Source organism: Bacillus sp. FSL M8-0071, assembly GCF_037975455.1.
GTDB lineage: Bacteria > Bacillota > Bacilli > Bacillales > Bacillaceae > Bacillus > Bacillus subtilis.
Genome location: NZ_CP150256.1, coordinates 92,672 through 148,919, shown reverse-complemented (window position 1 = coordinate 148,919; position 56,248 = coordinate 92,672). Strand labels below are relative to the sequence as shown.

Genomic DNA, 56,248 nt, shown 5'->3' with positions numbered 1-56,248 from the left:
TTGCGTCAGCAGGCGTATACCCACGTCCTCTTTGAGCAGTAAGGCGAACTCGGAAACTCGCATTCTCACCAAGAGTCGCGATATGAAGATCAGGATTTAAGATCTCTACATCACTATCGTGTGTAATATCAGCTGCCGTTACAGTTCCTTCACCCTGTACATCAATTTCTAGCGTCTTCTCTTCATCAGAGTAGATTTTCAATGCAAGCTTTTTAATGTGTAAGATAATCGTTGTAACATCTTCCACAACGCCTTCAATTGTCGAGAATTCGTGCAGTACACCATCTATCTGGATTGATGTTACAGCGGCACCAGGGAGTGAGGATAAGAGGATACGACGTAAGGAGTTACCCAGAGTTGTACCATATCCACGCTCAAGTGGCTCTACGACAAACTTACCAAATTTGGCATCGTCGCTGATTTCAACCGTTTCGATTTTTGGTTTTTCAATCTCGATCATTACTTAAAACCCTCCTTCAAAACGTCGAAACCTCGAATAGAATCATATGAGATTCCATCCGAAATTCCCCATTGTTTAGTCCCGTATGTGCTCAGGCAACGAGTCGGTGCATTCGTTTCATAAATAACTGTATCATAACCCATTATTGACAGGGACACAAAATCTATACAAACAAATTACACGCGGCGACGTTTTGGTGGACGGCATCCGTTATGAGGAACAGGAGTTACGTCTCTGATAGCAGTGACTTCTAGTCCAGCAGCTTGAAGTGCACGGATTGCAGCTTCACGGCCTGAACCAGGTCCTTTAACAGTAACCTCTAGAGTTTTAAGACCATGTTCGATTGAACCTTTAGCAGCTGTTTCTGCAGCCATTTGCGCAGCAAAAGGAGTAGATTTACGAGAACCTCTGAATCCTAAAGCTCCGGCACTAGACCAAGAAATAGCATTACCATGAGTGTCAGTGATCGTAACGATCGTGTTATTGAAAGTTGAACGAATATGAGCAATTCCAGACTCAATATTCTTTTTCACGCGACGTTTACGCGTGTTAGATTTACGAGCAGCAGCCATTGTTTAAGAACCTCCCTTACTTATTTTTTCTTGTTAGCTACAGTACGACGCGGACCTTTACGAGTACGCGCGTTGTTTTTAGAGTTTTGTCCACGAACAGGTAATCCTCTGCGATGACGGATTCCGCGGTAGCTTCCGATTTCGATCAGACGTTTGATATTAAGAGAAACTTCACGGCGAAGGTCACCTTCTACTTTCAGTTTGTCAATAATATCACGGATTTTACCAAGTTCTTCTTCAGTAAGATCGCGCACACGAGTATCTTCTGAAACTCCAGCTTCTTTTAAAACTTGCTGAGCCGTTGTGCGGCCAATTCCGAAGATGTATGTTAAAGAAATAACAACACGTTTGTCACGTGGGATATCTACACCAGCAATACGAGCCATTCTCTGGGCACCTCCTTATAAATTATCCTTGTTTTTGTTTATGCTTTGGATTTTCACAGATCACCATTACTTTTCCTTTTCTGCGAATAACTTTACATTTTTCGCAGATTGGTTTAACTGATGGTCTCACTTTCATGTGTTTCCAACCTCCTTCAGTTTCCGGAGTGCTTTATTTGTAACGGTACGTAATCCTGCCACGAGTTAAGTCATATGGAGATAATTCTACCGTAACTTTGTCTCCAGGTAAAATGCGAATGAAGTGCATGCGGATTTTACCAGATACATGAGCCAAAACAGTGTGGCCATTTTCAAGTTCAACTTTGAACATCGCGTTTGGCAGTGTTTCGACTATAGTACCTTCCACTTCAATTACATCGTCTTTCGCCATTCAAGTGTTCTCCCTTCTTCAAATCAGTAACTTGCTTTCTGACAAATTTCAAAAGAAGTTTGTCACACGCCCTGTTTCGTTTATACTGTTCTGAACTTCCGGAGATACGCAATCATAAAGGGTTAAATGATTGATATTCTTTTTCTTAGGAGAATGAAATGTACGCTTTTCTCCGTCTGCTGTTAGTACATTGATGATGGTTAAAATTCCAACGACAAGCAGCAAGATGAATTCGGTCTTGCCAATGTTCACCCAAGCTTTCTGCCCTATCAAGCTTGAAAAACATCTGTCTTCGGAATTATTTTCATCATCTAGACTCTCGTCAGTATATCAAAACCCGTTTCTGTAATCGCAATCGTATGTTCAAAATGAGCACACTTTTTCCCATCTACCGTTACAACCGTCCAGTTATCAGCCAATGTTTTCACGTAGCGGCTGCCAGCGTTCACCATAGGTTCAATAGCGAGAACCATGCCAGGTTTAAGCCGTGGTCCTTTGTTGGGCGGACCGTAATGAGGAATTTGCGGGTCCTCATGCAAGTCTTGACCAACACCATGTCCGACATACTCCCTAACAACTGAAAACTGCTCATTTTCGACATACGTTTGTATTGCGTGGGAAATATTCGACAAACGTTCACCTGGTTTTGCTTCCTGCAAGCCTTTATATAAAGACTCCTCTGTCACTTCCAGAAGTTTTTTGTCATCATCGCTGATGTTTCCTACCGGATATGTCCATGCAGAGTCACCATGATAACCATTTAATTTAGCACCGATATCAATACTGATGATGTCTCCGTCCTTCAGCACCCTGCTGCCAGGAATGCCGTGAACGAGTTCTTCATTAACTGATACGCAAATGCTCCCGCGAAACCCATTATACCCCTTAAAAGATGGGATTGCACCCTGCTTCTTAATAAAACGTTCGGCAATTTGATCCAATTCTTTTGTCGAGATTCCTGGTTTAATGTGCTTTTTTAACTCTTCATGAGTTAAAGCCACGATTCGCCCTGCTTCCCGCATGATACCAAGTTCACGTGGGGTTTTACAGATAATCATTTTTTTAATCCTCCAAGAAGATCCTTCACATCTGCATAAACGTCTTGAATGTCCTGTTGGCCATTCACGTTTGCAAGATAACCTTTCTCTGAATAGAAATCGAGTAAAGGCTGAGTTTGCTTCATGTTTACCTCAAGCCGTTTAGAGACTGTTTCCTCATTATCATCTGCCCGTTGATAGAGTTCGCCTCCGTCTTTATCACAAATACCCGGCGTTTTCGGCGGATTAAAGACTAAATGATAGGTTGTGCCGCAAACACTGCAAATTCTGCGTCCAGTCAGACGTTCCATCAGAACATCTTTGTCGACTTCAATGTTAATGACATAATCAATCGGCTTGCCGTATTCCTCAAGAATTTCTTCAAGAGCTTCGGCTTGAGCGACTGTTCGCGGAAATCCGTCCAGAAGAAAACCTCTTTCACAATCATCTTTGCCAAGTCTCTCTTTTACAATTCCGATTGTGACTTCGTCAGGTACGAGCTCTCCCTTATCAATATAAGATTTTGCTTCGAGTCCGAGTGGTGTTTCTTCTTTCATAGCAGCACGGAACATATCTCCTGTTGAGATATGAGGAATCCCATAATCCTCAACAATTCGTTCGCCCTGTGTGCCTTTACCGGCACCAGGAAGCCCCATTAAGACTAAGTTCATTCGGATTTCCCCCGTCCTCTCTTTATTAAGAGGGAATGGATAAATCCATTTCCTCTAGTTTTTCATAAATCCACGGTAGTTTCGTTTCACCAACTGGCTTTCTAGTTGTTTCATTGTCTCCAAGGCTACCCCGACAACAATTAACAAAGATGTTCCGCCAATTTGTGCACTTTGAGGCAATCCAGCGAATTGAATGAAAAAGATAGGAAGAATGGAAATCACGGCTAAGAATATAGAACCCACAAACGTAAGTCGATACAAAATGCTCGTAATTCTATCTTGAGTCATTTTCCCTGGACGAACCCCCGGGATATAGCCACCCTGTTTTTTAAGGTTATCAGCCATTTGTTCAGGGTTTACCTGTACAAAAGCATAAAAGTACGTAAAGGCAATAATCAACGCAACATATATCGCCATACCCACCGGATGCGTATTATCAAAGTTGTTTTGAATCCACTTTGTCACATCGTTTGTTCCAAAGAATGACGCGATCGTCCGCGGCGTTATCAAAAACGCAACCGCAAAGATTACCGGAATAACCCCTGCAGGATTCACTTTCAATGGAAGGTGTGTAGACTGACCTCCGCCAGCAGGTGAACGACCTGTGCCTTTAGCATATTGAATCGCAATTTTCCGTACGGCTTGCTGAATGAAAATAACTCCAACAATAACTGCTAAAATCGCAATCACAAGAAGTGCGACTTTCACAATATGAATAAACAACTGATCGTTGCTGCCGACAAATTGAGTCTCATATATTTGCCCAATTGTTTTTGGAATACTAGACACAATCCCCGCGAAGATAATGATCGATATTCCGTTGCCTACTCCATGAGAAGTAATTTGTTCCCCAAGCCACATTAAAAAGGCAGTTCCGCCAGTGAGCACTAAAGCAATGATAAGATATGTCGATACACCGGATTTTTCGATCAGCATACCGTTTGCCAGATTGTTGAATCCATATGACATACCTAACGCTTGGATGAAACCAAGCACAATCGTAAAGTACCTTGTGAACTGAGCTAATTTACGGCGGCCAACTTCACCTTGCTTAGACCACTCGGTAAACTTCGGTACCACATCCATCTGAAGCAGCTGAATGATGATCGAAGCCGTGATATAAGGAGTAATTCCCATTGCGAAAATGGAAAATTGGTAAAGCGCACCGCCGCCAAATGTATTAAGGAGATCAAAAACACCCATTTGAGACTGTGCCTGTAACGCTTCAGCGTTAACGTAAGGCACAGGAATAAACGCACCTATGCGAAAGACGATAAGCATGAGTAAAGTGAATATGATTTTATTCCTGATATCACTCACACGCATAAAGTTGGAGATTGTTTTAAACAAGTTAGATCACCTCAGCTGTACCGCCAGCAGCTTCAACAGCTTCTTTCGCAGAAGCAGAGAATTTATTGGCTTTTACAGTTAATTTTTTCTCTAATTTACCGTTGCCAAGAATCTTTACTCCTGCATTAAGTTTGCTAATAACACCAGTCTCTAGAAGAAGTTCAGGAGTGACTTCCGTTCCTTCTGCAAAACCGTTCAATTTGTCTAGGTTGACTACAGCGTATTCCTTGCGGTTGATGTTAGTGAAACCGCGTTTAGGAAGACGTTGGAATAAAGGCATTTGTCCCCCCTCGAATCCAGGGCGTACACCGCCGCCAGAACGAGCGTTTTGACCTTTGTGACCTTTACCAGCTGTTTTACCGTTGCCAGAACCAATACCACGACCTACGCGATTACGCGTTTTGCGTGAACCTTCTGAAGGTTTTAATTCATGAAGTTTCATTAGGACACCTCCTTATCCGATCAAATATTTTTATTGTTCTTTAACAGAAACTAAATGAGATACTTTATTAATCATACCACGGATCGCAGCGTTGTCTTCATGAACAACAGTTTGGTTTGTTTTCTTTAAACCAAGTGTTCTTACAGTAACGCGTTGGTCTTCCGGGCGACCGATTACACTTCGTTTGAGGGTAATTTCTAATTTAGCCATTAATGTTCCCTCCTTATCCTAACAGTTCTTCTACAGATTTTCCACGAAGCTTCGCAACGTCTTCAGCACGTTTAAGTTCACTTAAACCTTGAAGTGTTGCACGAATCATGTTGATCGGTGTGTTAGAACCTAAAGACTTAGAAAGGATATCAGCTACACCAGCTAGCTCAAGTACCGCACGTACAGGGCCTCCAGCGATAACTCCAGTACCTTCAGAAGCAGGTTTTAACAAGATGTTACCTGCACCGAAACGTCCGATGATTTCGTGTGGAATTGTAGTTCCAACCATTGGTACTTCAATCAAATTCTTTTTCGCATCTTCAACAGCTTTGCGGATCGCTTCTGGTACTTCTTGTGCTTTACCAGTACCGAATCCTACGTGTCCGTTTTTGTCACCGACAACGACTAGAGCTGCGAAGCGGAAACGACGACCACCTTTAACAACTTTCGCTACGCGGTTAACCGTAACTAAGCGTTCTTCTAACTCTAATTTGCTTGGGTCAATACGACGCATAATCATGTGTCCCTCCTTCTTTTATTAAAATTTAAGTCCAGCTTCACGAGCGGCATCAGCCAAAGCTTTTACACGTCCATGGTATAAGTATCCGCCACGGTCAAATACTACGTCAGAAATGCCTTTTTCAGCAGCGCGTTTTGCAACTAATTCTCCAACTTTAGTAGCAGCAGAAGTATCTCCAGTGCTTTCAACGTTCAAGTCTTTATCGAGAGTAGATGCACTAGCAAGTGTTACACCATTTACATCATCGATGATTTGAGCGTAAATGTGCTTGTTAGAACGGAAAACGTTCAGGCGCGGTCTTTCAGCAGTACCGGAAAGTTTAGCGCGAACACGAGCGTGTCTTTTAAGACGAGCAGCATTTTTGCTAGTTTTCGTAATCATCTAGGTCACTCCTTTCTTCACTTTAAGCGATCTTACTTAGCAGATTTACCTTCTTTACGGCGAACAACTTCACCTTCGTAGCGGATTCCTTTACCTTTGTAAGGCTCTGGAGAACGTACAGCGCGGATGTTAGCAGCAATAGCTCCTACGCGTTCTTTGTCTGTACCTTTTACAACTACTTTTGTTTGAGAAGGAACTTCGATTTCGATGCCTTCTTCAGGAACGATCTCAACAGGATGAGAGTATCCAACGTTTAAAACAAGTTTATTTCCGGATTTAGAAGCACGGTAACCGACACCGACTAATTCCAAACCTCTTTCAAATCCTTTAGATACACCTTCAACCATGTTGCCAAGCAGACTGCGAGTCGTACCATGCAGGGCACGGTGCTCTTTTTGATCAGAAGGACGAGCGACTGTAAGCACATTGTCCTCTACTTTAATCTCCATATCAGGGTGAAACGTACGAGTTAATTCTCCTTTTGGTCCTTTCACAGCTACAGTGTTGTTATCATTTAACGTTACTGTAACATCAGAAGGAATCTCAAGTAGCTTCTTACCTACACGAGACATACCAAACACCTCCATTCATGTTAAACTTCTTACCAAACGTATGCTAGAACTTCTCCACCAGCTTGTTTTGCACGGGCTTCTTTGTCCGTTAAAACACCTTGTGATGTAGAAATAATCGCGATTCCAAGACCGTTAAGTACGCGGGGTACTTCATTAGATTTAGCATAAACACGCAAACCAGGCTTGCTGATTCTTTTAAGACCAGTGATAACGCGCTCGTTGTTTTGTCCGTATTTCAAGAAAACGCGGATGATACCTTGTTTGCTGTCTTCTACGAACTCAACGTCACGAATGAAACCTTCACGCTTTAAAATTTCAGCAATTTCTCTTTTCAATTTAGAAGCAGGAATTTCAAGCTTCTCATGACGTACCATGTTTGCATTGCGAATACGAGTTAGCATATCTGCAATTGGATCTGTCATAACCATTATATAATTACCTCCTTCCCTTTCTTGGGGATTACCAGCTGGCTTTTTTCACGCCAGGAATTTGTCCTTTATATGCAAGCTCACGGAAACAAATACGGCAAAGTTTAAATTTACGAATGACTGAATGCGGACGTCCGCAGCGTTCACAGCGTGTGTACTCTTGTACTTTAAACTTTGGTGTACGTTGTTGTTTCGCAATCATAGACTTTTTAGCCACGATTTCGCCTCCCTTTCATTGATTATTTCTGGAACGGCATACCTACTTGAGTTAATAGCTCACGAGCTTCTTCGTCAGTATTAGCTGTTGTTACGATAACGATGTCCATTCCGCGAACCTTTGTTACTTTATCGTAGTCAATTTCAGGGAAGATTAACTGTTCTTTGATACCAAGTGTGTAGTTACCGCGACCGTCGAAAGATTTTTTAGAAACCCCGCGGAAGTCACGTACACGCGGTAAAGATACAGAAATAAGTTTATCAAGGAAATCATACATGCGCTCTCCGCGAAGAGTTACTTTCGCACCGATAGGCATTCCCTCACGAAGACGGAATCCAGCAATTGATTTCTTCGCACGAGTAACGACAGGTTTTTGACCTGCGATAAACGTTAATTCTTCAACAGCACTGTCGATTGCTTTGGCGTTTTGAACAGCGTCACCAACACCCATGTTGATTACGATTTTTTCGATTTTAGGCACTTGCATGACTGAATCATAGTTGAACTTAGTCATTAAAGCAGGTGCAATTTCTTTATTGTACTTTTCTTTAAGGCGGTTCATGAGATAGACCTCCCTTCCTTTTAATACTATTTATCTAGAACTTGCCCAGATTTTTTTGCTACACGAACTTTTTTGCCATCTTCCACTTTGTATCCTACGCGAGTCACTTCACCTGTTTTAGGATCGAGCGGCATAACGTTTGATACATGAATTGGCGCCTCTTGATTAGAAATACCGCCTTGAGGGTTAGCTTGAGTTGGTTTAGAGTGTTTCTTTACCATGTTAACACCTTCAACTAAAACGCGGTCCTTTTTAGGGAAAGCAGCAAGGATTGTTCCTTGTTTGCCTTTATCTTTACCAGAGATAACCATAACTTTATCGCCTTTTTTTACATGCATCCTGATCGCACCTCCTTGAGTAAGGCATTTATTTCATTAGATAACTTCTGGAGCTAGAGAAACAATTTTCATAAAGTTGTTTTCACGCAATTCACGAGCAACTGGTCCGAAGATACGAGTTCCGCGTGGGCTCTTGTCGTCACGGATGATAACACATGCATTCTCATCGAAGCTGATGTATGAACCGTCACTTCTGCGCGCTCCGCTTTTAGTGCGAACGATAACAGCTTTTACGACTTCACCTTTTTTGACAACGCCTCCTGGTGTTGCTTGTTTAACCGTGCAAACAATTACATCACCAATGTTAGCTGTTTTACGTCCAGAACCACCAAGAACTTTAATAGTAAGTACTTCACGTGCGCCAGAGTTGTCAGCTACTTTTAAACGAGTCTCTTGTTGAATCATTATTTGTTACCTCCCTTCGGAAAAAGAATTCCGAACTTTATTAGATAATAACAGCTTCTTCGACAACTTCAACTAGACGGAAACGCTTAGTTGCAGACAATGGACGAGTTTCCATGATCTTAACGATGTCACCGATTTTAGCTTGATTATTTTCATCATGTGCTTTGAATTTTTTTGAGTATTTTACGCGTTTACCGTAAAGTGTATGTTTTTTGTATGTCTCAACAACAACAGTAATGGTTTTATCCATTTTGTCAGAAACAACACGGCCTTGGTAAACTTTGCGTTGGTTACGTTCGCTCATGCTCACGACCTCCCCTCAGTGATTATTTATTAGCAGCAATTTCTCTTTCACGAATCACAGTTTTCATGCGCGCGATAGCTTTGCGCACTTCACGAATGCGAGCAGTATTTTCAAGTTGTCCTGTCGCTAATTGAAAGCGAAGATTGAAAAGTTCTTCTTTAAGAGACTTTACTTTTTGTTCAATTTCAGCAGTGGTAAGGTCACGAATTTCATTAGCTTTCATTTGATTCACCACCAATTTCTTCACGTTTTACGAACTTCGTTTTAATTGGCAATTTGTGAGATGCAAGGCGAAGCGCTTCACGAGCAACCTCTTCAGACACACCAGAAATTTCAAATAAAACTTTGCCCGGTTTTACAACAGCTACCCAACCTTCTGGAGCCCCTTTACCGGATCCCATACGTACCTCAAGTGGTTTAGCAGTGTAAGGTTTAGAAGGGAAAATTTTGATCCAAACTTTACCGCCACGTTTCATGTAACGAGTCATCGCAATACGTGCAGCTTCGATTTGACGGTTAGTAATCCAAGAAGCTTCTAGAGCTTGGATACCGAATTCTCCGAAATGTACTTCAGTACCGCCTTTCGCACGGCCACGCATTTTTCCGCGATGCTCTCTGCGATATTTAACGCGTTTTGGTAATAACATATTATTTTCCTCCTTCCTCAGTTTTCTTCTTAGTAGGAAGAACCTCTCCACGATAGATCCAGACTTTTACACCAAGCTTACCGTAAGTAGTATCAGCTTCAGATGTTGCATAGTCAATGTCCGCACGTAATGTGTGCAATGGAACAGTTCCTTCACTGTAGTATTCAGAACGAGCGATATCTGCACCGCCAAGACGACCAGAAACCATTGTTTTCACACCTTGTGCTCCAGCACGCATAGTACGTTGGATTTGTTGTTTCTGCGCACGGCGGAAAGAAACACGGTTTTCTAATTGACGAGCGATGTTGTCAGCAACTAGCTGTGCATCAAGATCTGCTCTTTTGATTTCAAGAATGTTAATGTGTACACGCTTGCCAGTAAGGCTGTTAAGGGCTTTGCGAAGTGCTTCGACTTCAGAACCGCCTTTACCGATAACCATACCAGGCTTAGCTGTGTGGATCGTAATGTTAACGCGGTTTGCTGCACGCTCGATTTCTACTTTAGAAACAGAAGCGTCAGAAAGGCGTTTGCTAATGTATTCACGAATTTTTAAATCTTCGTGCAGGAAGTCAGCGTAATCTTTACCAGCGTACCACTTAGATTCCCAATCACGAATGACTCCGATACGAAGACCGACTGGATTTACCTTTTGACCCACTACTTATCCCTCCTTCTTTTCTGATACAACGATTGTAATGTGGCTCGTACGTTTGTTGATTTGGCTCGCACGTCCCATAGCACGTGGGCGGAATCTTTTTAACGTAGGGCCTTCGTCAACGAATGCTTGAGAAATAACCAGGTTGTTAGCGTCCATTTCATAGTTATGCTCAGCATTTGCAATAGCGGATTTTAATACTTTCTCGATAATTGGAGAAGCAGCTCTTGGTGTAAGGTTCAAGATTGATACTGCCTCACCTACTTGCTTGCCTCGAATCAGGTCCATTACTAGACGTGCTTTACGAGGAGCAATACGGACTGTTCTTGCAACAGCTTTAGCTTGCATTTAAAAGCCTCCTCTCTTAGCGTCTTGTTTTTTTGTCATCACTAGCATGACCTTTGTACGTACGAGTTGGAGCGAATTCACCCAACTTGTGCCCTACCATATCTTCAGAGATGAATACAGGCACGTGTTTACGTCCGTCATAGACTGCGATTGTGTGACCAATAAACTGTGGGAAAATAGTAGAACGACGAGACCAAGTTTTTACGACTTGTTTCTTGTCTGTTTCATTTAATTTCTCGATTTTAGTCATCAAGTGTCCATCGACAAATGGTCCTTTTTTTAAGCTGCGAGCCATTTTGGAACCTCCCTTCGTGATTGCACTACGGTCCGAAAAGAACCGTAGACAACCCCGTTATTTATTTTTACGACGACGTACGATAAATTTATCGGATTTGTTCTTTTTCTTACGAGTCTTGAATCCAAGAGTTGGTTTGCCCCATGGAGACATTGGTGATTTACGTCCGATTGGCGCACGTCCTTCACCACCACCGTGTGGGTGATCGTTAGGGTTCATTACAGAACCACGAACTGTAGGACGGATGCCTTTCCAGCGAGAACGTCCAGCTTTACCAATGTTGATAAGTTCGTGCTGTTCGTTACCTACTTGACCGATAGAAGCACGGCAAGCAGAAAGGATCATGCGAACTTCACCAGAGTTAAGACGTACAAGAACGTATTTACCTTCTTTACCAAGAACCTGAGCAGATGTACCAGCTGAACGTACAAGCTGTCCGCCTTTACCAGGTTTTAATTCAATGTTATGCACAACTGTACCAACAGGGATGTTGATAAGTGGAAGTGCATTACCTACTTTAATGTCAGCTTCAGGACCTGACATGATTTCAGTACCTACTTGAATTCCTTTAGGAGCAAGAATGTAACGTTTTTCTCCGTCTGCATAGTTGATTAGAGCGATGTTAGCTGAACGGTTTGGATCGTATTCAACTGTAGCAACGCGTCCAGGTATACCATCTTTATCGCGTTTGAAGTCGATAACACGGTATTGGCGTTTATGTCCGCCACCTTGGTGACGTACAGTCAATTTACCTTGGTTGTTACGTCCGCCTTTTTTGTGAAGGGGAGCAAGCAAGGATTTTTCCGGCTTGTCAGTCGTGATTTCAGCAAAATCTGAAGTTGTCATACCACGACGTCCATTAGAGGTCGGTTTATACTTTTTAATCGCCATTTTGAATTTCCCTCCTTCTTTTTACAGATAATTAAGCTTCAAAAATTTCGATTTCTTTGCTGTCTGCAGTAAGTTTTACGATCGCTTTTCTGCGACGGCTAGTCATACCAGTGTAGCGTCCAACACGTTTTGATTTGCCTTTGTAGTTCATGATGTTGACTTTGTCAACTTTCACTCCAAAGATGCTTTCAACCGCGTCTTTCACTTCTGTTTTGTTAGCTCTTACATCAACTTCAAAAGTATATTTTTTTTCAGTCATTAAATCGGCAGAACGTTCAGTAATGACGGGGCGCTTTAGAACATCACGAGGATCTTTCATTATGCAAGCACCTCCTCTACTTTTTCAACCGCTGCTTTTGTAATCAGAAGCTTCTCGTGGTTGACAACGTCTAAAACGTTGATTCCGTTAGCTTCAACAACAGTAACTCCAGGAATGTTACGAGCAGATAAAGCTACTGCTTCGTTTGCATCCGCAGTTACGATTAAAGCTTTTTTCTCAACAGATAATCCTTTAAGGATAGCTGCCATTTCTTTTGTTTTAGCCGTATCAAGAGTAAGATCTTCAAGAACGATGATGTTGTTGTCGTTCACTTTAGAAGACAATACTGATTTGATTGCCAAGCGGCGAACTTTTTTAGGTAATTTATAAGAATAGCTGCGTGGTGTTGGGCCGAATACGACACCACCTCCGCGCCATTGCGGTGAACGGATTGAACCTTGACGGGCACGTCCAGTACCTTTTTGACGCCATGGTTTACGACCTCCGCCGCGTACTTCAGAACGATTTTTTACTTTGTGAGTTCCTTGACGTAAGGAAGCTCTTTGCATAAGAATAGCGTCGAATACAACACTCTCATTTGGTTCGATACCAAATACAGAAGCGTTTAATTCGATGTCACCAGCAGTAGAACCGTTTTGGTTGTATAATGCTACTTTTGGCATAATCAATTTCCTCCTTTCCTAAGAGAATTATTTAGATTTAACAGCACTTTTAACAGTGATTAAAGATTTCTTCGCACCAGGTACGTTACCTTTGATCAAAAGAAGATTGCGTTCTGCATCAACTTTTACGATTTCAAGGTTTTGAACAGTGATTTGCTCTCCGCCCATACGTCCAGGTAATAATTTACCTTTGAATACACGGTTAGGATCTACAGGTCCCATTGAACCAGGACGACGGTGGTAGCGTGAACCGTGAGACATAGGTCCGCGAGATTGTCCGTGGCGCTTGATTGCACCTTGGAAACCTTTACCTTTAGATACTCCTGTTACATCTACGATTTCTCCAGCAGAGAAAATTTCAACCTTGACTTCCTGACCAACTTCATACGCATCCATTTCCACTCCGCGTAATTCTTTAACGAAGCGCTTAGGAGCAGTTTCCGCTTTTGCAACGTGCCCTTTTTCAGGTTTGTTAGAAAGCTTTTCACGCTTGTCGTCAAAACCAAGCTGGATTGCTTCGTAACCGTCGTTTTCAGCTGTTTTCTTTTGAAGAACAACGTTTGGAGCAGCCTCGATAACAGTTACCGGAATAAGATCACCATTCTCAGCGAATACTTGCGTCATACCAATTTTTCTTCCTAAGATTCCTTTGGTCATTCGTCACACCTCCTATTAAGATCATTCTATATTTTAGAATTAAAGTTTAATTTCGATATCGACACCAGATGGTAAGTCTAATCGCATAAGAGCATCAACAGTTTGTGGTGTTGGGTTCACAATGTCGATTAAACGTTTATGTGTACGCATTTCAAATTGCTCACGAGAATCTTTGTATTTGTGCACCGCACGAAGGATTGTGTAAACTGATTTTTCAGTTGGCAACGGAATCGGACCAGATACGCTGGCACCAGAACGTTTTGCCGTTTCAACAATCTTCTCTGCAGATTGATCAAGGATTCTATGATCATATGCTTTCAAACGAATACGAATTTTTTGTTTTGCCATTATTTTCCCTCCTTTTCGCCTACATCACGTTAGACAGTTCTCCGTGAGAAAAACCTGAACACCTTGCCATGGCAAAGCGGCCGGGTGTGTCAGCAACCTCTCACTTCATCGCAGTCAAAGACCAACATACACCATTATACAGAAAATAGGCGCATGTTGCAAGACTTATTTAAAATATGCATGATTTGCACACTTTTTTTATTATACAGGGGTTTTTCTTATTTATCAAGGATCTATCATAAATGGTGTCGTGCATGTCGACTTAATGTGTTCGCGAATAATGCCGGCTCCTCAATATGCGGGGTGTGAGCTGAGTTCTCAAATTGAAACCAGCGCTTTTCGGGTGCCTCAAGCACTTGATAATACTGTTTCGATATTTCAGCAGGAACAATTAAGTCATGTTTCCCTGAAATGAAAACACACGGTACTTTAATAGAAGGAACTGATGTAAAAGCATTAAACCGGTACAACTCATCAGTTAAATGTTTTTTACTGAAGCGCAATCCATTTAGGAAACTGTGCATGTTCCGCACTCCATACTCATTGCCAGTAAGCATTTGAAATATTACAGCTAGAGATTGACGATGACGACGAGTGAATCCTCCCCTGCTAAGCTCGACACAAAACCGATAGATAAGGTGCTGGATATCCTGCTTCCAAGGCGGAGCACCAATGAAACGTGTGAGGAAAGATAATAAGCTGGCTTTTTTTGATTCAGAAATTTCACGAATATGTTGATAAGCAGTTGATTCTTCATCGTGAGGGTTAACAACCTGGCTGATTCCATAATACGCGTAAAATAAATCAGGACACTGCTGCAAAACATGAAGCGCTAGTATTGACCCCCAAGAATGACCGGCTAGGTAAAGTTTTGATTTTGAAAAATGAGCTAAAAGCCATTGAGTGACTTGGATTGTATCTTTAATGAAGTGATTTATTGTCATAGAGTGATGCGAAATTCGCTTAGAATAAGAAAGCCCCGATCCTCTCTGATCCCAATGAACTACTGTAAAATACTGTTCCAGCTCTTTTTGATAATGTCTAACATATCCGATTTGCGGCGTTCCCGGCCCGCCATGTAAAAAAAGGAGCAATGGATTTTTCACGTCAACTCCATTAATCATCAGCATTTGCTTTGTATTTCCAATGCTTAGTTCTTTCATGATTGCGATTGATTTCTTTTCAGGAATCATAAATATTAACCCCTCGAATATGATAGATCCTATTATACAAGAAAAAGATAAGCAAACAAAAAACGAGACCCACAGGGGTCTCGTTTAAAATCATACTATTACTCAGTGATTGTAGAAACAACGCCTGAACCAACAGTACGTCCGCCTTCACGAATAGAGAAACGAGTTCCTTCTTCGATAGCGATTGTAGAAATAAGTTCAACGTTCATTTCAGTGTTATCTCCAGGCATAACCATTTCTACGCCTTCTGGAAGATGGATGATACCAGTTACGTCAGTTGTACGGAAGTAGAACTGAGGACGGTAGTTAGAGAAGAATGGAGTATGACGTCCACCCTCTTCTTTAGAAAGAACGTAAACTTCAGCTTTGAATTTGCTGTGTGGAGTGATTGTACCTGGTTTAGCAAGTACTTGACCACGTTGGATTTCTTCACGAGATACACCGCGAAGAAGGGCACCAATGTTGTCACCAGCTTCAGCGTAATCAAGAAGCTTACGGAACATTTCAACACCTGTAACAGTTGTTTTCTTGTTCTCTTCTTGAAGACCGATGATTTCAACTTCGTCACCGACTTTAACTTGTCCGCGTTCTACACGGCCAGTAGCAACTGTACCACGACCAGTGATTGAGAATACGTCCTCAACTGGCATCATGAATGGTTTTTCAGTGTCGCGTTCTGGAGTTGGGATGTACTCATCAACCGCATCCATAAGTTCGAAGATTTTAGCTTCCCACTCAGCGTCTCCTTCAAGAGCTTTAAGAGCAGAACCTTTAACAACTGGTACATCATCACCAGGGAAGTCGTATTCGCTAAGAAGATCGCGAACTTCCATTTCAACTAGTTCAAGAAGCTCTTCGTCGTCTACCATGTCGCATTTGTTTAAGAATACAACGATGTATGGTACACCAACGTTTTTAGAAAGAAGGATGTGCTCACGAGTTTGTGGCATTGGGCCATCAGCAGCAGATACTACAAGGATAGCTCCGTCCATTTGCGCAGCACCAGTGATCATGTTTTTAACATAGTCAGCGTGTCCTGGGCAGTCAACGTGTGCATAGTGACGAGTTTCAGTTTCGTACTCAACGTGTGCAGTAGAGATTGTGATACCGCGCTCGCGTTCTTCTGGAGCACCATCAATTTGATCGTACGCCATAGCTGTACCTTTACCAGATTTCTTATGAAGTACTGTTGTGATAGCAGCAGTTAAAGTTGTTTTACCATGGTCAACGTGTCCAATTGTACCAATATTGGCATGTGATTTGGAACGGTCGAATTTTTCTTTAGCCATTCTAAAATCCTCCTTAAGAGCTTTTAATTAGTAATGTATAGAGTGATAGGAAGTGAAAGAAAGCTTTCACTTCCTCATCTTACAATAGTAGTTATACTTGAGTTAAGCGGCAAAATCAATTATTCGCCTTTATTTTTTTTGATAATTTCTTCTGCGACGCTCTTCGGCACTTCTTCGTAGTGATCCATGTGCATAGTGAACGTACCGCGACCTTGCGTATTAGAACGAAGTGCAGTAGCGTAACCGAACATTTCAGCAAGAGGAACCATAGCGCGAACAACTTGAGCGTTACCGCGTGCTTCCATACCTTCTACGCGTCCGCGACGTGAAGTGATATCACCCATGATATCTCCCATATATTCTTCTGGAATAACCACTTCCACTTTCATGATTGGTTCAAGAAGAACTGGGTTACATTTGCTGACTGCATTTTTCAATGCCATAGAAGCAGCGACTTTAAATGCCATTTCGTTTGAGTCAACATCATGGTAAGAACCGTCGAAAAGTTTAGCTTTAATGTCGATAAGCGGGAAGCCTGCTAGTACACCATTTTCAAGTGCATCTTCCAGACCTGCTTGAACAGCTGGGATGTATTCACGAGGAACGACCCCACCGACAATCGCATTTTCAAATTCAAAGCCAGCGCCTTCTTCGTTTGGTTCGAATTCGATCCAAACGTGTCCGAACTGACCGCGTCCACCAGACTGACGTACGAATTTACCTTCAACTTTTGCACCGGTACGGAATGTTTCACGGTACGCAACTTGAGGAGCACCAACGTTGGCTTCTACTTTAAATTCGCGTTTCATACGGTCAACAATGATATCAAGGTGAAGTTCACCCATACCAGAGATGATCGTTTGGCCAGTTTCTGGGTTTGTTTGAGTACGGAATGTAGGATCTTCTTCAGCAAGTTTCGCTAAAGCGATACCCATTTTATCTTGGTCAGCTTTTGATTTAGGCTCAATAGCAACGTCGATAACTGGTTCTGGGAATTCCATTGACTCAAGGATAACAAGATCCTTCTCATCACATAGAGTATCTCCAGTAGTTGTATCTTTTAGACCTACAGCAGCTGCGATATCCCCTGCGTATACAGTAGAGATTTCTTCACGGCTGTTAGCGTGCATTTGAAGAATACGTCCAACACGCTCACGTTTGCCTTTAGTAGAGTTTTTCACGTATGAACCAGAATCAAGTGTTCCAGAGTACACACGGAAGAACGTCAACTTACCAACGTAAGGGTCAGTCATAACTTTAAATGCTAATGCAGAGAATGGCTCTTCGTCAGAAGAATGACGCTCAATCTCTTCATTTGTATCAGGACGTGTACCTTTGATTGCAGCAACGTCAGTTGGTGCAGGAAGGTAGTCAAGAACAGCATCAAGTACTAGTTGAACACCTTTGTTTTTGAAAGCAGAACCAACAAGAACAGGGTAGAATTCAACATTTAATGTACCTTTACGAATTCCTGCTTTTAACTCGTCAATTGTGATTTCTTCACCCTCAAGGTACTTATCCATAAGCTCTTCATCAAGCTCACATACAGCTTCAATAAGGCTGTTGCGAAGCTCTTCAGCTTGCTCTTTGTACTCTTCAGGGATTTCTTTTGCATCAGAACGAGTTCCGAGGTCATCTTCGTAGAAATACGCAACGTTTTCTACAAGGTCAATGATACCTTCGAAGTTATCTTCAGCACCGATCGGCAATTGAATTGCATGAGCGTTTGCTTGAAGACGGTCTCTTAAAGTTCCTACAGAGTAAAGGAAGTCTGCACCGATTTTGTCCATTTTGTTAACAAAAACGATACGCGGTACTCCATAAGTTGTTGCCTGACGCCAAACAGTTTCTGTTTGAGGCTCAACGCCTGATTGCGCGTCAAGTACAGCAACAGCACCATCAAGTACACGAAGAGAACGTTCAACTTCAACTGTGAAGTCTACGTGTCCTGGAGTATCGATGATGTTTACGCGGTATCCTTTCCACTGTGCAGTTGTCGCAGCGGAAGTGATTGTGATACCACGTTCTTGTTCCTGCTCCATCCAGTCCATTTGTGAAGCTCCTTCATGAGTTTCACCAATTTTGTGGATACGACCAGTATAGAACAAGATACGTTCTGTAGTTGTCGTTTTACCGGCATCGATGTGAGCCATGATACCGATATTACGAGTTTTTTCTAAGGAGAACTCTCTTGCCATTGGGTAATTTCTCCTTCCTTATTAGGAAATTGTGTTTTGTTAATCTATAAATCCTACCAGCGATAGTGAGCAAATGCTTTGTTTGCTTCAGCCATCTTATGAGTGTCTTCACGTTTCTTAACAGCAGCACCAGTGTTGTTAGCTGCGTCAAGGATTTCGTTAGCTAAACGCTCTTCCATCGTTTTTTCTCCGCGAAGACGAGCGTAGTTAACTAACCAGCGAAGTCCAAGAGTCGTACGACGTTCAGGACGAACTTCTACAGGAACTTGGTAGTTCGCACCACCTACACGGCGTGCTTTTACTTCAAGTACAGGCATGATGTTTTTCAATGCTTGTTCGAAAACCTCCATTGCATCATTGCCAGTACGTTCTTTAATGATATCGAATGACTTGTATAGGATTGTTTGAGACTTACCTTTTTTACCATCGATCATCATTTTGTTGATTAGACGAGATACAAGCTTAGAGTTGTAAATCGGATCAGGTAAAACATCTCTTTTTGCTACAGGACCTTTACGTGGCATCTGAATATCCTCCCTTCATCAATTATGCGTATTTTCGTATATTATTTTGCTTTAGGTTTTTTCGTACCGTATTTAGAACGGCCTTGTGCACGGTTTTCAACTCCAGCAGTATCAAGCGCACCACGAACGATGTGGTAACGTACCCCTGGTAAGTCTTTTACACGTCCGCCGCGGATAAGTACAACACTGTGCTCTTGCAGGTTGTGACCGATACCAGGAATGTAAGCAGTAACCTCGATTCCGTTAGTCAAACGAACACGAGCATATTTACGAAGTGCTGAGTTCGGTTTTTTCGGTGTCATTGTACCAACACGAGTACATACCCCGCGTTTTTGTGGAGAAGATACGTTAGTGTGCTCTTTTTTAAAGCTGTTGTATCCTTTGTTAAGTGCAGGAGACTTTGAGTTTTCTACTTTACTCACGCGTCCTTTGCGAATTAGCTGATTAATTGTAGGCATGAATTTTTCCTCCCTTCATTACGTTTTATAACCCACATACCCAGGTGGTTCATCAAAAGGCAAAAAACAATGTCTTTACACAAGATGGAATCTTACGCAAAAACAAAAGTACGTTATAAAATAATGGCAACAGCGGCTGCTCCTACCTCAATTCCGCAGGCTTTGCCGAGCTTTTTCATGGATTCAACCATTGAGACAGAGATACCTTGATCTTCAGCAAGTGAAACAACACTTGACGTGAGTATCGGATCTGCGTCTTTTGCAACGACTACTTCCTTTACTGAACCTCGCTTTAGAGCTTTCACTGTTTGCTTCGTACCAATAATAATTGATTTGGCCTGTGATACTTTATCATAAGACATAAACATATCCTCCAAAGTAACAGGTTTATTTCGAGCACCTTGGTTATATTATCATTCTAGGAGACGAATGTCAACAAGGTATGACATTTTTTAGATTCGTTCTTCTCATAGAGTGACTTTTTCATAAATATATCTGCTGAAAGACTGTTTTTGCAGTCTTTCAGCAGAATTAAATCAGTTATTCAACCGGGACCATATCGTCAGTCGGCTGAACATTTGATACTGGTTTTACTTTACGGTATTTCATCATTCCTGTACCAGCTGGAACAAGCTTACCGATGATAACATTCTCTTTCAAGCCGAGAAGCTCGTCACGCTTACCTTTGATCGCTGCATCTGTAAGGACACGTGTTGTTTCCTGGAAGGAAGCAGCAGATAAGAATGAATCAGTTTCAAGAGATGCTTTTGTAATACCGAGTAAGACAGGACGGCCTGTAGCAGGTCGATTGCCTTCAAGTAATACCTTTTTGTTCGCTTCAGTAAATTGGTGAATATCAAGCAATGTACCTGGAAGCACATCAGTGTCACCGGCATCAATTACGCGTACTTTGCGAAGCATCTGGCGAACCATTACTTCTACGTGTTTATCTCCGATTTCAACACCCTGCATACGGTAAACCTTTTGAACCTCATGGAGAAGATACTCTTGAACAGTCGTCAGGTCAGTCACTTTAAGAAGTTCTTTCGGATCGATTGAACCTTCTGTCAGTACTTGGCCTCGAGTAATTTTATCTCCTTCCGCTACTTTCAGGCGGGAGTTGTAAGGTGCCGTATAAGAGCGTGTTTCCACTGCGCCTTGAACCACAATTTCCTGTTGCTTATCACGAACTTCATTGATCTCAACGACTGTACCATCGATTTCTGTAATTGTTGCCTGACCTTTCGGATTACGCGCTTCGAAAAGCTCTTGGATACGCGGAAGACCCTGTGTGATATCGTCTCCGGCAACCCCGCCTGTATGGAATGTACGCATTGTTAACTGTGTACCAGGCTCACCGATTGATTGGGCAGCAATGATTCCGACAGCTTCACCGACTTCAACATCGGAGCCAGTTGCAAGATTTCGGCCATAGCATCGTTTACATACACCATGAGGCGTATTACATGTGAAGGCAGAACGGATCCACACTTCTTCAATGCCGGCTTCGACAATCTCCAGTGCTTTATCTTCATCGATCAGTTCGTTTTCATTCACAAGCACTTCACCTGTTTCAGGGTGCTTCACTTGTTTTCTTGCAAAACGTCCGATTAAGCGTTCTTCTAAGCGCTCAATTGTTTCAGTTCCTTCTTTAAGAGGCTTAGCAAGAATGCCTCGGTCAGTTCCGCAATCAGTTTCACGGATGATAACATCCTGAGCAACGTCAACGAGACGGCGTGTAAGGTAACCTGAGTCAGCAGTTTTAAGAGCGGTATCGGCAAGACCTTTACGCGCACCGTGTGTGGAGATAAAGTACTCCAATACTGTCAGACCTTCACGGAAACTTGATTTGATCGGCAACTCAATGATACGTCCAGCCGGGTTGGCCATCAGACCGCGCATTCCGGCAAGCTGCGTAAAGTTAGATGCGTTACCACGGGCACCAGAGTCACTCATCATGTAGATCGGGTTGAGTTCATCAAGTGATTTCATCAGTTTGCCTTGGATAACGTCTTTTGCAGCACTCCAGATAGAGATGACTCTCTCATAGCGTTCTTCTTCAGTGATAAGACCGCGGCGGAATTGCTTCATAACGTTGTCAACTTTGCTTTGCGCTTCCTCAAGAATTTCTTGTTTATCATCGAGTACGACGATGTCAGAAACCCCAACTGTAATACCAGCTTTAGTTGAATATTTGAAACCTAGGTTTTTCATGCGGTCAAGCATTTTAGACGTTTCCGTAATATGGAATCGTTTAAAGATTTCCGCGATGATTTTACCCAGAATGCCTTTTTTAAACGGCGCATTGATTGGCTGCTGTGCGATAACAGCTTTAACGTCAGCACCTTTTTCTAAGAAGAAACGGTCAGGTGTTTTTTCTTCAATGTTGCTCTTCGTTGGTTCATTCATGTAAGGGAATGATTCCGGAAGAATTTCATTGAAGACAAGCTTACCGACAGTTGTAATTAACAATTTTGAGCGCTGTTCTTCGGTAAATGTCACATTCTTAAGTGAGTTAGCTGCAACAGCTACTCTCGTATGAAGGTGAACATATCCGTTTTGATAAGCAAGAAGCGCTTCGTCTGTATTCTTGAAGACCATACCTTCACCGACAGCACCGGCACGCTCAAGTGTCAGGTAATAGTTACCCAGTACCATATCCTGAGACGGTGTTACAACCGGTTTACCATCTTTAGGGTTCAAGATGTTTTGAGCAGCAAGCATCAAGATGCGTGCTTCAGCTTGTGCTTCAGCAGATAATGGTACGTGAACCGCCATTTGGTCACCGTCAAAGTCAGCGTTGTAAGCTGTACATACGAGCGGGTGAAGACGGATTGCGCGTCCTTCAACAAGCGTTGGTTCAAACGCCTGGATACCTAATCTGTGAAGAGTAGGGGCACGGTTCAGCAGTACCGGGTGCTCCTTAATAACTGATTCTAGTACATCCCAAACTTCAGGCTGTACGCGCTCAATTTTGCGTTTCGCACTCTTAATGTTGTGAGCAAGACCTTTTTCAACAAGTTCTTTCATAACGAAAGGTTTGAAAAGTTCAAGTGCCATTTCCTTCGGTAATCCGCATTGGTACATTTTCAAATGAGGACCAACAACGATTACAGAACGTCCGGAGTAATCGACACGTTTACCAAGAAGGTTTTGACGGAAACGGCCTTGCTTCCCTTTCAGCATGTGAGAAAGAGATTTTAACGGTCTGTTTCCAGGACCTGTTACAGGGCGTCCGCGGCGGCCGTTGTCAATTAGGGCATCGACAGCCTCTTGAAGCATACGCTTTTCGTTTTGAACGATGATGCTAGGCGCACCAAGGTCCAAAAGGCGTTTCAAACGATTGTTACGGTTGATGACACGACGATAAAGGTCATTCAAATCAGAAGTCGCAAAACGTCCGCCATCTAGCTGAACCATCGGTCTAAGCTCCGGAGGAATAACAGGAAGCACATCAAGGATCATCCAAGAAGGCTTGTTTCCTGAGTTACGGAAGGCTTCTAAAACTTCAAGACGTTTGATCGCACGAGTACGGCGTTGTCCTTGTGAAGTTTTCAGCTCTTCTTTTAACATATCAACTTCTTTTACAAGATCGATATCTTGAAGAAGTTTATGAATTGCTTCAGCACCCATAGATGCTTGGAATTTATTACCGTATTTATCAAGATAAGCACGGTATTCTTTCTCAGACAGAAGCTGTTTCTTTTCAAGCGGTGTATTCGCCGGATCAGTTACAACGTAAGAAGCAAAGTAAATGACTTCTTCTAAAGCACGAGGTGACATATCCAGCACAAGACCCATACGGCTTGGAATACCTTTGAAATACCAAATGTGGGAAACTGGGGCAGCCAGTTCAATGTGCCCCATTCTCTCACGACGGACTTTAGCCCGTGTTACTTCGACTCCGCAGCGGTCACAAACTACGCCTTTATAACGAACTCGCTTGTACTTCCCGCAATGACATTCCCAGTCCTTAGTCGGTCCGAAAATGCGTTCGCAGAATAGACCGTCCTTTTCAGGTTTTAACGTACGATAGTTTATCGTTTCAGGCTTTTTCACTTCACCAAAAGACCATGAACGGATTTTATCTGGTGAAGCAAGACCGATGTTCATATACTCAAAATTGTTCACATCTAGCAAGGGGCCTACCTCCCTTTTTATCTTCGGATTAACCGATGTCACTTGCCTTTATAACTAGAGATTATTCTTTTGTTACTACATCGCGTTCAACGTCTGCAGATGCTGTTTCTTCCGGCTCTTCATCACCTGATAATGCCAGGCCGTCAGCTTGTTTCGCATCTTCTTCGTCTTCTAAATCTCTCATTTCTATTTCTTCTTCATCACCAGAAAGGATTTTGACATCCATACCTAAGCTTTGAAGTTCTTTGATTAATACTTTGAATGATTCCGGAACACCTGGTTCAGGAACATTGTCGCCTTTAACGATGGCTTCGTATGTTTTCACACGTCCAACCACGTCATCAGACTTAACAGTCAGAATTTCTTGAAGAGTGTAAGCCGCACCGTAAGCTTCAAGTGCCCAAACCTCCATCTCACCAAAACGCTGTCCGCCAAATTGCGCTTTACCGCCAAGAGGCTGCTGCGTAACAAGTGAGTAAGGGCCTGTAGAGCGTGCATGAAGTTTATCGTCAACCATGTGAGCTAGTTTGATCATGTACATGATACCGACAGATACACGGTTATCAAACGGCTCTCCAGTACGTCCGTCGTAAAGCACTGTTTTGGCGTCACGAGACATGCCGGCTTCTTCAAGTGTTTCCCAGACATCCTCTTCTCGCGCTCCGTCAAATACAGGAGATGCAATGTGAATGCCAAGGTAACGAGCGGCCATACCCATGTGAAGTTCCAATACCTGCCCGATGTTCATACGTGATGGTACGCCCAGCGGGTTAAGCATGATATCAATTGGTGTGCCGTCAGGAAGGTAAGGCATATCCTCTTCAGGAAGAATCTTAGAGATAACACCTTTGTTACCGTGACGACCGGCCATTTTATCCCCTTCAGAAATCTTACGTTTCTGAACGATATATACGCGTACTAACTGGTTAACACCTGGAGGAAGTTCGTCTCCGTCTTCACGGTTGAAGACTTTAACGTCATGGATAATTCCGCCGCCGCCGTGAGGCACACGAAGAGAAGTATCACGAACCTCGCGGGCTTTCTCGCCAAAGATGGCGTGAAGAAGGCGTTCTTCTGCAGTCAGTTCAGTTACGCCTTTAGGCGTTACTTTACCAACAAGAAGATCTCCGTCTTTTACTTCTGCCCCAATACGGATGATTCCGCGGTCATCAAGATTGCGAAGCGCGTCTTCACCGACGTTTGGAATATCGCGAGTGATTTCTTCAGGTCCAAGTTTCGTATCACGTGCTTCTGATTCGTATTCTTCAATGTGGATAGATGTATAAACATCATCCTTCACTAGGCGTTCACTCATGATGATGGCATCCTCATAGTTGTAGCCATCCCATGTCATGAAGCCGACCATTACGTTACGGCCAAGTGCAAGTTCACCAAGCTCCATAGAAGGACCGTCAGCAAGGATTTCTCCTTTTACCACTTCATCGCCGACACTTACGATCGGACGCTGGTTGTAGCACGTACCTTGGTTAGAGCGGACAAATTTCAGCAGGCTGTATTTATCCAGGTTTCCTTTTACTTTTTGACCGTCTACTTCTTCATAACGGCGAACCCAAACGTTTTTCGCTTCTACGCGTTCAACGATACCAGGGTGTTTACAAATAACAGCGGCACCAGAGTCTTTTCCTGATACGTATTCCATACCAGTTCCAACAAATGGCGCTTCCGGCTGCATCAAAGGCACAGCCTGACGCTGCATGTTCGCTCCCATGAGGGCACGGTTGGAGTCATCGTTTTCTAAGAACGGGATACATGCTGTCGCAGCAGATACAACCTGCTTAGGCGATACATCCATGTAGTCTACACGATTTCTGGAAACAACGGTGTTCTCCCCGCGGAAACGAGCTACGATGCTGTCATCAATAAAGGCGCCTTCGTCATCAAGACGAGCATTCGCTTGAGCGACAACATAGTTATCCTCTTCATCAGCAGTTAAGTAATCGATTCTGCCCGTTACCTTCCCTGTTTCAGGGTCAACGCGGCGATATGGCGTTTCAATAAAGCCAAAACGGTTTACTTTTGCATAAGATGATAGTGAGTTGATCAAACCGATGTTCGGGCCCTCAGGCGTTTCAATCGGACACATACGGCCATAGTGGGAGTAGTGAACGTCACGCACTTCCATTCCGGCACGCTCACGTGTCAATCCGCCCGGTCCTAATGCTGACAGACGACGCTTGTGCGTTAATTCAGCAAGCGGGTTCGTCTGATCCATGAATTGAGAAAGCTGTGAGCTTCCAAAGAACTCTTTAATGGACGCAATAACAGGACGAATATTGATCAGCTGCTGAGGCGTAATTGTATTCGTATCTTGAATTGACATTCTCTCACGAACCACACGCTCCATACGGCTTAAACCGATACGGAATTGATTCTGGAGAAGCTCGCCTACAGAACGTAAACGGCGGTTTCCAAGATGATCGATATCATCTGTGTCGCCTACTCCGTGCAGCAGGTTGAAGAAGTAGCTGATTGAAGAAATAATATCAGCAGGCGTGATGTTTTTAATCTCTTCTTCGATGTAAGCATTGCCGATTACATTAATAACCTGTTCTCCTTCTTGATCAGTCGGAGCAAAGATTTTAATTGATTGAAGAGTCACTTCATCTTCAACAACGCCGCCATTCGGATACAGCTTTCTGAAACCGATTCCGTTTTCTAAGTATGGCAGTACTTTATCAAGTGTTCTTCTATCAAGAATCTGACCTTTTTCAGCAAGGATTTCTCCTGTTTCAGGATCAACAAGCGTTTCAGCAAGTCTCTGATTGAAGAGGCGATTCTTAATATGAAGTTTTTTATTAATTTTATAGCGTCCTACATTGGCAAGATCGTATCGTTTCGGATCAAAGAAACGAGAATCAAGCAAGCTTTTCGCATTTTCTACTGTAGGCGGCTCTCCAGGACGGAGACGCTCGTAAATTTCCAGCAACGCTTTGTCGCTGTTTTCTGTGTTATCTTTATCAAGCGTATTTCGCAGGTATTCGTTTTCTCCTATGAGATCAAGAATCTCTTGATCGGAGCCGAAGCCGAGAGCACGCAAAAGAACCGTAACCGGCAACTTACGTGTGCGATCAATGCGGACATAAACAACATCTTTCGCATCAGTTTCGTATTCTAACCATGCGCCACGGTTTGGAATGACAGTTGCGGTAAAACCTTTTTTACCGTTTTTGTCTACTTTACCACTGAAATATACACTTGGAGACCGAACAAGCTGGGAAACGATAACACGTTCCGCACCGTTAATGATAAAAGTACCTGTATCTGTCATAATAGGGAAATCACCCATGAAGACATCTTGGTCTTTTACCTCTCCAGTTTCTTTGTTAATTAAACGAACCTTCACTCTTAGCGGAGCTGAGTAAGTCACATCACGTTCTTTTGATTCCTCTACAGGATATTTAGGCTCACCTAAACTATAATCAATGAACTCAAGAGAGAGGTTACCAGTGAAATCCTCAATTGGTGATATGTCTTGAAACATCTCTCTAAGACCCTCATCAAGAAACCACTGATAAGAAGAGGTTTGAATTTCAATGAGATTTGGTAATTCTAACACTTCGCTAATGCGAGCATAGCTTCTGCGCTGGCGGTGTCGTCCATACTGAACTAGTTGACCTGTCAACTGATTCACCCCTCAAATCATGCGTATTATATGTGTAATAAGCATTTCTTCCAAAGAAAGAAAATACTTTTACAAGACAAAAGAAAAAAGGGTTTCTAATTAAGAAAACCACATCCAAAAACAAATACCGATTTTATTAGCATTTCCATACTTGTATAATTTATACATAGATATTGACAATTCATCATATCAAGCAAAATATATACATTGGCATTTTACAATATTAACATAGTTAAAATACCGAGTCAAACTTTTTTTGCTTTTATGATATAATAGCCTTTCTTTTTTTGAACGACGGAAACTTCATCGAACAGTTCCTCAAGCTTTTCAATGGCAGAAGGCGCGCCTTGCTTTTTCTGTATGACGATCCACAATTCACCTGAAGCTTTTAAGTGTTCAGCGCTTTTCTCAAAGATAGCATGGACAACTTTTTTTCCGGCTCGGATTGGGGGATTTGTAAGAATAGAAGCAAATGTTTGAGCAGAATCAACGTTTGAAAACAAATCGCTTTGATAAATCTTAACGTTTGTTATTCCGTTCTGTTCCGCATTTTCATTTGATAGTTCTACGGCTCTCTCATTAACGTCAATCATGTGGATAGTCCGGTCTTTAAAGTCGCTGGCGAGCGATAAACCAATCGGGCCGTACCCGCAGCCTACATCCAAAATGCCGCCCTCAACCTCAGGCTCTTCAAAAGAATCAATCAGCAGGCGGGAGCCGAAATCAACTTCTTTTTTAGAAAAAACCCCGCTGTCGCTGGTAAACGTGAAATCTTTATTCCGAAGCCTAAAAGACCAGGTTTGCTTGTTGCTTTTTACTGAAGGTTTTTCTGAATAATAGTGCTCACTCATTATTAGAACCTCCTTTTTTCATGGCTTAAAGAATGGCAAAGAAAAAGCTCGCCTCATAAAAGCGAGCTTCCCCTACAGGTAAGTGAAGATTACTTAACTTCTACAGAAGCGCCAACTTCTTCAAGTTTAGCTTTAAGCTCTTCAGCTTCTTCTTTAGCAATACCTTCTTTAAGTGGTTTTGGAGTGTTGTCAACAAGTTCTTTAGCTTCTTTCAAGCCAAGACCAGTGATTTCACGTACAACTTTGATAACTTTGATTTTTTGAGATCCTGCACCAGCAAGGATAAGATCGAATTCACTTTGCTCTTCAGCAGCTCCGCCTGCAGCAGCTCCGCCAGCTACAGCTACAGGAGCAGCAGCAGTTACGCCAAATTCTTCTTCGATTGCTTTTACTAGGTCGTTCAATTCAAGTACAGTTGCTTCTTTAACGGAAGCAATGATTTCTTCGATATTTAAAGCCATTTGTAATTCCTCCATTTTGTTTTAATTTATGAAAAACTGATTAGATTAAGCGCCTTGTTCTTCCTTTTGTTCTGCCACAGCTTTTGCAGCAAGAGCAAGGTTACGAACTGGAGCTTGAAGTACGCTAAGCAACATAGAAAGCAAGCCTTCGCGTGATGGAAGTTCAGCAAGAGCTTTCACTTCTTCAACAGTAGAAACTTTACCTTCGATAACGCCAGCTTTGATTTCAAGAGCTTCGTGATTTTTAGCGAAGTCATTAAGAACTTTAGCCGGAGCGACAACATCTTCAGTGCTGAATGCGATCGCGTTCGGTCCAGTTAAGAAATCATTCAAACCATTAAGCTCAGCTTGTTCAACCGCACGGCGAGTCATCGTATTTTTGTAAACTTTGAACTCAACGTTAGCTTCGCGAAGCTGTTTACGAAGTTCAGTTACTTCAGAAACGTTAAGTCCGCGATAGTCAACGATGATCGTTGATTTACTTTCTTTCAGTTTAGAAGCAATTTCTTCAACAACAACTTTTTTTGTTTCAATTGCGCTGCTCATGGTTACACCTCCTGTAGATTCTTGTGTAACACTTATACCGTTAGGTGATCACGACTGAGACGACGGATTCCATATAAAAAGCCTCCATGAGACATGGAGGCTGTATATACAAGCATACGTAACGTAATAGCTGTGATAATATACACCTCGGTAGGATAATTAAGCGGTTAGGCCCCTACTGTCTACGGTATAAATGATATTCTATTTTACAACATTTTGAATAATATCAGAATGTTGATGTCATGTCAATATTATTTTACGTTAAAAGTTGAAGAGTCTACTTTGACACCAGGTCCCATAGTAGAAGTTACAGCAACGTTTTTCACGTAAACGCCTTTAGCTGCAGCAGGTTTAGCTTTAAGGATTGTATCGTACATTGTTGTGAAGTTCTCAACAAGTTTTTCATCCTCGAAAGAAACTTTACCGATAGGAACATGAATGTTTCCAGCTTTATCAACGCGGTATTCAACTTTACCAGCTTTGATTTCGCCGATAGCTTTTTCAACTTCGAAAGTAACTGTACCAGTTTTAGGGTTTGGCATTAAACCTTTTGGTCCAAGTACACGACCGATTTTACCAACTTCACCCATCATGTCAGGTGTAGCTACGATAACATCGAAATCGAACCAGCCTTGTTGAATTTTGTTGATGTAGTCAGTATCGCCTACGAAATCTGCACCAGCAGCTTCAGCTTCTTTCGCTTTTTCGCCTTTTGCGAAAACGAGAACGCGCTGAGTTTTACCAGTTCCGTTTGGAAGCACAACTGCTCCACGGATTTGCTGGTCGTTTTTACGAGGGTCAACCCCTAAACGGAAAGCCACTTCAACTGTAGCGTCGAATTTAGCTGTGTTTGTTTTTTTAACGAGAGCTACTGCTTCAGAGACGTCGTAAGCTTTAGAACGGTCTACAAGCTTAGCAGCTTCAACGTACTTTTTACCTTTTTTAGCCATTTTAAAATTTCCTCCTTATGTGGTTATAGCGGAATAACCTCCCACGAATAAGGGTTGCGAACTTGTTAAAACTCGCAACCCGACAAGAAACAAATTAATCCTCGATTACAATACCCATACTGCGGGCAGTACCTTCAACCATGCGCATTGCCGCTTCAACGTCTGCTGCGTTTAAGTCAGGCATTTTCGTTTCAGCGATTTCGCGTACTTTATCGCGCTTAACGGTTGCCACTTTATTACGGTTTGGTTCACCAGAACCAGACTCAATTCCAGCTGCTTTTTTAAGCAATACTGCAGCAGGTGGAGTTTTTGTAATAAATGTAAATGAACGGTCTTCGTAAACCGAAATTTCAACAGGAATGATTAAACCAGCTTGGTCAGCTGTACGAGCGTTAAACTCCTTACAGAATCCCATGATGTTAACACCGGCTTGACCAAGTGCAGGTCCAACTGGTGGTGCTGGGTTAGCTTTTCCAGCAGGAATTTGCAATTTTACAACTTTAACTACTTTTTTAGCCACGAGACACACCTCCTTAAGTCCGTGATGTGGTAATAGGGTAAACCCTCCCACTCAAGGTTTCATTCTTTATATGAATGACGAAATATCATGCTAGTTGCCTTGGATAAGTCCAAGACGTACCTTTGCTATATTATCATTTATATATAGCAATTTCAAGTTTTTTCACATTACAATTTATCGATTTGGGTAAATTCCAGCTCAACCGGCGTTTCACGGCCAAACATATTAACGAAAACTTTGACCTTGCTTTTATCATAATCAATCTCTTCAATTGATCCTGTAAAGTTAGCAAAAGGTCCGTCTATTACTTTCACTGTCTCTTTCAGTTCAAAGTCAATATCAGTTTTTCGTTCATCCATGCCCATTCTCTTCAGAATGGTTTCTGCTTCCCCCGGAAGAAGCGGCGTCGGTTTTGAACCTGACCCGGCAGATCCTACGAATCCAGTAACGCCCGGCGTGTTGCGGACGACATACCAAGAGTCGTCTGTCATTACAATTTCAACAAGCACATAACCAGGGAATACTTTCTTTTTCACGACTTTTTTCTTGCCGTTTTTGATATCCGTTTCTTCTTCTTCGGGTACGACTACACGGAAAATTTTATCCTGCATCCCCATTGATTCAACACGCTTTTCCAAGTTGGCTTTTACTTTATTCTCATAACCAGAGTACGTGTGAACAACATACCAATTCTTTTCCATTCTATTCAGGACTGTCCAGTCCTTCCCTCCCCGCATTTGGTTTTAGTGAATTACCATAACGCTTCAAAAAATAGGCGGCAAGCCTATGATAACTTTCATTTTAAGCCACAATAAAAAACCCGCTGAACGGGTTTTGGCAAGTAATATTATGATCTATTATAGCACGTATTGCTGATCATTATTCAACTATTAAACGAATTAATTGAGAAATTCCTGTGTCAAGGAGGGCAAAAAAGATAACAAAAAAGATAACTGTTGAAATTACCGTAATGGTATAACGCGTTAACTCTTTTCCTTTAGGCCAGCTTACCTTTTTCATTTCTTTCCCAACATCTTTAAAGAATTTCATAATACGCATGTAAAAGACCTCCACAATTTAAAAGCGCAAAAACTATTTTGTTTCAAGATGAGCTGTATGTGAATTGCAAGTACTGCAGTATTTCTTTACTTCTAATCGCTCAGCCGCTGATGCAGAGCTCTTCATTGTCGTATAATTACGGTTTCCGCATGTCTTGCATGCTAACGTAATCTTTTTTCTCATGTCATTACACCTTTTTCTAAATAGACATTAGTTCTTATCTTTAGTAACATATCATAGTCAGAAAAATACTGTCAATATAGCATAAATTCCTATTACAAACTGATTTCGCGAATTTCCAAGTACTTCTCCAGCTTGCGTTTCACACGCTGAAGGGCATTGTCGATCGATTTCACATGTCGGTTCAGTTCATCAGAAATCTCTTGGTAACTTCTCCCGTCGAGATATAAGACGAGTACTTTTCTCTCTAAATCACTTAATAGTTCTCCCATTTTCATTTCAATATCATCAAATTCTTCCTGATTAATGATCATTTCCTCAGGATTTAAGGTTTTCGCTCCTGAAATGACATCCAGCAGCGTTCGGTCTGATTCTTCATCAAAGATCGGTTTATCTAATGAGACGTAGGAATTCAAAGGAATGTGTTTCTGGCGAGTAGCTGTCTTTATTGCGGTAATAATTTGGCGGGTAATACATAATTCTGCAAAAGCTTTGAATGAGGTAAGCTTGTCCTCTTTGAAGTCACGAATAGACTTATAGAGGCCTATCATGCCTTCCTGAACAATATCCTCTCTGTCCGCCCCTATTAAGAAATAGGATCTTGCTTTTGCCCGAACAAAGTTTCGGTACTTCGTAATCAAGTAATCTAACGCATCACTGTCCCCAACATGAACCTTTTCAATGACCTGCTCGTCCTCCAACTGGCAAAACTGCTCTTTGTTGAATTTTCCCTTGTTGTTCTGTAGATTCACTCCGATCCCCCCGGCGCACGTAGATAGAAATATTATACAGTATTGGGCAAAAAAGCGTCAACTTAATCTAAGTCTCCCCGCCTCCACTTTTCAAACGTTTTCAAAACCTCTTCCGATAAAGCAATTTTACCCGCCGGCTTTTCGGAAGTGATTTTTCTTACCCGTCTCTCTATTCGCCTTTCAATCGTTTCTACCTCTCTCAGAAGCTCCCGGGCCGATTTCCGCAATGCCCCCTGTCCGAAAATCGCCCACTGCTCAGTATAGTCAGAGGTCGCAACGTGAATTTGAGTCGCAATATTATTCAAAGCCTGAGCGAGCTTTTCTATCCGCTCATCAGCCGTCTCATTTTCTTTTGTAAAAATTACTTCAACTCTATGGTTGGTCTGTTTTTTCTCAAGCCCTTTTACGAGATGCGCGTCAAAAACAACAATAACCCTGTTTCCTGTATACGATTGATATTCCGCCATTTTCTGAATCAGTACGTCTCTCGCCTCTTCAAAACTGTTCGCTTTTAAATCCTTCAGCTGCGGCCAGGCTCCAATCATGTTGTACCCGTCTACTAACAGGATATCCATGGGTCTTTATTCTCCCAGAGGGTTTCGTTTCCGGTAGACTTCATACATCAAAAGACCAGCCGCGACAGATGCATTTAGTGAAGTTACCTTTCCGGCCATCGGGAGTTTAATGAGAAAATCGCACTTTTCTTTCACAAGGCGGCCCATCCCTTTTCCTTCACTTCCGATGACTAGAGCCAAAGGCATATTGCCGTCCATATTACGGTAATCCTCACGCGCGGACGCATCCGTTCCGACAACCCAGATTCCCCGCTCTTTCATCTCTTCTAACGTCCGTGCCAAATTGGTGACTCTTGCTACAGGAATGTGCTCAATTGCTCCTGTTGAAGCTTTTGCCACTGTTGTTGTCAGCCCGACAGCTCTCCGTTTTGGAATGACGATGCCATGAGCGCCGACCGCATCTGCTGTCCTCATAATGGAACCAAGATTATGAGGGTCTTCAAGCTCGTCCAGAATGAGGAAGAAAGGCTGTTCATTTTTTTCTTCGGCTGCTTTATATAAATCATCCAGTTCTGCATATTCATACGCTGCAACCTGTGCCACTACGCCCTGATGCTGTCCTGTCACCATTTGATCGAGTTTTTTTCTCGGGACGTATTGAATCGTGATTCCCTGCTTTTTGGCAAGCTCAATCACTTGCTGTGCTTGTCCCTTTACGGTGTTTTCCGCCATCCACAGCTTATACAGCTTCCGATCAGATTTTAACGTCTCGATCACTGCATTTTTCCCTATGACGTAATCATGTTGCTGACTCATTTGTTTTCCTCCCTGACGTCCCGAATTGTATAGCTTCGGCTACGAGCTGACTAAGTCGTTCCTCTTTTTTCTCTAGAAAAAGGTAGCCCAGAAGCGCTTCAAATGCTGTACTGTAGCGGTACGTCTGAACATCTGTATTTTTAGGTATTGTCCCTGACTTGGCATTTCTGCCTCTTTTCAGCACCGCTTCCTCTTCTTCCGTAAAAAATGATTGATTCTGCAGAAAAAATAGGATCTCAGCCTGTGACTTTGCTGAAACAATCCGGCTTGATTTCTTATGAAGATCATTTGGTTTGGTAAAGCCCTGCTTAAGCAGGTGATGCCTGACATACACTTCAAAAATGGCATCACCTATATAAGCAAGCGCAAGACCGTTAAGCTGCTTAGAATCTTTTATCGTATCAAATTCAAGCATCTGTTATTCTCCCCGTTTCCAGCGAGTGCCTTGAGCCGTATCTTCAAGAATGATATTCATGCTTTTCAGCTGGTCGCGGATCTGGTCTGACAATGCAAAATCGCGATTCCGGCGCGCTTCATTTCGCTTTTCGATTAAGTCTTCAATCTCTTGATCGAGAAGTTCCTGCTCACCCAACGAAAAACCGAGGACAGAAACAATGCGGTCAAACATCTCAATAAACGCCGTAATCACATGATCAGCCGTATGATCTTTCTGAAGATAATAATTGGCGTGTTTCGCTAAGTCAAACAAGACTGAAATGGCATTCGCCGTATTAAAATCATCGTCCATCGCTTCTTCGAATGCTTTGCGGTGTTCTTCAACTTTTTCAAGCCATTGATCGTCATCTTCGGTTAAATTCGTACTGCTGTTCAGACGGTGCTGAAGATTGCTGTACGCTGTTTTTAAACGGCTGAACGCGCTTTTCGTATTCTCCAGAAGCTCTTCTGAATAGTTAATCGGATGGCGATAATGAACAGATAGCATAAAGAATCTCAAAAGCTGCGGATCATGCTGTTTAATGATGTCATGCACAAGCACAAAGTTGCCTAGTGATTTTGACATTTTTTCATTATCAATATTGATATAACCATTATGAAGCCAGTACTTCGCAAACGTTTTGCCTGTCAGCGCCTCAGATTGCGCAATTTCGTTTTCATGGTGAGGGAATGTTAAATCCTGTCCGCCCGCATGGATATCAATCTGGTCACCGAGATACTTTTTCACCATTGCTGAGCATTCAATGTGCCAGCCCGGACGTCCTTTCCCCCAAGGGCTATCCCAAGAGATTTCTCCTTCTTTTGCCGCTTTCCACAGTGCGAAATCAAGAGCATCTTCTTTTTTCTCGCCGACTCGGATGCGTGCACCTGATCTAAGTTCATCGATTGATTGCTGAGAAAGCTTTCCGTACCCTTCAAACGCTCTGGTTTTGAAATATACGTCACCTTCTGATTCATATGCGTAGCCCTTTTTCACGAGCTGATCTACGAATTCGATAATGGCATCCATGTTTTCCATCACTCGCGGATGAAGGTCGGCTTTTCGGCATCCGAGCGCACCTACATCTTCAAAATATGCTTTAATAAAACGCTCTGAAATGGTGGGTACATCCTCACCGAGTTCATTTGCCGCTTTAATTAATTTATCGTCTACGTCTGTGAAGTTAGAGACATACTGCACATCATAGCCTTTATACTCTAAATAGTTTCGAACCGTATCGTAAACGATTGCCGGACGCGCGTTCCCGATATGAATGTAATTGTAAACCGTGGGTCCGCATACATACATTTTCACTTTTCCCTCTTCAAGAGGAACGAATGTTTCCTTCTGTCTAGTCAATGTATTATAAAGTGTGATTGTCATTTTTGATTGATCCTTTCTTTTCTGTCTTCAAGTTCTGCCTTCAGCTCTAAAATCTGCTGTTCCAAAGACTTAAAGCGGTCAGCAACTGGATCGGGCAAATCCTGATGGTTTAAATCGCGTCTTACTTTCTTGCCATTTTGTACAACGACCCGTCCAGGGATACCGACAACTGTTGAAAAATCAGGAACATCATGCAGCACTACTGAACCAGCCCCAATCTTTGAGCCTTCACCGACCGTAATAGAACCGAGCACTTTAGCACCTGTGGCTATCAATGCGTCATCTTTAATCGTTGGGTGCCTTTTTCCCTTTTCTTTCCCCGTTCCCCCGAGGGTAACCCCCTGAAAAACGGTTACGTTATTGCCGATTTCACATGTCTCCCCAATGACAACCCCCATGCCGTGGTCTATGAAAAATCTTCTCCCGATTGTAGCGCCGGGGTGGATTTCTATCCCGGTAAAAAATCGGCTTACTTGAGATATAAGGCGTGCAAGGAAATAAAATTTTCGTTTATATAAAGCATGTGCAATCCGATGCGCCCATATAGCATGTAAACCGGAATAAGTTAAAATCACTTCAAAATAGCTTCTTGCTGCGGGATCTTGATCGAACACAGTATCAATGTCTTCTTTGAGCATTCTAAAAAACACATGCTTCCCCCCGTTTCTCTATCTGATTTCCTCTACCCAATAAAAAAAGCGTCTCTGCATGTAAACATGACAGAGACGCTTTAACCGCGCGGTTCCACTCTGTTTGAAAAGCAGACTTCTGCTCTCCCAACTTCAGCCTGTAACGGCGGCGGCCGCCTTTGAATACTGGTTTCCAAAAACGTTCTTCAAAGGTCTTAAGGGCGCACTTCTAAAACCCGGCTCATGGATCTCTCTCAGCCAATGGAGATCCTTTCTGTAATGGCCTAAAGCTTTATACTCTTCCCTGTCAACAATCATTTATTTAGATATTTTTTAAACGCTGAATTGCAGTCTCTTTACCGATCAATTCAATTGATTGCGGCAGTTCCGGACCGTGAGTTTGCCCTGTTACAGCAACACGAATCGGCATAAACAGTTTTTTCCCTTTATGGCCAGTTTCTTTCTGCACTGCTTTGATCGATGCTTTGATGTTATCCGGAGTGAACTCCTCAAGCTCTTCAAGCTTCGCTGCGAATGTACTGAGCACTTCAGGAACCTGTTCTTCTTCCAGAACAGCTTTCGCTTCTTGATTATACTCGATCTCATCCGTAAAGAACAAATCAGTCAACTCAACAATTTCCGCACCGTAGCTTAATTGCTCATGATACAGGGAAATCAGTTTACGAACCCACTCTTGTTCTTCAGCAGAAAGCTCAGTGCCAACTTTGCCCGCTTTTTGCAAATGCGGAAGCGTCAGTTCAACAACCTGATCAAGATCCAGCTTCTTCACATATTGGTTGTTAACCCATTTTAGCTTATGCATATCAAACAAAGCTGGTGATTTAGATAAACGATTTACATCAAAAATTTCAATAAACTGCTCTTTTGTGAAAAGCTCTTCTTCTCCAACCGGTGACCAGCCTAACAGGCCGATAAAGTTGAACAGTGCTTCTGGCAGGTAGCCAAGCTCTTTGTACTGCTCGATGAATTGAATAATGGATTCATCACGTTTACTGAGCTTTTTACGGCTTTCGTTTACGATCAGCGTCATGTGTCCGAACTGAGGAATATCCCATCCAAATGCTTGATAAATCATAATCTGTTTCGGTGTGTTAGAAATATGATCCTCACCGCGCAGCACGTGTGTCATTTTCATTAAGTAGTCATCAATCGCTACCGCGAAGTTGTAAGTCGGCGTTCCGTCCTTTTTCACAATAACAAAGTCGCCGATGCCATCTGATTCAAAAGAAATTTCGCCTTTTACGATATCATTGAAGGCGATGATTTTTCCTTCCGGCACGCGGAAACGAATACTTGGTTTTCTGCCTTCAGCGATAAATTTCTCCTGTTCTTCCTGAGTCAGGTCTCTGTGTTTTCCGGAATAACGAGGCATTTCTCCGCGGGCAATCTGTTCTTCACGCTCTTTTTCAAGCTCTTCTTCCGTACAGTAACATTTATAAGCAAGCCCTTTTTCAAGAAGCTCTTCATAGTACACTTTATAGATATCGTTACGCTCTGACTGACGGTATGGGCCGTACTCTCCTCCGACATCCACACTCTCATCCCAGTCAATACCTAGCCACTTCAGATAATTCAGCTGGCTTTGTTCTCCGCCCTCAATATTGCGCTTTTTATCTGTATCCTCAACTCGAATGATAAACTTACCGCCTTGATTGCGGGCAAATAAATAATTAAAAAGCGCCGTTCTGGCATTTCCAATATGCAAATGTCCGGTTGGACTCGGTGCATAACGGACGCGTACTTCGTTTCCCATTTTCAAATACTTCCTTTCATGTCATGTATGGCCTCAGGCAAAAATGTATGAATCTATTCTACCACCAAATAGACCCGGCATCAAAACAAGTTAGCCTTTTTGTATCAGTACTGTCGCCTGAGCCGCTATTCCTTCCGCCCGGCCTGTAAATCCAAGCTTTTCTGTCGTTGTTGCTTTTACATTTACTTGAGAAACATCTGCCTCAAGGCCTTCAGCAATTCTTTTTCTCATATCTTCTATGTACGGCAGCATCTTCGGCTTTTGCGCTATGATGGTGCAATCAATGTTCCCAAGGACATACCCCTTCTGTTTCACGATTCCCCAGACATGCTGAAGTAATTTGAAAGAATCTGCGTCCTTGAACTCGGGATCTGTGTCAGGAAAATGCTTGCCGATGTCTCCTTCACCCACAGCTCCCAGGCAGGCGTCAGCGACGGTATGCAGCAAAACGTCTGCATCAGAGTGGCCAAGCAGCCCTTTTTCGTACGGGATTTCAATTCCGCCAATAATGAGAGGACGGCCCTCAACTAATTGATGCACATCAAATCCTTGTCCAATTCTAAACATGTTTATTCCCACTTTCTGATTCCATGATAGCTTCAGCTGACGTCAAATCGTCTGGCGTCGTCAGCTTAATATTTGTATAGCTGCCTTCTACAACACGGACCGAACCGCCTTCCATCTGTTCAACGAGGCTGGCGTCATCCGTCCCTAAAAATCCCTTGCGCTCAGCCTCAGCGTGAGCCTTCATCAATAAAGAAAGACGAAAAGCTTGTGGCGTTTGGACAGCCCACAAGCTTGAACGTTCAATCGTCTCACTGACTTGTAAATCTTGAACGCGTTTAATCGTATCTTTTACCGGAACAGCAAGGATGGCCGCTCCTGTCTGTTCCGCCTCTGCGATCAGTTCGTCAATTTGTTCATGTTTTATAAATGGGCGGGCACCGTCATGTACAAGGACAATCTTTTCCTGCTTTACGGCTTTCAGCCCCTTATACACACTGTGCTGACGCTCTTCTCCGCCTGCAACAAGCTCAATTGAAGTTTGGAACGGGTAATCGGACAGCAATTGCTGAAAGTGCTCCCGCTCCTGCTCGTTAATCACCAAAATGATTTTATCGCACTGCCGGTGGCTGTCAAACACTCTTAACGTGTGTATGATCACCGGGTCTCCCTTCAGCTCAATGAACAGTTTATTTCTCCCTGCCTTCATCCGCTTTCCCTGTCCGGCTGCAGGAATCACCACATCATAACTCATTGTTTCTTCTCCCTTTACAGCGCCTTCTCCAACAGCTTAGGCTTCGCAAAAATCATTCGTCCCGCTGCTGTCTGCAGCACACTTGTGACGAGTACATCAATATGCTTGCCGATATAATTCCGTCCTTCTTCAACGACAATCATCGTACCGTCATCCAAGTAGGCAACTCCCTGATTATGCTCTTTCCCGTCCTTAATGACCTGAACATTCATTTCCTCGCCAGGAAGCACAACAGGCTTGACCGCATTGGCAAGGTCATTAATGTTTAATACTGCTACCTTCTGAAGCTCGCACACTTTATTTAAATTAAAATCATTCGTCACGACGACCCCGGATGTCAGCTTAGCAAGTTTGACGAGCTTACTGTCAACTTCCTGAATATCTTCAAAGTCGCCTTCGTAAATTTCAACTTCAATGTCTAATTCTTTCTGAATGCGGTTCAGGATATCAAGACCGCGGCGTCCTCTGTTTCGTTTTAAAACATCTGAAGAGTCTGCAATATGCTGCAATTCCTCAAGGACAAACTGCGGAATCACGATAACTCCCTCTAAAAAACCAGTCTGACAAATATCTGCTATTCTCCCATCAATAATAACACTAGTGTCCAAAATTTTCAGCTTCTTGTCTTGAACCTCATGTTCTTCATCAGCTGTTCCTTTTTTCTTTTGCATTCTGGCGGAAATGGAAAACAGGCTGATCAATTCATCCTTTTTCTTAAAGCCCACCTGGAAGCCGAGATAACCGAGGAAGAAAGCCAAAAATACAGGAATTATTGTGCTGAATATGCGGTAAGGTATATTGTCTAAAGGAATAACATTTACGATAAGATAAGCAATTATAAGTCCAAAAACTAAGCCAAGACTTCCAAATAACAAATCTGGAACCGGCGCTTTTAACAATGAATCCTCTATCCACTTCACCCAGTTCACAACGTATTCTGTACCCCATATACTGATGAGAAAAAAGATAATTGCTCCTATTGCCGCAGACGTATATGCGTTTGTTATTAAAGGTATGTCCTGTATATTTAACAGTACAAACAATTCAGGTATCAAAAATATACCAACAACGCCGCCAAAAATAATGAAGAACGCCTGAACTATTCGTTTTAACATACCCCCACCTCCTTTTTTAACATTTTAATTTCACAAAGTCTTATGCATCTCTACGAATATCAGAATAAACAAAAACCAACATTAATATACCCGTATTCATAAGGTTTTAACCGAAATCACAGTTGTCTGTCTAAATAATGCTTCTCTTGCAGGCGTTTTAATCCTTTTTTGATTTTTTGGGCTCGTACTTCACCGATTCCCTCTACTTCATCTAATTCTTCTGCACTCGCCTCAATAATCCTTGGTAGGACTCCAAATGCTTCTACAACATTTTCAACAATCGGCATCGGAAGACGCGGTATCTTATTTAACAGCCTGTATCCTCTCGGCAATACATAATCATCAAGATTAGTAGAAGCAGGGTAACCGAGAAGCTTATACACAATGGAATCATCCAGCAGATCATAACTGGACATATCCTGCAGCTCCTTCAAGAGAACAAACGGATCTTTAATCTTTTCTTTTACATAGTCCTTAATAAATAAAGCGGCCTCTTCTTCCATATCCGTAATCAATTCAATGACTTGCAGTTTGATCAGATGCCCTTCTGTCCCCAGCTCTTTGATATACATATTAATTTCGTTTTTGATTCTCAGTACCATTTCATAACGATGCATGACAGACAAGACATCACTGAAGGTAACAAGTTCCTCAAACTCTAACGCGTTCAGTGCATTAATCGTTTTATCGAGGATTGTCTTATATTTTTCAAGTGTTTGAATGGCTTGGTTCGCCTTGGTTAAAATAAATCCTATGTCTTTTAGTGTATACTTCATGTTTTCCTGATATAACGTTATGACATTTCTTCTTTCAGAAATGGCGATTACAAGACAGCCAGTTTGCTTAGCTACTCTTTCGGCAGTTCTGTGCCGCATTCCTGTTTCTGATGAAGAAATTGTGGCATCCGGCATCAGCTGAGTATTCGCGTATAGAATCTTTTGACCAGAATCACTTAAAATGATCGCTCCATCCATTTTAGCCAGCTCATATAAATGCGCCGGAGAAAAAGCCGTGTTTATGTGAAAGCCGCCGTCCACCACTTCTTTTACTTTATCATTATATCCAACAACAATCAGACCGCCTGTATTTGCTCTCAAGACGTTTTCCATCCCCGCTCTGAGCGGTGTACCCGGAGCAACAAACTGCAATATAGATGACAGGTCTAACTCGTGTTTCGCCCCTTTTTTCTCTTTTTCCATCTATTATCCTCCTAATGAAGTACGAAGCGCTTCTGCAACATTTGCTACTCCGATAACCTCAATCCCTTTTGGTTTTGTCCATCCGTCCAGATTTGCCGCGGGTATGATCATGCGTTTAAAACCAAGCTTTGCCGCTTCTTTCACACGCTGTTCAATTCTTGAAACCCGCCGGACTTCTCCGGTTAATCCCACTTCTCCAATAAAACAATCTGCAGGATTTGGAGGTGTGTCTCTAAAGCTTGATGCAATACTAATCACAATCGCAAGATCAATTGCCGGTTCATCAAGCTTAACGCCGCCAGCCACTTTCAAATAAGCATCCTGATTTTGCAGCAGCAGTCCAACTCTTTTTTCTAACACAGCCATTAACAGAGAGACCCTGTTATGGTCTATTCCCGTTGCCATACGCCTTGGGTTGCCAAAGCTTGTTGGCGAGATGAGCGCCTGAATTTCAACGAGAATCGGTCTAGTGCCCTCCATAGAGGCAGTGATACTCGAACCTGCGGAACCAGCAGAGCGTTCTTCTAAGAAAATTTCCGAAGGATTCAAAACCTCAGTGAGCCCCTCTTCCCGCATTTCGAAAATGCCCATTTCGTTTGTAGATCCGAAACGGTTTTTTACAGCCCGCAAAATACGGAAAGTATGGTGGCGTTCTCCTTCAAAATATAAAACAGTGTCAACCATATGCTCCAACAGTCTCGGACCTGCAATAGACCCTTCTTTCGTCACGTGCCCAACGATAAAAATCGGAATACCTTTTGTTTTTGCAATTTTCATCAGCTCAGCGGTACACTCTCTGACCTGTGACACACTGCCTGGAGCCGATGTAATATCGCTTTGGTAAACCGTTTGAATAGAGTCAACAACGACAAACGCTGGATTCATCTCTTGTATAGCAGACGAAATATACTCCATATCGGTTTCAGATAAAACATGCAGTGACGGATTATTAATGCCGAGACGGTCTGCTCGCAGCTTCGTTTGCTTTACAGATTCTTCTCCCGAAATATACAGGACACTGTTTGATGAGCCTGATAATTGAGCGGAAACCTGCAGTAATAGCGTTGACTTTCCGATACCAGGATCACCGCCAATTAAAACGAGGGAGCCTTTAACGACACCTCCGCCGAGTACTCTGTTAAACTCGCCAAGCTGGGTTTTAACGCGGGGTTCTTCTGATGTTTCGATTGATGTAATAGGTGAAGGTTTCTGTACAGTTTGAACAGAATGAGAAAAAGCCGCTCTCCGATTGGCCGGTGCTTTTTTAATCATTTCTTCCACCATTGTATTCCAAGCACCGCAGCCTGGACATTTCCCCATCCATTTTGGAGACTCGTAGCCGCAGGATTGGCAGATGAATTTCGATTTTGTTTTAGCCATATATAGTGTAAGACCTCTCCCTTGTTCTATTTCTTGATATGAAAGTGAGGCATACACTTACATGCTGTATGCCTCATTTCCGTCTTCTATATTAATTCGTTTTAGCAGTCGTTTTTACGACAAATTCGCCATCTTCTACATCAAGAACAATATGCTGTCCTTTATGAATATTTCCTCTGAGGAGTTCTTCAGATAAACGATCCTCGACATGTTTTTGGATCGCTCTTCTTAACGGACGGGCACCGTATTCCAGGTCAACGCCCTCTTCCGCGACTTTCGCTTTTGCAGCATCTGTCAATTCGATAGAAAGATCTTGTTCTTTCAAGCGTTTCGTTAATTGATCAGACATTAATGACACAATTTCAGTAAGATGTTTTTTCTCAAGTGAATGGAAGACAATGATTTCATCAATACGGTTGATGAACTCAGGTCTAAACGCTCGTTTCAATTCACCCATCACTTTATCTTTCATGTCTTTATGATTTTGAGTTTCATCCTGAACGTTAAAGCCGACATATTTATTGCGTTTCAGCTCACTTGCTCCGACGTTTGATGTCATGATCAGAATGGTATTGCGGAAATCGACTGTGCGTCCTTTAGAATCTGTCAATCGTCCGTCTTCAAGAACTTGCAGAAGGATATTGAAGACATCAGGGTGCGCTTTCTCGATCTCATCAAGAAGCACGACAGAGTAAGGTTTTCTTCTGACTTTCTCTGTCAATTGACCGCCTTCATCATATCCCACATATCCCGGAGGTGAACCAACAAGTCTTGAGGTTGAGTGTTTTTCCATGTATTCAGACATATCAATTCTGATCATGGATTCTTCATCGCCAAAAATGGATTCAGCGAGTGCTCGTGCAAGCTCTGTTTTACCTACACCTGTAGGGCCTAAGAAAATGAATGAGCCGATTGGGCGTTTAGGATCTTTCAATCCTGCTCTCGCACGTCTGACGGCTTTTGCAACAGCTACAACTGCCTCATCCTGGCCGATGACGCGGGAATGAAGAATGTTTTCCATATTGAGAAGCTTATCAGTTTCAGTTTGGGCGATTTTAGATACAGGCACACCGGTCCAGCTGGATACAACCATCGCAATATCATCCACAGTAACCTCTGAGTTTTCCTGCCCTTGCTTCTCTTTCCATGATTTCTTCGTATCCTCTACTTGCTCGCGCAGGCGTTGTTCAGTATCACGCAAGGAAGCAGCTTTTTCAAACTCTTGGCTTTGCACTGCCGCATCCTTCTCTTTACGAACCTCATCAAGCTTCTGCTCAAGCTCTTTTAAGTTAGGAGGCGTTGTAAATGAGCGCAGTCTCACCTTTGAACCTGCTTCATCGATCAAGTCAATTGCTTTATCCGGAAGGAAGCGGTCAGAAATATATCTGTCAGAAAGCTTAACCGCAGCTTCAATGGCATCATCAGTGATAGAAACGCGGTGGTGGGCTTCGTATCTGTCACGCAGACCTTGTAAAATTTGAATACTTTCATCTACAGATGGCTGATCAACCTGAATCGGCTGAAAACGGCGTTCCAGTGCTGCATCTTTTTCAATATATTTACGGTACTCATCAAGAGTCGTTGCACCAATACATTGGAGTTCGCCGCGAGCAAGTGAAGGTTTTAAAATATTAGATGCATCAATAGCACCTTCTGCTCCGCCTGCCCCGATTAATGTATGGAGCTCATCGATGAATAGAATGATATTTCCTGCCTGGCGAATTTCATCCATGACCTTCTTCAGGCGATCCTCAAATTCTCCGCGGTATTTTGTGCCGGCAACAACTGTTCCCATGTCTAATGTCATCACACGTTTATCACGCAAAATTTCGGGTACTTCATTATTGATAATTTGCTGTGCCAAACCTTCTGCGATAGCCGTTTTACCTACACCTGGTTCCCCAATGAGAACAGGGTTGTTTTTCGTTCTGCGGCTTAACACTTCAATGACACGCTGGATCTCCTTGCTTCTGCCGATTACAGGGTCAAGGCTGTCTTCCTTCGCAATAGCAGTTAAGTCTCTTGCCAAGCTGTCAAGCGTAGGCGTATTCGCATTGCTGTTTGTTCCTGCCGCTGATGATCCTGTTTCATTACTTCCTAGAAGCTGGAGCACCTGCTGTCTTGCTTTATTTAAGCTGACACCGAGATTATTCAGAACTCTCGCAGCAACACCTTCTCCTTCACGAATCAGACCAAGAAGAATATGTTCTGTTCCAACATAAGAATGACCGAGTTTTCTTGCCTCATCCATTGAAAGCTCAATGACTTTTTTAGCTCTAGGAGTATAATGAATCGTTTGAGACATTTCCTGCCCGCGCCCGATCAAACTTTCTACTTCTTTCTGAATTTTATCTGAACCGAGTCCAAGCGCTTGAAGAGCTTTAGCAGCAATGCCCTCTCCTTCTCTTACCAGTCCTAATAAAATATGCTCAGTGCCAATGTTATTATGACCTAACCGAAGTGCTTCTTCCTGTGCTAGCGCCAGTACTTTTTGAGCTCGTTCTGTAAATCTTCCAAACATCATATCGATTCATCCTCCTGTCTTTTCCCATTCATTTCTAAGTGAAGCCGTTCTCTGATGAGAGCCGCTCTTCGAATGTCCCTTTCGTTCGGACGCAAAGCGCCTCCCGAGTATTGCTGTAAAAACCCTGGCTGCGTCAAAATCATAAGTTCGTTAAGTATGTTGCTTGAAAGTCCTTTTATTATGCCTAAGTCTATGCCTAACCGAACATCTGAAAGGCACTTTGCAGTTTCTTTCGATTCTATCATCCGGCAATTAGACAAGACCCCATAAGACCGATATACCCGATCCTCAAGTTCGATTTTAGAAGTTTGATAAATCGCTTCTCGGGCAGATCGTTCTTGTTCAATCAACTGAGCAGCAACACTGTTAAGATCCTCTACAATATCCTGCTCTGACTTACCAAGCGTGATCTGATTTGAAATTTGAAAGATATTCCCTACTGCTTCGCTGCCTTCCCCATAAATTCCTCTAACAACTAAGCCTAATTGATTAATTGCCGGTATAATTCGATTTATTTGCCTAGTTAAAACCAGTGCCGGCAGATGCATCATGACCGAAGCCCTTAAACCTGTACCTACGTTTGTAGGACAGCTGGTTAAGTATCCTCTTTGCTCATTGAATGCATAATCAACTTTTTCTTCAATCCAGTCGTCGACCTGGTTTGCGGCTTTCATTGCTTCTAAAAGCTGAAATCCAGGGAAAAGACACTGAATTCTAATATGGTCCTCTTCATTTAGCATGACGCTTACTTCCTCATTTTCAGAAAGCAAACAGCCGCCAAAAGGAGACTCTGTCAGATTAGGACTGATTAGATGTTTTTCAACAAGTACACGCTTTTCTAAAGGCTGTGCATCATTCATTCTAATCAAAACAAATTTGCCGATTCCGGGAATTTCTTGCTCTGAAAACTGATCTTCAAATTGCTGTATGATGGATGAGGCTTCTTCATTGGAATACCGCGTAGGGAACCGAATATGCTCAAAGTTCCTTGCTAAACGTATGCGGCTGCTGAGTACAATGTCACTTTCAGGTCCTTTCTGCTTCATCCAACTGCTTAGTGCGTCCTGAATAAAATGCTTTAGCGACATTACCCCTGTTCCTCCTCACTATCTGTACTTTTGAGTGATTGTTCTAATGAACGAATTTGATCTCTTACATGAGCTGCATTTTCAAATTCTTCTTGATGGATTAAGGATTCTAATTCCTTTTTTAGCATATCAATCTGCCGTCTGACATGAAGATTGCCGCCTATTCGTTTCGGTATCTTACCTGCATGCACAGTGTTTCCGCTGTGCACTTTACGTAGGATTGGTGTAATGTTGCTATGAAATGTTTTGTAACATTCAGAACATCCAAAACGGCCAATTTTTCTGAATTGCTGAAAAGTCATTCCACATTTCGGACAAGCAGATATTTGCTCCGAGTGACTGAACATTTGAGTTCCTGTATTTTGAAATGAAGAATCCATGTTCAGTAAACCCGAAAGTAAATTATGAATAGAGAAACCCTGATTTGCACTTATACCATATGAATCACTATTTTCTTTGGCACATTGTTCACAAATATGAACTTCTATTTTTTCTCCGTTAACAACCTTTGTAAAGTGAAAAGTGGCTGGTCTCTCGTGGCACTCTTGACAAATCAATCTTTTCACCCGCTTATTTTAATTTTAAAGAAGTCAGCATTGCCTTCATCATTCTCGCTCTTAATTCATCACGTTCAGGCAAGTCAATGTGTAAAACTGAGCGGTCCATTACGCTGACCATCATTTTTGCTTCTCTTTCTGAAATTACCTTGTCTTCTAATAGCCTTAAAATAATGTCATCAGAGGCTGCTTGAGACAAATGGGTATTAATTTGAGAAATTATATTATTGATCAGGACAACTTCATTGTTCATTTTAATTTTAATGATTCTGATGTAACCGCCGCCCCCGCGTTTGCTCTCAACAATATATCCTCTTTCGCTTGTAAATCTGGTGTTGATGACATAATTTATTTGGGAAGGAACGCATTGAAATTTATCTGCAATTTCACTTCGTTTAATCTCTAAAATTTCCTTGCCATTTTGATCTAACACTCGTTTTAAATATTGTTCAATGATGTCAGAAATATTATGTCCCACTCAACCCCCTCCTTTACTGACTTTGACTATATTTGACTATAATCTTACTATAAGCCGTTTCTCGAGAATTTTCAACTTTCTCGCTCTATCCTTTATTATTTCCATTTTCTCGGTCCACAAAACCTGATTGCTGATTTAAAATTCGGTATAAAGTTATTATATTATACAGTTAAGTGGAATTTTATGATACCAATAAACCAAAATACAAAAAACCCAGCTCAATGAGCTGGGTTTAAACTTGCTTGGCGGCGTCCTACTCTCACAGGGGGAAACCCCCGACTACCATCGGCGCTGAAGAGCTTAACTTCCGTGTTCGGTATGGGAACGGGTGTGACCTCTTCGCTATCGCCACCAAACAAATTGAGAGTGTTCTCTCAAAACTAGATAACAGGTGTGACATCATTCAAAAATATGGTTAAGTCCTCGATCGATTAGTATCTGTCAGCTCCATGTGTCGCCACACTTCCACCTCAGACCTATCAACCTGATCATCTTTCAGGGATCTTACTTCCTTGCGGAATGGGAAATCTCATCTTGAGGGGGGCTTCATGCTTAGATGCTTTCAGCACTTATCCCGTCCGCACATAGCTACCCAGCGATGCCCTTGGCAGAACAACTGGTACACCAGCGGTGCGTCCATCCCGGTCCTCTCGTACTAAGGACAGCTCCTCTCAAATTTCCTGCGCCCGCGACGGATAGGGACCGAACTGTCTCACGACGTTCTGAACCCAGCTCGCGTACCGCTTTAATGGGCGAACAGCCCAACCCTTGGGACCGACTACAGCCCCAGGATGCGATGAGCCGACATCGAGGTGCCAAACCTCCCCGTCGATGTGGACTCTTGGGGGAGATAAGCCTGTTATCCCCGGGGTAGCTTTTATCCGTTGAGCGATGGCCCTTCCATGCGGAACCACCGGATCACTAAGCCCGACTTTCGTCCCTGCTCGACTTGTAGGTCTCGCAGTCAAGCTCCCTTGTGCCTTTACACTCTGCGAATGATTTCCAACCATTCTGAGGGAACCTTTGGGCGCCTCCGTTACCTTTTAGGAGGCGACCGCCCCAGTCAAACTGCCCACCTGACACTGTCTCCCCGCCCGATAAGGGCGGCGGGTTAGAAGGTCAATACAGCCAGGGTAGTATCCCACCGATGCCTCCACCGAAGCTGGCGCTCCGGTTTCCAAGGCTCCTACCTATCCTGTACAAGCTGTACCAACATTCAATATCAGGCTGCAGTAAAGCTCCACGGGGTCTTTCCGTCCTGTCGCGGGTAACCTGCATCTTCACAGGTACTATAATTTCACCGAGTCTCTCGTTGAGACAGTGCCCAGATCGTTGCGCCTTTCGTGCGGGTCGGAACTTACCCGACAAGGAATTTCGCTACCTTAGGACCGTTATAGTTACGGCCGCCGTTTACTGGGGCTTCAATTCGCACCTTCGCTTACGCTAAGCGCTCCTCTTAACCTTCCAGCACCGGGCAGGCGTCAGCCCCTATACTTCGCCTTACGGCTTCGCAGAGACCTGTGTTTTTGCTAAACAGTCGCCTGGGCCTATTCACTGCGGCTCTCTCGGGCTTGCACCCTAACAGAGCACCCCTTCTCCCGAAGTTACGGGGTCATTTTGCCGAGTTCCTTAACGAGAGTTCTCTCGATCACCTTAGGATTCTCTCCTCGCCTACCTGTGTCGGTTTGCGGTACGGGCACCTCTCACCTCGCTAGAGGCTTTTCTTGGCAGTGTGGAATCAGGAACTTCGCTACTATATTTCGCTCGCCATCACAGCTCAGCCTTATGGGAAACGGATTTGCCTATTTCCCAGCCTAACTGCTTGGACGCGGATATCCAATACCGCGCTTACCCTATCCTCCTGCGTCCCCCCATTGCTCAAATGGTGAGGAGGTGGTACAGGAATATCAACCTGTTGTCCATCGCCTACGCCTTTCGGCCTCGGCTTAGGTCCCGACTAACCCTGAGCGGACGAGCCTTCCTCAGGAAACCTTAGGCATTCGGTGGAGGGGATTCTCACCCCTCTTTCGCTACTCATACCGGCATTCTCACTTCTAAGCGCTCCACCAGTCCTTCCGGTCTGGCTTCACAGCCCTTAGAACGCTCTCCTACCACTGTTCGAAGAACAGTCCGCAGCTTCGGTGATACGTTTAGCCCCGGTACATTTTCGGCGCAGAGTCACTCGACCAGTGAGCTATTACGCACTCTTTAAATGGTGGCTGCTTCTAAGCCAACATCCTGGTTGTCTAAGCAACTCCACATCCTTTTCCACTTAACGTATACTTTGGGACCTTAGCTGGCGGTCTGGGCTGTTTCCCTTTCGACTACGGATCTTATCACTCGCAGTCTGACTCCCAAGGATAAGTCATTGGCATTCGGAGTTTGACTGAATTCGGTAACCCGGTAGGGGCCCCTAGTCCAATCAGTGCTCTACCTCCAAGACTCTTACCTTGAGGCTAGCCCTAAAGCTATTTCGGAGAGAACCAGCTATCTCCAGGTTCGATTGGCATTTCACCCCTACCCACACCTCATCCCCGCACTTTTCAACGTGCGTGGGTTCGGGCCTCCATTCAGTGTTACCTGAACTTCACCCTGGACATGGGTAGATCACCTGGTTTCGGGTCTACGACCACGTACTCATGCGCCCTATTCAGACTCGCTTTCGCTGCGGCTCCGCATCTTCTGCTTAACCTTGCACGAGATCGTAACTCGCCGGTTCATTCTACAAAAGGCACGCCATCACCCGTTAACGGGCTCTGACTACTTGTAGGCACACGGTTTCAGGATCTCTTTCACTCCCCTTCCGGGGTGCTTTTCACCTTTCCCTCACGGTACTGGTTCACTATCGGTCACTAGGGAGTATTTAGCCTTGGGAGATGGTCCTCCCGGATTCCGACGGAATTTCACGTGTTCCGCCGTACTCAGGATCCACTCAGGAGAGAACGAAGTTTTGACTACAGGGCTGTTACCTCCTATGGCGGGCCTTTCCAGACCTCTTCATCTACCTCGTTCCTTTGTAACTCCGTACAGAGTGTCCTACAACCCCAAGAGGCAAGCCTCTTGGTTTGGGCTAATCCCGTTTCGCTCGCCGCTACTCAGGGAATCGCATTTGCTTTCTCTTCCTCCGGGTACTTAGATGTTTCAGTTCCCCGGGTCTGCCTTCTCATATCCTATGAATTCAGATATGGATACCACTCCATTACGAGTGGTGGGTTTCCCCATTCGGAAATCTCCGGATCAAAGCTTGCTTACAGCTCCCCGAAGCATATCGGTGTTCGTCCCGTCCTTCATCGGCTCCTAGTGCCAAGGCATCCACCGTGCGCCCTTTCTAACTTAACCGTTAAAAAGAATCACTATGTGATATCTTGTGTTACTAATTTAATTGAATGTGATGTCTACTGTTATCTAGTTTTCAAAGAACACGTTTCGAAGGAATGATCCTTCAAAACTAAACAAGACAGGGAACGTTCTGTTTATAAGACCCAAGGTCTTATATTCCGTATAATATCCTTAGAAAGGAGGTGATCCAGCCGCACCTTCCGATACGGCTACCTTGTTACGACTTCACCCCAATCATCTGTCCCACCTTCGGCGGCTGGCTCCTAAAAGGTTACCTCACCGACTTCGGGTGTTACAAACTCTCGTGGTGTGACGGGCGGTGTGTACAAGGCCCGGGAACGTATTCACCGCGGCATGCTGATCCGCGATTACTAGCGATTCCAGCTTCACGCAGTCGAGTTGCAGACTGCGATCCGAACTGAGAACAGATTTGTGGGATTGGCTTAACCTCGCGGTTTCGCTGCCCTTTGTTCTGTCCATTGTAGCACGTGTGTAGCCCAGGTCATAAGGGGCATGATGATTTGACGTCATCCCCACCTTCCTCCGGTTTGTCACCGGCAGTCACCTTAGAGTGCCCAACTGAATGCTGGCAACTAAGATCAAGGGTTGCGCTCGTTGCGGGACTTAACCCAACATCTCACGACACGAGCTGACGACAACCATGCACCACCTGTCACTCTGCCCCCGAAGGGGACGTCCTATCTCTAGGATTGTCAGAGGATGTCAAGACCTGGTAAGGTTCTTCGCGTTGCTTCGAATTAAACCACATGCTCCACCGCTTGTGCGGGCCCCCGTCAATTCCTTTGAGTTTCAGTCTTGCGACCGTACTCCCCAGGCGGAGTGCTTAATGCGTTAGCTGCAGCACTAAGGGGCGGAAACCCCCTAACACTTAGCACTCATCGTTTACGGCGTGGACTACCAGGGTATCTAATCCTGTTCGCTCCCCACGCTTTCGCTCCTCAGCGTCAGTTACAGACCAGAGAGTCGCCTTCGCCACTGGTGTTCCTCCACATCTCTACGCATTTCACCGCTACACGTGGAATTCCACTCTCCTCTTCTGCACTCAAGTTCCCCAGTTTCCAATGACCCTCCCCGGTTGAGCCGGGGGCTTTCACATCAGACTTAAGAAACCGCCTGCGAGCCCTTTACGCCCAATAATTCCGGACAACGCTTGCCACCTACGTATTACCGCGGCTGCTGGCACGTAGTTAGCCGTGGCTTTCTGGTTAGGTACCGTCAAGGTACCGCCCTATTCGAACGGTACTTGTTCTTCCCTAACAACAGAGCTTTACGATCCGAAAACCTTCATCACTCACGCGGCGTTGCTCCGTCAGACTTTCGTCCATTGCGGAAGATTCCCTACTGCTGCCTCCCGTAGGAGTCTGGGCCGTGTCTCAGTCCCAGTGTGGCCGATCACCCTCTCAGGTCGGCTACGCATCGTTGCCTTGGTGAGCCGTTACCTCACCAACTAGCTAATGCGCCGCGGGTCCATCTGTAAGTGGTAGCCGAAGCCACCTTTTATGTTTGAACCATGCGGTTCAAACAACCATCCGGTATTAGCCCCGGTTTCCCGGAGTTATCCCAGTCTTACAGGCAGGTTACCCACGTGTTACTCACCCGTCCGCCGCTAACATCAGGGAGCAAGCTCCCATCTGTCCGCTCGACTTGCATGTATTAGGCACGCCGCCAGCGTTCGTCCTGAGCCAGGATCAAACTCTCCGATAAAGTAGTTTGACTGACTACGCACATCGCTGTGCGATTTATAAAAAAATGAATTAACAGGTACGTTTTGTCTTGTTTAGTTTTCAAAGATCATTTTGTTTGCTTGCTTTGTTAAAGCAACTTTATTAGTATACAACGTCAATTCTTCAAAGTCAACAACTTTTTAAAAACTTTTGGTGGAGCCTAGCGGGCTCGAACCGCTGACCTCCTGCGTGCAAAGCAGGCGCTCTCCCAGCTGAGCTAAGGCCCCATAAAAAATGGTCGGGAAGACAGGATTCGAACCTGCGACCCCATGGTCCCAAACCATGTGCTCTACCAAGCTGAGCTACTTCCCGATTTCCCATCTATTCTATTAAAAGATATGGCGCGCCCGAGAGGAGTCGAACCCCTAACCTTTTGATCCGTAGTCAAACGCTCTATCCAATTGAGCTACGGGCGCAAAACATAATGCCGAGGGCCGGACTTGAACCGGCACGGTAGTCACCTACCGCAGGATTTTAAGTCCTGTGTGTCTGCCAATTCCACCACCCCGGCGTGGATGGTATAGTTGGAGCGGAAGACGGGATTCGAACCCGCGACCCCCACCTTGGCAAGGTGGTGTTCTACCACTGAACTACTTCCGCAGACAGGATGTCCAGTTTTTCTAACTGTTATCCTATATAATGCGGGTGAAGGGACTTGAACCCCCACGTCATAAAGACACTAGATCCTAAGTCTAGCGCGTCTGCCAATTCCGCCACACCCGCGTAAAATGGTGAGCCATGAAGGACTCGAACCTTCGACCCTCTGATTAAAAGTCAGATGCTCTACCAACTGAGCTAATGGCTCTTCTACAAGAGACTTGAGTATTATATCATATAAAAGTGGTGCCGGCAAGAGGACTTGAACCCCCAACCTACTGATTACAAGTCAGTTGCTCTACCAATTGAGCTACACCGGCATAATGGTGGAGGATGACGGGCTCGAACCGCCGACCCTCTGCTTGTAAGGCAGATGCTCTCCCAGCTGAGCTAATCCTCCATAATTGCACTAACGTGCAATTGCTTGGCGGCGTCCTACTCTCACAGGGGGAAACCCCCGACTACCATCGGCGCTGAAGAGCTTAACTTCCGTGTTCGGTATGGGAACGGGTGTGACCTCTTCGCTATCGCCACCAAACAAATTGAGAGTGTTCTCTCAAAACTAGATAACAGGTGTGACATCATTCAAAAATATGGTTAAGTCCTCGATCGATTAGTATCTGTCAGCTCCATGTGTCGCCACACTTCCACCTCAGACCTATCAACCTGATCATCTTTCAGGGATCTTACTTCCTTGCGGAATGGGAAATCTCATCTTGAGGGGGGCTTCATGCTTAGATGCTTTCAGCACTTATCCCGTCCGCACATAGCTACCCAGCGATGCCCTTGGCAGAACAACTGGTACACCAGCGGTGCGTCCATCCCGGTCCTCTCGTACTAAGGACAGCTCCTCTCAAATTTCCTGCGCCCGCGACGGATAGGGACCGAACTGTCTCACGACGTTCTGAACCCAGCTCGCGTACCGCTTTAATGGGCGAACAGCCCAACCCTTGGGACCGACTACAGCCCCAGGATGCGATGAGCCGACATCGAGGTGCCAAACCTCCCCGTCGATGTGGACTCTTGGGGGAGATAAGCCTGTTATCCCCGGGGTAGCTTTTATCCGTTGAGCGATGGCCCTTCCATGCGGAACCACCGGATCACTAAGCCCGACTTTCGTCCCTGCTCGACTTGTAGGTCTCGCAGTCAAGCTCCCTTGTGCCTTTACACTCTGCGAATGATTTCCAACCATTCTGAGGGAACCTTTGGGCGCCTCCGTTACCTTTTAGGAGGCGACCGCCCCAGTCAAACTGCCCACCTGACACTGTCTCCCCGCCCGATAAGGGCGGCGGGTTAGAAGGTCAATACAGCCAGGGTAGTATCCCACCGATGCCTCCACCGAAGCTGGCGCTCCGGTTTCCAAGGCTCCTACCTATCCTGTACAAGCTGTACCAACATTCAATATCAGGCTGCAGTAAAGCTCCACGGGGTCTTTCCGTCCTGTCGCGGGTAACCTGCATCTTCACAGGTACTATAATTTCACCGAGTCTCTCGTTGAGACAGTGCCCAGATCGTTGCGCCTTTCGTGCGGGTCGGAACTTACCCGACAAGGAATTTCGCTACCTTAGGACCGTTATAGTTACGGCCGCCGTTTACTGGGGCTTCAATTCGCACCTTCGCTTACGCTAAGCGCTCCTCTTAACCTTCCAGCACCGGGCAGGCGTCAGCCCCTATACTTCGCCTTACGGCTTCGCAGAGACCTGTGTTTTTGCTAAACAGTCGCCTGGGCCTATTCACTGCGGCTCTCTCGGGCTTGCACCCTAACAGAGCACCCCTTCTCCCGAAGTTACGGGGTCATTTTGCCGAGTTCCTTAACGAGAGTTCTCTCGATCACCTTAGGATTCTCTCCTCGCCTACCTGTGTCGGTTTGCGGTACGGGCACCTCTCACCTCGCTAGAGGCTTTTCTTGGCAGTGTGGAATCAGGAACTTCGCTACTATATTTCGCTCGCCATCACAGCTCAGCCTTATGGGAAACGGATTTGCCTATTTCCCAGCCTAACTGCTTGGACGCGGATATCCAATACCGCGCTTACCCTATCCTCCTGCGTCCCCCCATTGCTCAAATGGTGAGGAGGTGGTACAGGAATATCAACCTGTTGTCCATCGCCTACGCCTTTCGGCCTCGGCTTAGGTCCCGACTAACCCTGAGCGGACGAGCCTTCCTCAGGAAACCTTAGGCATTCGGTGGAGGGGATTCTCACCCCTCTTTCGCTACTCATACCGGCATTCTCACTTCTAAGCGCTCCACCAGTCCTTCCGGTCTGGCTTCACAGCCCTTAGAACGCTCTCCTACCACTGTTCGAAGAACAGTCCGCAGCTTCGGTGATACGTTTAGCCCCGGTACATTTTCGGCGCAGAGTCACTCGACCAGTGAGCTATTACGCACTCTTTAAATGGTGGCTGCTTCTAAGCCAACATCCTGGTTGTCTAAGCAACTCCACATCCTTTTCCACTTAACGTATACTTTGGGACCTTAGCTGGCGGTCTGGGCTGTTTCCCTTTCGACTACGGATCTTATCACTCGCAGTCTGACTCCCAAGGATAAGTCATTGGCATTCGGAGTTTGACTGAATTCGGTAACCCGGTAGGGGCCCCTAGTCCAATCAGTGCTCTACCTCCAAGAC

61 protein-coding genes, 9 tRNA genes, 5 rRNA genes, 1 pseudogene and 2 other annotated features (2 of these 78 cut by a window edge) are annotated in these 56,248 nt (G+C 43.9%); all 76 genes and pseudogenes read right to left on the bottom strand.

Annotated features, from left to right (window positions below; genetic code table 11):
* Nucleotides 1–460 carry the 5' end (the start) of a DNA-directed RNA polymerase subunit alpha gene (locus MKX71_RS00865; protein ID WP_003225835.1) on the bottom strand. It extends 485 nt beyond the left edge of the window, so the window shows 460 of its 945 coding nt (coding positions 1–460); it begins with the start codon at nt 458–460; its stop codon lies off the left edge, out of view.
* 176 nt (nt 461–636) lie between these two features.
* On the bottom strand, nt 637–1,032 hold the full coding sequence (gene rpsK / locus MKX71_RS00860; protein ID WP_009966385.1) for a 30S ribosomal protein S11: 396 nt from the start codon (nt 1,030–1,032) through the stop codon (nt 637–639).
* Nucleotides 1,033–1,052: 20 nt separating this feature from the next.
* Nucleotides 1,053–1,418 carry a 30S ribosomal protein S13 gene (gene rpsM / locus MKX71_RS00855; protein ID WP_003235095.1) on the bottom strand — a complete coding sequence of 122 codons (366 nt, stop codon included), beginning with the start codon at nt 1,416–1,418 and terminating at the stop codon, nt 1,053–1,055.
* A 22-nt stretch (nt 1,419–1,440) separates the two neighbouring features.
* On the bottom strand, nt 1,441–1,554 hold the full coding sequence (rpmJ, locus tag MKX71_RS00850; RefSeq protein ID WP_003156543.1) for a 50S ribosomal protein L36: 114 nt from the start codon (nt 1,552–1,554) through the stop codon (nt 1,441–1,443).
* Between the two features lie 33 nt (nt 1,555–1,587).
* Nucleotides 1,588–1,806 carry a translation initiation factor IF-1 gene (gene infA / locus MKX71_RS00845; protein ID WP_003156508.1) on the bottom strand — a complete coding sequence of 73 codons (219 nt, stop codon included), beginning with the start codon at nt 1,804–1,806 and terminating at the stop codon, nt 1,588–1,590.
* A pseudogene (locus MKX71_RS00840) lies at nt 1,784–2,052 on the bottom strand (ribosome-binding protein ybzG). Before MKX71_RS00840 ends, infA begins: the two are co-directional and overlap by 23 nt.
* Before the next feature lie 65 nt (nt 2,053–2,117).
* Complete coding sequence (map, locus tag MKX71_RS00835; protein ID WP_003225828.1) at nt 2,118–2,864, bottom strand: type I methionyl aminopeptidase; 747 nt, start codon at nt 2,862–2,864, stop codon at nt 2,118–2,120.
* Nucleotides 2,861–3,514: an adenylate kinase gene (locus MKX71_RS00830; RefSeq protein ID WP_004399686.1), complete on the bottom strand. Its 654-nt coding sequence runs from the start codon at nt 3,512–3,514 to the stop codon at nt 2,861–2,863. The genes map and MKX71_RS00830 overlap by 4 nt, the downstream gene beginning before the upstream one ends.
* Nucleotides 3,515–3,568: 54 nt before the next feature.
* A complete protein-coding gene (gene secY / locus MKX71_RS00825) occupies nt 3,569–4,864 on the bottom strand; it encodes a preprotein translocase subunit SecY (RefSeq protein ID WP_004399662.1) in 1,296 nt (431 codons plus the stop codon).
* A gap of 1 nt (nt 4,865) precedes the next feature.
* The gene (rplO, locus tag MKX71_RS00820) at nt 4,866–5,306 is read right to left on the bottom strand and encodes a 50S ribosomal protein L15 (protein ID WP_003225819.1); all 441 of its coding nucleotides are present in this window, start codon (nt 5,304–5,306) and stop codon (nt 4,866–4,868) included.
* 30 nt (nt 5,307–5,336) lie between these two features.
* Nucleotides 5,337–5,516, bottom strand: coding sequence for a 50S ribosomal protein L30 (gene rpmD / locus MKX71_RS00815; protein WP_003156497.1), 180 nt, complete (start codon nt 5,514–5,516; stop codon nt 5,337–5,339).
* A gap of 13 nt (nt 5,517–5,529) precedes the next feature.
* Complete coding sequence (gene rpsE, locus MKX71_RS00810) at nt 5,530–6,030, bottom strand: 30S ribosomal protein S5 (protein WP_003328273.1); 501 nt, start codon at nt 6,028–6,030, stop codon at nt 5,530–5,532.
* 24 nt (nt 6,031–6,054) lie between these two features.
* Nucleotides 6,055–6,417 (bottom strand): 50S ribosomal protein L18, encoded by a 363-nt coding sequence (gene rplR / locus MKX71_RS00805; protein ID WP_003225816.1) that lies wholly within the window; start codon nt 6,415–6,417, stop codon nt 6,055–6,057.
* 32 nt (nt 6,418–6,449) lie between these two features.
* The gene (gene rplF / locus MKX71_RS00800; protein WP_004399690.1) at nt 6,450–6,989 is read right to left on the bottom strand and encodes a 50S ribosomal protein L6; all 540 of its coding nucleotides are present in this window, start codon (nt 6,987–6,989) and stop codon (nt 6,450–6,452) included.
* Between the two features lie 29 nt (nt 6,990–7,018).
* Complete coding sequence (rpsH, locus tag MKX71_RS00795) at nt 7,019–7,417, bottom strand: 30S ribosomal protein S8 (protein ID WP_003241998.1); 399 nt, start codon at nt 7,415–7,417, stop codon at nt 7,019–7,021.
* Nucleotides 7,418–7,448: 31 nt separating this feature from the next.
* Nucleotides 7,449–7,634 (bottom strand): 30S ribosomal protein S14, encoded by a 186-nt coding sequence (rpsN, locus tag MKX71_RS00790; RefSeq protein WP_003156488.1) that lies wholly within the window; start codon nt 7,632–7,634, stop codon nt 7,449–7,451.
* Nucleotides 7,635–7,656: 22 nt separating this feature from the next.
* Nucleotides 7,657–8,196, bottom strand: coding sequence for a 50S ribosomal protein L5 (gene rplE, locus MKX71_RS00785; RefSeq protein WP_003225809.1), 540 nt, complete (start codon nt 8,194–8,196; stop codon nt 7,657–7,659).
* Between the two features lie 26 nt (nt 8,197–8,222).
* Entirely contained in the window at nt 8,223–8,534 is a 312-nt protein-coding gene (gene rplX, locus MKX71_RS00780; protein WP_003156486.1) for a 50S ribosomal protein L24, read from the bottom strand.
* Nucleotides 8,535–8,570: 36 nt separating this feature from the next.
* A complete protein-coding gene (gene rplN / locus MKX71_RS00775; protein WP_003225805.1) occupies nt 8,571–8,939 on the bottom strand; it encodes a 50S ribosomal protein L14 in 369 nt (122 codons plus the stop codon).
* A gap of 40 nt (nt 8,940–8,979) precedes the next feature.
* A complete protein-coding gene (gene rpsQ / locus MKX71_RS00770; RefSeq protein WP_003225804.1) occupies nt 8,980–9,243 on the bottom strand; it encodes a 30S ribosomal protein S17 in 264 nt (87 codons plus the stop codon).
* Nucleotides 9,244–9,265: 22 nt separating this feature from the next.
* Nucleotides 9,266–9,466, bottom strand: a complete 201-nt coding sequence (rpmC, locus tag MKX71_RS00765; RefSeq protein ID WP_003156482.1) for a 50S ribosomal protein L29 — start codon at nt 9,464–9,466, stop codon at nt 9,266–9,268.
* Entirely contained in the window at nt 9,456–9,890 is a 435-nt protein-coding gene (gene rplP / locus MKX71_RS00760; protein WP_003225801.1) for a 50S ribosomal protein L16, read from the bottom strand. Before rplP ends, rpmC begins: the two co-directional genes overlap by 11 nt.
* Nucleotide 9,891: 1 nt before the next feature.
* Nucleotides 9,892–10,548, bottom strand: a complete 657-nt coding sequence (gene rpsC, locus MKX71_RS00755; RefSeq protein ID WP_003242001.1) for a 30S ribosomal protein S3 — start codon at nt 10,546–10,548, stop codon at nt 9,892–9,894.
* 3 nt (nt 10,549–10,551) lie between these two features.
* Entirely contained in the window at nt 10,552–10,893 is a 342-nt protein-coding gene (gene rplV, locus MKX71_RS00750; RefSeq protein WP_003156475.1) for a 50S ribosomal protein L22, read from the bottom strand.
* Between the two features lie 16 nt (nt 10,894–10,909).
* Entirely contained in the window at nt 10,910–11,188 is a 279-nt protein-coding gene (rpsS, locus tag MKX71_RS00745; RefSeq protein ID WP_003156472.1) for a 30S ribosomal protein S19, read from the bottom strand.
* 57 nt (nt 11,189–11,245) lie between these two features.
* Entirely contained in the window at nt 11,246–12,079 is an 834-nt protein-coding gene (rplB, locus tag MKX71_RS00740) for a 50S ribosomal protein L2 (RefSeq protein ID WP_003225795.1), read from the bottom strand.
* Between the two features lie 31 nt (nt 12,080–12,110).
* Nucleotides 12,111–12,398: a 50S ribosomal protein L23 gene (rplW, locus tag MKX71_RS00735; protein ID WP_003156467.1), complete on the bottom strand. Its 288-nt coding sequence runs from the start codon at nt 12,396–12,398 to the stop codon at nt 12,111–12,113.
* Nucleotides 12,398–13,021 (bottom strand): 50S ribosomal protein L4, encoded by a 624-nt coding sequence (gene rplD / locus MKX71_RS00730; protein WP_003225792.1) that lies wholly within the window; start codon nt 13,019–13,021, stop codon nt 12,398–12,400. The genes rplW and rplD overlap by 1 nt, the downstream gene beginning before the upstream one ends.
* A gap of 27 nt (nt 13,022–13,048) precedes the next feature.
* Entirely contained in the window at nt 13,049–13,678 is a 630-nt protein-coding gene (rplC, locus tag MKX71_RS00725) for a 50S ribosomal protein L3 (protein ID WP_004399671.1), read from the bottom strand.
* Between the two features lie 39 nt (nt 13,679–13,717).
* A complete protein-coding gene (rpsJ, locus tag MKX71_RS00720; RefSeq protein ID WP_003156464.1) occupies nt 13,718–14,026 on the bottom strand; it encodes a 30S ribosomal protein S10 in 309 nt (102 codons plus the stop codon).
* 236 nt (nt 14,027–14,262) lie between these two features.
* A complete protein-coding gene (locus MKX71_RS00715) occupies nt 14,263–15,219 on the bottom strand; it encodes an alpha/beta hydrolase (RefSeq protein WP_033884775.1) in 957 nt (318 codons plus the stop codon).
* A 98-nt stretch (nt 15,220–15,317) separates the two neighbouring features.
* Complete coding sequence (tuf, locus tag MKX71_RS00710) at nt 15,318–16,508, bottom strand: elongation factor Tu (RefSeq protein WP_003235058.1); 1,191 nt, start codon at nt 16,506–16,508, stop codon at nt 15,318–15,320.
* A gap of 119 nt (nt 16,509–16,627) precedes the next feature.
* Nucleotides 16,628–18,706, bottom strand: a complete 2,079-nt coding sequence (gene fusA / locus MKX71_RS00705; RefSeq protein ID WP_003235056.1) for an elongation factor G — start codon at nt 18,704–18,706, stop codon at nt 16,628–16,630.
* Between the two features lie 53 nt (nt 18,707–18,759).
* On the bottom strand, nt 18,760–19,230 hold the full coding sequence (gene rpsG / locus MKX71_RS00700) for a 30S ribosomal protein S7 (protein WP_003225784.1): 471 nt from the start codon (nt 19,228–19,230) through the stop codon (nt 18,760–18,762).
* Nucleotides 19,231–19,271: 41 nt separating this feature from the next.
* Nucleotides 19,272–19,688: a 30S ribosomal protein S12 gene (gene rpsL / locus MKX71_RS00695; RefSeq protein ID WP_003225781.1), complete on the bottom strand. Its 417-nt coding sequence runs from the start codon at nt 19,686–19,688 to the stop codon at nt 19,272–19,274.
* Nucleotides 19,689–19,801: 113 nt separating this feature from the next.
* Nucleotides 19,802–20,050: a 50S ribosomal protein L7ae-like protein gene (locus MKX71_RS00690; RefSeq protein WP_003225778.1), complete on the bottom strand. Its 249-nt coding sequence runs from the start codon at nt 20,048–20,050 to the stop codon at nt 19,802–19,804.
* A gap of 178 nt (nt 20,051–20,228) precedes the next feature.
* A complete protein-coding gene (rpoC, locus tag MKX71_RS00685) occupies nt 20,229–23,828 on the bottom strand; it encodes a DNA-directed RNA polymerase subunit beta' (protein ID WP_004399688.1) in 3,600 nt (1,199 codons plus the stop codon).
* A gap of 61 nt (nt 23,829–23,889) precedes the next feature.
* The gene (rpoB, locus tag MKX71_RS00680) at nt 23,890–27,471 is read right to left on the bottom strand and encodes a DNA-directed RNA polymerase subunit beta (RefSeq protein ID WP_009966326.1); all 3,582 of its coding nucleotides are present in this window, start codon (nt 27,469–27,471) and stop codon (nt 23,890–23,892) included.
* 245 nt (nt 27,472–27,716) lie between these two features.
* Nucleotides 27,717–28,322 (bottom strand): class I SAM-dependent methyltransferase, encoded by a 606-nt coding sequence (locus MKX71_RS00675; RefSeq protein ID WP_003235045.1) that lies wholly within the window; start codon nt 28,320–28,322, stop codon nt 27,717–27,719.
* A gap of 89 nt (nt 28,323–28,411) precedes the next feature.
* Nucleotides 28,412–28,783 (bottom strand): 50S ribosomal protein L7/L12, encoded by a 372-nt coding sequence (gene rplL, locus MKX71_RS00670; protein WP_003156436.1) that lies wholly within the window; start codon nt 28,781–28,783, stop codon nt 28,412–28,414.
* 45 nt (nt 28,784–28,828) lie between these two features.
* On the bottom strand, nt 28,829–29,329 hold the full coding sequence (gene rplJ / locus MKX71_RS00665; protein WP_003235042.1) for a 50S ribosomal protein L10: 501 nt from the start codon (nt 29,327–29,329) through the stop codon (nt 28,829–28,831).
* 65 nt (nt 29,330–29,394) lie between these two features.
* Nucleotides 29,395–29,535 (bottom strand) — a sequence feature (ribosomal protein L10 leader region).
* A gap of 45 nt (nt 29,536–29,580) precedes the next feature.
* Nucleotides 29,581–30,279 carry a 50S ribosomal protein L1 gene (gene rplA / locus MKX71_RS00660; protein ID WP_003235040.1) on the bottom strand — a complete coding sequence of 233 codons (699 nt, stop codon included), beginning with the start codon at nt 30,277–30,279 and terminating at the stop codon, nt 29,581–29,583.
* A 94-nt stretch (nt 30,280–30,373) separates the two neighbouring features.
* A complete protein-coding gene (gene rplK, locus MKX71_RS00655) occupies nt 30,374–30,799 on the bottom strand; it encodes a 50S ribosomal protein L11 (protein WP_003156430.1) in 426 nt (141 codons plus the stop codon).
* Nucleotides 30,800–30,966: 167 nt separating this feature from the next.
* A complete protein-coding gene (gene nusG, locus MKX71_RS00650; protein WP_003225764.1) occupies nt 30,967–31,500 on the bottom strand; it encodes a transcription termination/antitermination protein NusG in 534 nt (177 codons plus the stop codon).
* 178 nt (nt 31,501–31,678) lie between these two features.
* Nucleotides 31,679–31,858, bottom strand: a complete 180-nt coding sequence (gene secE / locus MKX71_RS00645; RefSeq protein WP_004399676.1) for a preprotein translocase subunit SecE — start codon at nt 31,856–31,858, stop codon at nt 31,679–31,681.
* Nucleotides 31,859–31,891: 33 nt separating this feature from the next.
* On the bottom strand, nt 31,892–32,041 hold the full coding sequence (gene rpmG / locus MKX71_RS00640; RefSeq protein WP_003156421.1) for a 50S ribosomal protein L33: 150 nt from the start codon (nt 32,039–32,041) through the stop codon (nt 31,892–31,894).
* 92 nt (nt 32,042–32,133) lie between these two features.
* The gene (sigH, locus tag MKX71_RS00635) at nt 32,134–32,790 is read right to left on the bottom strand and encodes an RNA polymerase sporulation sigma factor SigH (protein WP_003225758.1); all 657 of its coding nucleotides are present in this window, start codon (nt 32,788–32,790) and stop codon (nt 32,134–32,136) included.
* A 62-nt stretch (nt 32,791–32,852) separates the two neighbouring features.
* Nucleotides 32,853–33,365 carry a ribosome-dependent mRNA decay endonuclease Rae1/YacP gene (gene rae1 / locus MKX71_RS00630; protein ID WP_003235032.1) on the bottom strand — a complete coding sequence of 171 codons (513 nt, stop codon included), beginning with the start codon at nt 33,363–33,365 and terminating at the stop codon, nt 32,853–32,855.
* A 6-nt stretch (nt 33,366–33,371) separates the two neighbouring features.
* Nucleotides 33,372–34,121 (bottom strand): 23S rRNA (guanosine(2251)-2'-O)-methyltransferase RlmB, encoded by a 750-nt coding sequence (gene rlmB, locus MKX71_RS00625; RefSeq protein WP_014475598.1) that lies wholly within the window; start codon nt 34,119–34,121, stop codon nt 33,372–33,374.
* On the bottom strand, nt 34,105–34,536 hold the full coding sequence (locus MKX71_RS00620; RefSeq protein ID WP_014475597.1) for a mini-ribonuclease 3: 432 nt from the start codon (nt 34,534–34,536) through the stop codon (nt 34,105–34,107). Before MKX71_RS00620 ends, rlmB begins: the two co-directional genes overlap by 17 nt.
* Before the next feature lie 3 nt (nt 34,537–34,539).
* Entirely contained in the window at nt 34,540–35,940 is a 1,401-nt protein-coding gene (gene cysS, locus MKX71_RS00615) for a cysteine--tRNA ligase (RefSeq protein WP_029317181.1), read from the bottom strand.
* Nucleotides 35,937–36,590 (bottom strand): serine O-acetyltransferase, encoded by a 654-nt coding sequence (gene cysE / locus MKX71_RS00610; protein ID WP_003225749.1) that lies wholly within the window; start codon nt 36,588–36,590, stop codon nt 35,937–35,939. The genes cysS and cysE overlap by 4 nt, the downstream gene beginning before the upstream one ends.
* 68 nt (nt 36,591–36,658) lie before the next feature.
* Nucleotides 36,659–36,889, bottom strand: a binding site (T-box leader).
* Between the two features lie 2 nt (nt 36,890–36,891).
* Entirely contained in the window at nt 36,892–38,343 is a 1,452-nt protein-coding gene (gltX, locus tag MKX71_RS00605) for a glutamate--tRNA ligase (protein ID WP_014478617.1), read from the bottom strand.
* A gap of 90 nt (nt 38,344–38,433) precedes the next feature.
* Nucleotides 38,434–38,910 carry a 2-C-methyl-D-erythritol 2,4-cyclodiphosphate synthase gene (gene ispF / locus MKX71_RS00600; protein ID WP_003225745.1) on the bottom strand — a complete coding sequence of 159 codons (477 nt, stop codon included), beginning with the start codon at nt 38,908–38,910 and terminating at the stop codon, nt 38,434–38,436.
* Nucleotides 38,903–39,601, bottom strand: a complete 699-nt coding sequence (gene ispD / locus MKX71_RS00595; protein WP_015252991.1) for a 2-C-methyl-D-erythritol 4-phosphate cytidylyltransferase — start codon at nt 39,599–39,601, stop codon at nt 38,903–38,905. The genes ispF and ispD overlap by 8 nt, the downstream gene beginning before the upstream one ends.
* 14 nt (nt 39,602–39,615) lie before the next feature.
* On the bottom strand, nt 39,616–40,716 hold the full coding sequence (locus MKX71_RS00590) for a PIN/TRAM domain-containing protein (RefSeq protein ID WP_003235014.1): 1,101 nt from the start codon (nt 40,714–40,716) through the stop codon (nt 39,616–39,618).
* Between the two features lie 116 nt (nt 40,717–40,832).
* On the bottom strand, nt 40,833–41,915 hold the full coding sequence (gene disA / locus MKX71_RS00585; RefSeq protein ID WP_003225736.1) for a DNA integrity scanning diadenylate cyclase DisA: 1,083 nt from the start codon (nt 41,913–41,915) through the stop codon (nt 40,833–40,835).
* A gap of 3 nt (nt 41,916–41,918) precedes the next feature.
* Complete coding sequence (gene radA / locus MKX71_RS00580) at nt 41,919–43,295, bottom strand: DNA repair protein RadA (protein ID WP_014475593.1); 1,377 nt, start codon at nt 43,293–43,295, stop codon at nt 41,919–41,921.
* Between the two features lie 91 nt (nt 43,296–43,386).
* Nucleotides 43,387–45,819, bottom strand: a complete 2,433-nt coding sequence (gene clpC / locus MKX71_RS00575; protein ID WP_014475592.1) for an ATP-dependent protease ATP-binding subunit ClpC — start codon at nt 45,817–45,819, stop codon at nt 43,387–43,389.
* Nucleotides 45,816–46,907: a protein arginine kinase gene (locus MKX71_RS00570; protein ID WP_003235007.1), complete on the bottom strand. Its 1,092-nt coding sequence runs from the start codon at nt 46,905–46,907 to the stop codon at nt 45,816–45,818. The genes clpC and MKX71_RS00570 overlap by 4 nt, the downstream gene beginning before the upstream one ends.
* Complete coding sequence (gene mcsA / locus MKX71_RS00565) at nt 46,907–47,464, bottom strand: protein-arginine kinase activator protein McsA (RefSeq protein ID WP_033885018.1); 558 nt, start codon at nt 47,462–47,464, stop codon at nt 46,907–46,909. The genes MKX71_RS00570 and mcsA overlap by 1 nt, the downstream gene beginning before the upstream one ends.
* Nucleotides 47,465–47,477: 13 nt before the next feature.
* A complete protein-coding gene (gene ctsR, locus MKX71_RS00560; RefSeq protein ID WP_003225724.1) occupies nt 47,478–47,942 on the bottom strand; it encodes a transcriptional regulator CtsR in 465 nt (154 codons plus the stop codon).
* A gap of 240 nt (nt 47,943–48,182) precedes the next feature.
* Nucleotides 48,183–48,298: ribosomal RNA gene (rrf, locus tag MKX71_RS00555) — 5S ribosomal RNA — on the bottom strand.
* Nucleotides 48,299–48,353: 55 nt separating this feature from the next.
* A 23S ribosomal RNA gene (locus tag MKX71_RS00550) occupies nt 48,354–51,281 on the bottom strand.
* A 175-nt stretch (nt 51,282–51,456) separates the two neighbouring features.
* Nucleotides 51,457–53,006: ribosomal RNA gene (locus MKX71_RS00545) — 16S ribosomal RNA — on the bottom strand.
* Between the two features lie 171 nt (nt 53,007–53,177).
* Nucleotides 53,178–53,253 (bottom strand) — tRNA-Ala (locus MKX71_RS00540).
* A gap of 8 nt (nt 53,254–53,261) precedes the next feature.
* A tRNA-Pro gene (locus MKX71_RS00535) sits at nt 53,262–53,338 on the bottom strand.
* A 27-nt stretch (nt 53,339–53,365) separates the two neighbouring features.
* Nucleotides 53,366–53,442, bottom strand: a tRNA-Arg gene (locus MKX71_RS00530).
* Between the two features lie 9 nt (nt 53,443–53,451).
* A tRNA-Leu gene (locus MKX71_RS00525) sits at nt 53,452–53,537 on the bottom strand.
* A 14-nt stretch (nt 53,538–53,551) separates the two neighbouring features.
* A tRNA-Gly gene (locus MKX71_RS00520) sits at nt 53,552–53,626 on the bottom strand.
* A gap of 40 nt (nt 53,627–53,666) precedes the next feature.
* Nucleotides 53,667–53,749: transfer RNA gene (locus tag MKX71_RS00515), tRNA-Leu, on the bottom strand.
* Nucleotides 53,750–53,755: 6 nt separating this feature from the next.
* Nucleotides 53,756–53,831: transfer RNA gene (locus MKX71_RS00510), tRNA-Lys, on the bottom strand.
* Nucleotides 53,832–53,867: 36 nt separating this feature from the next.
* Nucleotides 53,868–53,943: transfer RNA gene (locus tag MKX71_RS00505), tRNA-Thr, on the bottom strand.
* Nucleotides 53,944–53,947: 4 nt separating this feature from the next.
* Nucleotides 53,948–54,023 (bottom strand) — tRNA-Val (locus MKX71_RS00500).
* A 22-nt stretch (nt 54,024–54,045) separates the two neighbouring features.
* Nucleotides 54,046–54,161, bottom strand: a 5S ribosomal RNA gene (rrf, locus tag MKX71_RS00495).
* A 55-nt stretch (nt 54,162–54,216) separates the two neighbouring features.
* A 23S ribosomal RNA gene (locus MKX71_RS00490) occupies nt 54,217–56,248 on the bottom strand (it continues 896 nt past the right edge of the window).
* Together the 16S, 23S and 5S rRNA genes with 9 tRNA genes alongside form the textbook arrangement of a ribosomal RNA operon.

Bases quoted from the DNA above. Each gene is read 5' to 3' on its own strand.
- rplR (WP_003225816.1), bottom strand. From the start codon at position 6,417: ATGATTACGAAAACTAGCAAAAATGCTGCTCGTCTTAAAAGACACGCT.
- rplN (WP_003225805.1), bottom strand. From the start codon at position 8,939: ATGATTCAACAAGAGACTCGTTTAAAAGTAGCTGACAACTCTGGCGCA.
- clpC (WP_014475592.1), bottom strand. From the start codon at position 45,819: ATGATGTTTGGAAGATTTACAGAACGAGCTCAAAAAGTACTGGCGCTA.
- MKX71_RS00590 (WP_003235014.1), bottom strand. From the start codon at position 40,716: ATGTTAAAACGAATAGTTCAGGCGTTCTTCATTATTTTTGGCGGCGTT.
- rlmB (WP_014475598.1), bottom strand. From the start codon at position 34,121: ATGAGTCAGCAACATGATTACGTCATAGGGAAAAATGCAGTGATCGAG.
- rpsJ (WP_003156464.1), bottom strand. From the start codon at position 14,026: ATGGCAAAACAAAAAATTCGTATTCGTTTGAAAGCATATGATCATAGA.
- rplB (WP_003225795.1), bottom strand. From the start codon at position 12,079: ATGGCGATTAAAAAGTATAAACCGACCTCTAATGGACGTCGTGGTATG.
- rplA (WP_003235040.1), bottom strand. From the start codon at position 30,279: ATGGCTAAAAAAGGTAAAAAGTACGTTGAAGCTGCTAAGCTTGTAGAC.
- MKX71_RS00715 (WP_033884775.1), bottom strand. From the start codon at position 15,219: ATGATTCCTGAAAAGAAATCAATCGCAATCATGAAAGAACTAAGCATT.
- rplX (WP_003156486.1), bottom strand. From the start codon at position 8,534: ATGCATGTAAAAAAAGGCGATAAAGTTATGGTTATCTCTGGTAAAGAT.
- rpsQ (WP_003225804.1), bottom strand. From the start codon at position 9,243: ATGAGCGAACGTAACCAACGCAAAGTTTACCAAGGCCGTGTTGTTTCT.
- ispF (WP_003225745.1), bottom strand. From the start codon at position 38,910: ATGTTTAGAATTGGACAAGGATTTGATGTGCATCAATTAGTTGAGGGC.
- rpsK (WP_009966385.1), bottom strand. From the start codon at position 1,032: ATGGCTGCTGCTCGTAAATCTAACACGCGTAAACGTCGCGTGAAAAAG.
- MKX71_RS00675 (WP_003235045.1), bottom strand. From the start codon at position 28,322: ATGAGTGAGCACTATTATTCAGAAAAACCTTCAGTAAAAAGCAACAAG.
- ispD (WP_015252991.1), bottom strand. From the start codon at position 39,601: ATGAGTTATGATGTGGTGATTCCTGCAGCCGGACAGGGAAAGCGGATG.
- disA (WP_003225736.1), bottom strand. From the start codon at position 41,915: ATGGAAAAAGAGAAAAAAGGGGCGAAACACGAGTTAGACCTGTCATCT.
- fusA (WP_003235056.1), bottom strand. From the start codon at position 18,706: ATGGCAAGAGAGTTCTCCTTAGAAAAAACTCGTAATATCGGTATCATG.
- rpmG (WP_003156421.1), bottom strand. From the start codon at position 32,041: ATGAGAAAAAAGATTACGTTAGCATGCAAGACATGCGGAAACCGTAAT.
- secE (WP_004399676.1), bottom strand. From the start codon at position 31,858: ATGCGTATTATGAAATTCTTTAAAGATGTTGGGAAAGAAATGAAAAAG.
- rplV (WP_003156475.1), bottom strand. From the start codon at position 10,893: ATGCAAGCTAAAGCTGTTGCAAGAACAGTCCGTATTGCTCCTCGTAAA.
- nusG (WP_003225764.1), bottom strand. From the start codon at position 31,500: ATGGAAAAGAATTGGTATGTTGTTCACACGTACTCTGGTTATGAGAAT.
- cysS (WP_029317181.1), bottom strand. From the start codon at position 35,940: ATGACAATCACACTTTATAATACATTGACTAGACAGAAGGAAACATTC.
- rpsH (WP_003241998.1), bottom strand. From the start codon at position 7,417: ATGGTTATGACAGATCCAATTGCAGATATGCTAACTCGTATTCGCAAT.
- rpsG (WP_003225784.1), bottom strand. From the start codon at position 19,230: ATGCCACGTAAAGGTCCTGTAGCAAAAAGAGATGTTTTACCTGATCCG.
- rplF (WP_004399690.1), bottom strand. From the start codon at position 6,989: ATGTCTCGTGTAGGTAAGAAGCTACTTGAGATTCCTTCTGATGTTACA.
- MKX71_RS00570 (WP_003235007.1), bottom strand. From the start codon at position 46,907: ATGTCGCTAAAGCATTTTATTCAGGACGCACTAAGCAGTTGGATGAAG.
- rplD (WP_003225792.1), bottom strand. From the start codon at position 13,021: ATGCCAAAAGTAGCATTATACAACCAAAACGGTTCTACTGCTGGTGAC.
- rplO (WP_003225819.1), bottom strand. From the start codon at position 5,306: ATGAAACTTCATGAATTAAAACCTTCAGAAGGTTCACGCAAAACGCGT.
- rpsM (WP_003235095.1), bottom strand. From the start codon at position 1,418: ATGGCTCGTATTGCTGGTGTAGATATCCCACGTGACAAACGTGTTGTT.
- MKX71_RS00830 (WP_004399686.1), bottom strand. From the start codon at position 3,514: ATGAACTTAGTCTTAATGGGGCTTCCTGGTGCCGGTAAAGGCACACAG.
- rplW (WP_003156467.1), bottom strand. From the start codon at position 12,398: ATGAAAGATCCTCGTGATGTTCTAAAGCGCCCCGTCATTACTGAACGT.
- rplP (WP_003225801.1), bottom strand. From the start codon at position 9,890: ATGTTATTACCAAAACGCGTTAAATATCGCAGAGAGCATCGCGGAAAA.
- rplC (WP_004399671.1), bottom strand. From the start codon at position 13,678: ATGACCAAAGGAATCTTAGGAAGAAAAATTGGTATGACGCAAGTATTC.
- rpmJ (WP_003156543.1), bottom strand. From the start codon at position 1,554: ATGAAAGTGAGACCATCAGTTAAACCAATCTGCGAAAAATGTAAAGTT.
- gltX (WP_014478617.1), bottom strand. From the start codon at position 38,343: ATGGGAAACGAAGTACGCGTCCGTTATGCACCGAGTCCAACCGGACAT.
- rpsL (WP_003225781.1), bottom strand. From the start codon at position 19,688: ATGCCTACAATTAATCAGCTAATTCGCAAAGGACGCGTGAGTAAAGTA.
- rplL (WP_003156436.1), bottom strand. From the start codon at position 28,783: ATGGCTTTAAATATCGAAGAAATCATTGCTTCCGTTAAAGAAGCAACT.
- rplJ (WP_003235042.1), bottom strand. From the start codon at position 29,329: ATGAGCAGCGCAATTGAAACAAAAAAAGTTGTTGTTGAAGAAATTGCT.
- rae1 (WP_003235032.1), bottom strand. From the start codon at position 33,365: ATGGATATCCTGTTAGTAGACGGGTACAACATGATTGGAGCCTGGCCG.
- MKX71_RS00690 (WP_003225778.1), bottom strand. From the start codon at position 20,050: ATGTCTTATGATAAAGTATCACAGGCCAAATCAATTATTATTGGTACG.
- rpsS (WP_003156472.1), bottom strand. From the start codon at position 11,188: ATGGCTCGCAGCTTAAAAAAAGGACCATTTGTCGATGGACACTTGATG.
- MKX71_RS00620 (WP_014475597.1), bottom strand. From the start codon at position 34,536: ATGCTTGAATTTGATACGATAAAAGATTCTAAGCAGCTTAACGGTCTT.
- rplE (WP_003225809.1), bottom strand. From the start codon at position 8,196: ATGAACCGCCTTAAAGAAAAGTACAATAAAGAAATTGCACCTGCTTTA.
- tuf (WP_003235058.1), bottom strand. From the start codon at position 16,508: ATGGCTAAAGAAAAATTCGACCGTTCCAAATCACATGCCAATATTGGT.
- radA (WP_014475593.1), bottom strand. From the start codon at position 43,295: ATGGCTAAAACAAAATCGAAATTCATCTGCCAATCCTGCGGCTACGAG.
- rpsE (WP_003328273.1), bottom strand. From the start codon at position 6,030: ATGCGTCGTATTGACCCAAGCAAATTAGAGTTAGAAGAACGCTTAGTT.
- infA (WP_003156508.1), bottom strand. From the start codon at position 1,806: ATGGCGAAAGACGATGTAATTGAAGTGGAAGGTACTATAGTCGAAACA.
- rpmD (WP_003156497.1), bottom strand. From the start codon at position 5,516: ATGGCTAAATTAGAAATTACCCTCAAACGAAGTGTAATCGGTCGCCCG.
- map (WP_003225828.1), bottom strand. From the start codon at position 2,864: ATGATTATCTGTAAAACCCCACGTGAACTTGGTATCATGCGGGAAGCA.
- rpmC (WP_003156482.1), bottom strand. From the start codon at position 9,466: ATGAAAGCTAATGAAATTCGTGACCTTACCACTGCTGAAATTGAACAA.